34 protein-coding genes (1 of these 34 only partly in view) are annotated in these 46,684 nt (G+C 38.0%); 9 read left to right on the top strand and 25 right to left on the bottom strand.

Going from position 1 to position 46,684, the window contains the following annotated elements; genetic code table 11:
- Nucleotides 1–280: hypothetical protein (locus tag RSA43_04990; protein MEG2496627.1), on the top strand; the 280-nt coding region annotated here is incomplete at its 5' end.
- Nucleotides 277–468 carry a hypothetical protein gene (locus tag RSA43_04985; GenBank protein ID MEG2496626.1) on the top strand — a complete coding sequence of 64 codons (192 nt, stop codon included), beginning with the start codon at nt 277–279 and terminating at the stop codon, nt 466–468. The genes RSA43_04990 and RSA43_04985, both read left to right, overlap by 4 nt.
- An 809-nt stretch (nt 469–1,277) precedes the next feature.
- Here RSA43_04985 and RSA43_04980 read toward each other — a convergent pair.
- Nucleotides 1,278–2,573 carry a PhoH family protein gene (locus RSA43_04980; protein ID MEG2496625.1) on the bottom strand — a complete coding sequence of 432 codons (1,296 nt, stop codon included), beginning with the start codon at nt 2,571–2,573 and terminating at the stop codon, nt 1,278–1,280.
- A gap of 193 nt (nt 2,574–2,766) precedes the next feature.
- On the opposite strand from RSA43_04980, the gene RSA43_04975 reads away from it, so the two are divergent.
- Together RSA43_04975 and RSA43_04970 are read left to right on the top strand one after the other, a co-directional pair.
- Entirely contained in the window at nt 2,767–3,507 is a 741-nt protein-coding gene (locus tag RSA43_04975) for a hypothetical protein (GenBank protein ID MEG2496624.1), read from the top strand.
- 165 nt (nt 3,508–3,672) lie between these two features.
- Nucleotides 3,673–4,887 carry a hypothetical protein gene (locus RSA43_04970; protein ID MEG2496623.1) on the top strand — a complete coding sequence of 405 codons (1,215 nt, stop codon included), beginning with the start codon at nt 3,673–3,675 and terminating at the stop codon, nt 4,885–4,887.
- Here RSA43_04970 and RSA43_04965 read toward each other — a convergent pair.
- The 4 genes from RSA43_04965 to RSA43_04950 all read right to left on the bottom strand — a co-directional run bounded on the left by RSA43_04965 (nt 4,884) and on the right by RSA43_04950 (nt 8,908).
- A complete protein-coding gene (locus tag RSA43_04965) occupies nt 4,884–5,981 on the bottom strand; it encodes an exo-alpha-sialidase (protein ID MEG2496622.1) in 1,098 nt (365 codons plus the stop codon). The two genes, RSA43_04970 and RSA43_04965, sit on opposite strands and share 4 nt — an antisense overlap.
- A 361-nt stretch (nt 5,982–6,342) precedes the next feature.
- The gene (locus RSA43_04960; protein MEG2496621.1) at nt 6,343–6,519 is read right to left on the bottom strand and encodes a DNA adenine methylase; all 177 of its coding nucleotides are present in this window, start codon (nt 6,517–6,519) and stop codon (nt 6,343–6,345) included.
- Between the two features lie 45 nt (nt 6,520–6,564).
- Nucleotides 6,565–7,569: a cytochrome d ubiquinol oxidase subunit II gene (cydB, locus tag RSA43_04955; protein ID MEG2496620.1), complete on the bottom strand. Its 1,005-nt coding sequence runs from the start codon at nt 7,567–7,569 to the stop codon at nt 6,565–6,567.
- A complete protein-coding gene (locus RSA43_04950; GenBank protein ID MEG2496619.1) occupies nt 7,556–8,908 on the bottom strand; it encodes a cytochrome ubiquinol oxidase subunit I in 1,353 nt (450 codons plus the stop codon). The genes cydB and RSA43_04950 overlap by 14 nt, the downstream gene beginning before the upstream one ends.
- A 194-nt stretch (nt 8,909–9,102) precedes the next feature.
- Between RSA43_04950 and cdaA the strand changes: the two genes are divergently transcribed.
- The 3 genes from cdaA to RSA43_04935 all read left to right on the top strand — a co-directional run bounded on the left by cdaA (nt 9,103) and on the right by RSA43_04935 (nt 12,982).
- Nucleotides 9,103–9,888 (top strand): diadenylate cyclase CdaA, encoded by a 786-nt coding sequence (gene cdaA / locus RSA43_04945; protein ID MEG2496618.1) that lies wholly within the window; start codon nt 9,103–9,105, stop codon nt 9,886–9,888.
- Nucleotides 9,885–11,150 (top strand): hypothetical protein, encoded by a 1,266-nt coding sequence (locus RSA43_04940; GenBank protein MEG2496617.1) that lies wholly within the window; start codon nt 9,885–9,887, stop codon nt 11,148–11,150. Before cdaA ends, RSA43_04940 begins: the two co-directional genes overlap by 4 nt.
- Nucleotides 11,151–11,611: 461 nt before the next feature.
- On the top strand, nt 11,612–12,982 hold the full coding sequence (locus RSA43_04935; GenBank protein ID MEG2496616.1) for a hypothetical protein: 1,371 nt from the start codon (nt 11,612–11,614) through the stop codon (nt 12,980–12,982).
- Here RSA43_04935 and pyk read toward each other — a convergent pair.
- Entirely contained in the window at nt 12,958–14,430 is a 1,473-nt protein-coding gene (gene pyk / locus RSA43_04930; protein ID MEG2496615.1) for a pyruvate kinase, read from the bottom strand. The genes RSA43_04935 and pyk overlap by 25 nt on opposite strands.
- A gap of 271 nt (nt 14,431–14,701) precedes the next feature.
- Between pyk and RSA43_04925 the strand changes: the two genes are divergently transcribed.
- Nucleotides 14,702–19,765, top strand: a complete 5,064-nt coding sequence (locus tag RSA43_04925; GenBank protein MEG2496614.1) for an ATP-binding cassette domain-containing protein — start codon at nt 14,702–14,704, stop codon at nt 19,763–19,765.
- Nucleotides 19,766–19,767: 2 nt separating this feature from the next.
- On the opposite strand, the gene pknD is transcribed toward RSA43_04925, so the two are convergent.
- The 10 genes from pknD to RSA43_04875 form a co-directional block, all read right to left on the bottom strand.
- Nucleotides 19,768–22,548 carry a serine/threonine-protein kinase PknD gene (gene pknD, locus RSA43_04920; protein MEG2496613.1) on the bottom strand — a complete coding sequence of 927 codons (2,781 nt, stop codon included), beginning with the start codon at nt 22,546–22,548 and terminating at the stop codon, nt 19,768–19,770.
- Nucleotides 22,549–22,563: 15 nt separating this feature from the next.
- On the bottom strand, nt 22,564–25,392 hold the full coding sequence (locus RSA43_04915; GenBank protein ID MEG2496612.1) for a valine--tRNA ligase: 2,829 nt from the start codon (nt 25,390–25,392) through the stop codon (nt 22,564–22,566).
- 17 nt (nt 25,393–25,409) lie between these two features.
- Complete coding sequence (locus RSA43_04910) at nt 25,410–25,763, bottom strand: hypothetical protein (GenBank protein ID MEG2496611.1); 354 nt, start codon at nt 25,761–25,763, stop codon at nt 25,410–25,412.
- 113 nt (nt 25,764–25,876) lie between these two features.
- Nucleotides 25,877–26,302, bottom strand: coding sequence for an ATP synthase subunit C (locus tag RSA43_04905; protein ID MEG2496610.1), 426 nt, complete (start codon nt 26,300–26,302; stop codon nt 25,877–25,879).
- Between the two features lie 110 nt (nt 26,303–26,412).
- The gene (locus tag RSA43_04900; protein MEG2496609.1) at nt 26,413–28,371 is read right to left on the bottom strand and encodes a hypothetical protein; all 1,959 of its coding nucleotides are present in this window, start codon (nt 28,369–28,371) and stop codon (nt 26,413–26,415) included.
- Entirely contained in the window at nt 28,361–28,981 is a 621-nt protein-coding gene (locus RSA43_04895; GenBank protein MEG2496608.1) for a V-type ATP synthase subunit D, read from the bottom strand. The genes RSA43_04900 and RSA43_04895 overlap by 11 nt, the downstream gene beginning before the upstream one ends.
- 5 nt (nt 28,982–28,986) lie before the next feature.
- On the bottom strand, nt 28,987–30,288 hold the full coding sequence (locus tag RSA43_04890) for a V-type ATP synthase subunit B (protein MEG2496607.1): 1,302 nt from the start codon (nt 30,286–30,288) through the stop codon (nt 28,987–28,989).
- A 7-nt stretch (nt 30,289–30,295) separates the two neighbouring features.
- Nucleotides 30,296–32,071 carry a V-type ATP synthase subunit A gene (locus tag RSA43_04885; protein MEG2496606.1) on the bottom strand — a complete coding sequence of 592 codons (1,776 nt, stop codon included), beginning with the start codon at nt 32,069–32,071 and terminating at the stop codon, nt 30,296–30,298.
- Nucleotides 32,072–32,084: 13 nt separating this feature from the next.
- A complete protein-coding gene (locus RSA43_04880; protein MEG2496605.1) occupies nt 32,085–32,882 on the bottom strand; it encodes a DUF2764 family protein in 798 nt (265 codons plus the stop codon).
- Between the two features lie 73 nt (nt 32,883–32,955).
- A complete protein-coding gene (locus RSA43_04875; protein MEG2496604.1) occupies nt 32,956–33,600 on the bottom strand; it encodes a hypothetical protein in 645 nt (214 codons plus the stop codon).
- Between the two features lie 158 nt (nt 33,601–33,758).
- On the opposite strand from RSA43_04875, the gene RSA43_04870 reads away from it, so the two are divergent.
- On the top strand, nt 33,759–34,445 hold the full coding sequence (locus RSA43_04870; GenBank protein MEG2496603.1) for a hypothetical protein: 687 nt from the start codon (nt 33,759–33,761) through the stop codon (nt 34,443–34,445).
- Between the two features lie 9 nt (nt 34,446–34,454).
- Here RSA43_04870 and RSA43_04865 read toward each other — a convergent pair whose 3' ends face one another.
- The 9 genes from RSA43_04865 to nusG form a co-directional block, all read right to left on the bottom strand.
- On the bottom strand, nt 34,455–34,850 hold the full coding sequence (locus RSA43_04865) for a hypothetical protein (GenBank protein ID MEG2496602.1): 396 nt from the start codon (nt 34,848–34,850) through the stop codon (nt 34,455–34,457).
- 40 nt (nt 34,851–34,890) lie between these two features.
- Nucleotides 34,891–35,877: a transaldolase gene (tal, locus tag RSA43_04860; protein ID MEG2496601.1), complete on the bottom strand. Its 987-nt coding sequence runs from the start codon at nt 35,875–35,877 to the stop codon at nt 34,891–34,893.
- A 98-nt stretch (nt 35,878–35,975) separates the two neighbouring features.
- Nucleotides 35,976–40,130 carry a DNA-directed RNA polymerase subunit beta' gene (gene rpoC / locus RSA43_04855; GenBank protein ID MEG2496600.1) on the bottom strand — a complete coding sequence of 1,385 codons (4,155 nt, stop codon included), beginning with the start codon at nt 40,128–40,130 and terminating at the stop codon, nt 35,976–35,978.
- A gap of 29 nt (nt 40,131–40,159) precedes the next feature.
- The gene (gene rpoB / locus RSA43_04850) at nt 40,160–43,921 is read right to left on the bottom strand and encodes a DNA-directed RNA polymerase subunit beta (protein MEG2496599.1); all 3,762 of its coding nucleotides are present in this window, start codon (nt 43,919–43,921) and stop codon (nt 40,160–40,162) included.
- 152 nt (nt 43,922–44,073) lie between these two features.
- Nucleotides 44,074–44,466: a 50S ribosomal protein L7/L12 gene (gene rplL / locus RSA43_04845; protein MEG2496598.1), complete on the bottom strand. Its 393-nt coding sequence runs from the start codon at nt 44,464–44,466 to the stop codon at nt 44,074–44,076.
- A gap of 46 nt (nt 44,467–44,512) precedes the next feature.
- A complete protein-coding gene (gene rplJ, locus RSA43_04840) occupies nt 44,513–45,025 on the bottom strand; it encodes a 50S ribosomal protein L10 (GenBank protein ID MEG2496597.1) in 513 nt (170 codons plus the stop codon).
- 8 nt (nt 45,026–45,033) lie between these two features.
- Complete coding sequence (rplA, locus tag RSA43_04835; GenBank protein MEG2496596.1) at nt 45,034–45,732, bottom strand: 50S ribosomal protein L1; 699 nt, start codon at nt 45,730–45,732, stop codon at nt 45,034–45,036.
- Nucleotides 45,733–45,753: 21 nt separating this feature from the next.
- Complete coding sequence (gene rplK / locus RSA43_04830; protein ID MEG2496595.1) at nt 45,754–46,176, bottom strand: 50S ribosomal protein L11; 423 nt, start codon at nt 46,174–46,176, stop codon at nt 45,754–45,756.
- Between the two features lie 110 nt (nt 46,177–46,286).
- A protein-coding gene (gene nusG, locus RSA43_04825; protein MEG2496594.1) for a transcription termination/antitermination protein NusG crosses the window boundary here: on the bottom strand, nt 46,287–46,684 show its 3' portion. It continues 139 nt past the right edge of the window; 398 of the gene's 537 nt are visible here — the last part of the coding sequence; the start codon falls outside the window, past its right edge — the gene reads right to left on this strand; it ends in the stop codon at nt 46,287–46,289.

Below are 46,684 nucleotides of genomic sequence, written 5' to 3'. Positions count from 1 at the left end.
ACAAAATCAGATCGGAGATGAAGATTTGATGCGTCTCATGAATCGCTATTGGATGATCGTTTTCAATTCGGAAATTAAGGTTTGGGAGCAGGAAAACGTGAAGACTCTTTTAATAAGCAAAGGGCAGGAGGAAGTTGAAATTCCTCCTGATATGTTGGAGCCTTCGGGTGCCTACTTTTCAGACGGAACGATTTTACGCCGGCTTGTTTCCTTTTCTCAATTCAATTTAGTCTACCCCCCCAGTTCACGGAAAAGGAAGTGGGGAAGGGGGATGGCGTGACAACACTTTTCACTTTTTCTTTAGATCCGGAGAGTGTCGTTTCCGAAACGGTCTCGTTCTTTACTCCTCCTAAGGTAGACGAACCTATAAAAGCTAAATTCGGCGTCTTGAAATTTGCCCACCCTGACGGGGTTCTTACGGAAAATAAGTTGACCTTACGTCCCATTCCAATAAGGATTACGAGCTGACGTTTAAGGGAAGGAGGGCTCCGGAGGAGTTAACCGAAGGGCCGCTGGCCATACGTCCGGAATTGGGATATCTAATCGCCTACGGAACCGCTCTGGAAATCTTCGCCGAAACGGGTAATAACGACGGTTATGCTCAATATTCCTACGGATTTATGGAAGACGTTCCTCCCCTAAAAAATTAATCGGCTTGAGGTTATCTTCTTGAATGGGTTAATAGCGTTCGCCGGAATCCTTAACATCACTAAGGCTTTTCAATTCATGACGGAAATGATCGGTTTATTTAAAAACGAGCCATAGGAATAGTGTAGGGGTTTACAATATCGTCTGATATAATCTGATATAATCCGGTTAAAGAATTTCATATCGAATTCGGGAATCACGACAAGCGTAGAAAAACAGCTCCTCGCATTTTTCTCCCTCAACGTGTAGACAAAAGGGATAAACCAGAAGTCTACACCCACACATTTCGAACTTCTTCCCATACGCCAAAATCGCCTTTCAAAAGCTTTTGAAAATTCTCAATTTTATAGGTATTCTTTTTTGCGTAAGTTTTCCACGAAAATTCTCGGCACCATACAGGGTAGCGAAAAAGCATACAGCAATTACTTAGCTATACCCTCCATCTTTGATGGACCAGTCCTCAACTTTCAATAGAAACGCCGTTAGTTTAAACCCATTATAGCGGAAAAAGAGTCAACGGGGAGTGCAAATAATTTGAAATATTTCAAGAGAAAGATTGAAACAACGAGTGATTTACGAACACCTTAAATTTTTCGAGAGAAGTTTTTCCAAAATCTTCTTTATGGCCGTCAGAGATAATGGGCAGCGGCAGCAGCTAGATCCGATCTTTCGGTCTTTTCCATAAACATATGACCATATAAGGGCAGATTACGAAATTTACCGACTAAATATGTCAAGCCATTGGAATTTTCATCAAAATAGGGACTGTCTATCTGTGTGGGATCTCCCGTAAGTATTATTTTTGTTCCCTTACCGGCTCGAGAAACTATCGTTTTCAATTCATGAGGAGTCAAATTCTGAGCTTCATCGATAATTATAACGATATTAGGTAAAGAACGGCCTCGAATATAAGTCAAAGCCTCCATCTCTATCTTTTTATTCTCTATCAGATCCTTAAACGTTTCTCCGAAATCATTAAAACCGTTCAAGCCGAATATAAATTCCAAATTATCATAAATGGGTTGCATCCAATGCATCAATTTTTCTTCTTTAACGCCCGGCAAAAATCCTATGTCTTTACCTAAAGGAACGATGGGACGACTGATTAAAATACGATGATAGATGCGATCTCCGAATACCTTTTTCATAGCCGCAGCGAGAGCCAAAACGGTTTTTCCAGTTCCGGCTTGCCCCATTAAAGAAACTAATTTGATTTCATCCCTCAACAACAGATCAAGCGCAAATTTTTGTTCCAAATTTAACGGTTCTATTCCCCACACCGATTTCGATAAAGGTAATAAACCGACTATTTTTCCGATAGATGAGTCGTAACGTCCTAGAGCAAAATCTCGTTCACCGGCTTCCATCGAAAAATATTCATTGGATATCGGATTTAAATTCGGAGGGACAACCATCGTCCGATCCTTATAAAAAGTATCGATCGATTCCTTTCCGACTTCGATTTTACGAAAACCTTTATACAAAGATTTAAAGGAAAAATTTTGATTCTCATAATCCATAGTCTCGATTCCCATCGCTTCGGCTCGAACGCGTCTCGTTAAACTTTTCGTCATGAACATGAATGAAGAATCTTCCTGAAGGATATTTTTCAGTAGATCAAGAATGGTCATCCTATAATTTTTTTGCTCGCCTTCTCGATGAGGTAAAACCGCTACCTTAAATGAGGCTCCGTTTTTCAATTTAACGAATTCATTGACTATTCCCCTTGTTTCTCCTAAGACAACCTTAATATTGGCAAGAGCTCGCGCCGAATTTTTAGCAGATTCATCACGAAATTTACTCAGAGATTCCAATTCTTCTAAAACGGCGAGCGGTAAAACGATCTTATTCTCGGAAAAAGAATCCAAAGCTTGTGGATCATAAATGAAAACGCTGGTATCGACGACAACGGTTTTCTCTGTCATATGTCACTCGCAAGCAAAAAACCAACTTTAAATAGTAATAAAATTTTATGTCTAATATTATTCTTTTTCGATGGGTTTACAAAAAATAGCAGTTGATTTAATGAAATGCTAAAATGTTTGAAAAAAAATTAAGGTCCTATAAAATGTTTAGGATAGGACAGGTTAAAAATTTCCTAATAAGAACGAGGCCGTCATGAAAATTAAAATCAACGAGCACCTGATATGTATTTCTCCTTACGTATCTGCTCGATGGACCCAAGTAGCGTTTATCCAGACCGAAGAAGATCCGGTCAATAAAAGTCATTCGTTATTGCTTCATTTAAACGACGGAAAGGTTATCCGTATTCCGAACCTCGACAAACCTGTTATCGATATTGCTTTTTATGAGCATTTACGCTATCTGGAGCAAAATCAAAACAAAGAACTCTTAGAACTGAAAGACGAAGACAAATTCAAATTTATTTCTTCTCTAATACAACAAGTAACGAAATCCGTGGATTTGCAACTTTTGTCTACAAAAACCGTTTCCCCGACTTTATTATTCGGCGGAGAAAGCATAGAAGCACTTCTCCAACACATTCCCGAACAAAAAGACTGTCCGACTATGCCGAGGGAAGCCATCGAAAAAATGATCGGATTCATTAAAACAATCATGGGAAGTGATTTGAAATTGCTTCTTAAACCGGAACCTCATTGTAATTGTTTACATTGTCAAATCGCAAGAATTACCCATGAATCGGAAAATGAAGAAGTCGTTACGGAAGAAGATCTTTCTTTTCGCGATTGGGACATTATTCAAAGTGGTGAACAACTTTATACGGTCACCAATCCCCTAGATCGGAAAGAACAATATAACGTATATCTGGGGAATCCTGTAGGATGTACCTGCGGTAATCTCCATTGCGAGCACATCAAAACCGTCTTATATAATTGATTGAATTGATCATTAGGAATTTTAAAAAAAACCGATTCCTGATTCGGATAAGTTATTTGACTTTTTCGTTATGCCACATATAATCCTGTTCAGGGTAGTTCATTGTTTTCATTCAGTGTTCGGAACGTCTGCCTATCAGGGGTTCAATTAATTTTAGGAGTGTTTATGCGAAATATGTCGAAACTTCTTCTCTTGACTTTTGGAGCCGCGACGTTTTTAGTAACAAATCAAGGGTTTTCAGCCATATCGAATGGCAAATCGACGCTTTCTCAAATAAAAGACGAAAAAGAAAACGGATTCGTCGCTTTTACGGGAATGGTAAAAAAAGACAAAGTCCGATTGAGAATCTCCCCTCATACCAACGGATTCATAGTTCGTGAACTTCCTCAAGGAGAATTTCTTTCCGTAATCGGAGAAACCGGTGATTTTTACATCGTGAAACCCCATGACATCGTCTCCGGCTATATTTTTAAAGCCTTTACGTCAAATAGCTCAGTTGACGGAGAAAAAGTCAATATCAGACTGTTTCCCGATATTTCTTCACCCATACTTACCAAATTGAACAAAGGGACGACAATCAAGGAAAAAGCCTTAACACCTTGCGGTAAATGGATAGAAATCCGTCTTCCTGAGGAATGCAAATTCTATGTATCGAAAGACTATATCGAACATAAAGGTTCCATAGAACTTTACGACCGGATTGAAAAACAAAAAAACATCGCTATGGATCTCATCGACAAAGCGGTTTCTTTTTCCCTCACCGAGTTGGACAAACCTTTAGAGCAAATCAATCTGGAAACTATTTATCACAAAATCAGTTTAGCTAAGGGAGCCGAATTTGTCGATATTCCAGGAATTTCCGATCGTATCGAACAAGTATTGAACGATATCCAAACGTCTTATTTAAGAAAAAAAGAAGAAGAAAAATCAATAGCTACCTCAATAAACGAATCCTTGCTGAAAGAAAGACCTACATCCGAATCGAATTTATCCAAACATATCAGACGGAAACAACAACGACTTGATTCAGAGACAATAAAGACTCATGAGATGCAAGAAAATAATCTTTTTGAGCTTTGGACAGCAGTTCAAGGGTTAAGTATTTCGGAAACTTCGATCGAAAAGTTTTATGAACGTGAGTTGGAAGCTAAAGGGTGTGTCTTAAAGGGAACGATTGAAAGATATTCCTACGTCGTAGCGAATGCTCCAGGAGAATTCATAGTCAAAAATGAGAAAGGCCATACAACTGCTTTCCTCTACAGCACTAACGAAGACTTGAGCAAATGGAGCGGGAAAAATGTAAAAATGGTTGCCGTTCCTCGTAACAACCATTTCTTTGCTTTCCCTGCTTATTTTATTCATTCCGTTGAAGAAAACTAATACCGAACAGGAAGTACTTTTTTCATTTCTTCTTCCAAACCATTCATAGGCGAAAATAGAAGATTGGTTATTTTCGCCTTTTTGTATTTGATTCTTTTATATCCATCGGCTCGTACGGTATATACGATATGCAAATATTCCTCCCCTTCAAAAACCGCTGCAGGATTTTCGGATTCGTCAGCATCTATGAGAATAGGTCTGCTCCAGTTATCCGCATAATCTTGCGAAATTAAACAAGCCATATTCTTTTTTTTATCAAATGAATAATTACCGATGACTACTACCAAAGAATTCATCTGTAATGCGTAAATGCCGGAATCCGGATTAGGAAAAATTAAATTTTCGAATGCCCCCCAAGTTCTTCCCTTATCAGCAGATTCTGCATATAAAATAAAGGCATCGTTTTCCAAATAGGAACGAGATCTGTTTCGGCAGAACATTTTAAATTTTCCACGCGAATTAAGAATAATCGAAGGTTCGGAAGGTCCGAAAACGGATGTTTCGCTAATAATAGGACCGTAACGATTATACCATTTCTTAACCCCGGAATCACAGACTTCAATCCAACAAGAGGTATTTTTATCGACATCTTCGGATTTTCCGGAGCTATTTGAAGTAGGAATCAACAAAGTTCCCGTTTTCTTATCAAAAAAAGGAGTCCCCCTCTGAGGACCGATAATTCCTGCCGGTAACAACCTAGGAGATAGCCAAGTTTTTCCTCCGTTAATAGTACGTAAACAATATACTTTCGACATATCCTTATTATCGGTGTAAAATAATAGAATCTCTTTCAAGGTAATACGGCACAAATTCGGATTACAAAAATCTCCGGTAACAAATTCGAGAGGTTTCGTCCATCTTTCATCAATGTAACGACTCATCCATAAAGAGTTTTCTTTTTTATTAACCGAAGATGAACCTTCCCAAACACACCAAAGAATCCCTCCGAAATCAACAATGGTAGCCTTGTCGGCGTTCATTTCCGGACAAGAAATATAGCTTTCGTTCTCGAATAAATTATCAACTGCGTAAACGCTTTTAAACGAGAAAATACTTAAAATCAAAAAAACCGGTAAAAATCTATATAAAGACATGTTTTATTTCCTCCAATCAGAACAAAGGATGAGGAAGTTAAACGATCTTCCTATTGAAGGAAAATATTTTTTTTAAAAAGAAAAAAATAACCGACTAGTTATAGGTCGTGATCAATAATTCAGAAACACTACCTCTTCCTTGAGGACTGCAATTAATTCTTCCGGGAGCTTGGACGAAACGAACGATAAAAGGCGATTGTTTCTATAATGCTCTTGTAAACGGCGTATCGGAGTCGGATAACATTACATAAACGCCCCGATTGTAAAGCGAAATCTTTTAATCGTATCTGATCTTTTTCCGTGAACCCATCCTTCGTATAACCGGAAAAACACCCTTTAACCACTTGATAATAAGTGTGGATCAAAATAAAAGCCTACCCCCTCCCAAAAAAGGTGCGTAATAACTTTCGAATCGTTTCGGTAAATATTTGATAATGGTCTCTAAAATCCGACTTTTACCGCCCACCCACTTGAGAAAAGGAACAGGAGACGGTATAGGAGTGGAGTGATCTACGACGTCGGAAAAACTAAAGTTCATATTGTTATCGTTAACCGATTTACCCATAAATTTTTAACGTGAGATCTAGTAATGTTCGGAATCGGTAATTTTATTACGAAACAATCGATAAATAAAAATATTATAACCGATAACGAAAGGCAATCCGATAGCGAGCATGATTAAAAGAACATTCAAAGTTTTGGCATCAACCGCAGAATTGAACAAAGTCAAACTTTCCATTCCGTCGGTAAAACGCAAAAGATAAGGAAAAATCAAACAACCGACAGTTACGGTTAAACAGCAAATATTCAGACATGAGTAAAGAAATGCTTTACCATAAGCATTTTTAAAAAAAGAACGGACAAGCATAACATATAAAATTATGTTTAGTAACGGAAAAACGAATAACAAAGGAAAATTAAAAAAATTCAAAAAAATCTCCGGTAAATAAATAAATGCCGAAAAAAAACTTATGATGTAAAGGGAGCCGAAACAAACTAAAGAAATTCTGATAGGTTGTCTAAGCGAATTGTATAAATGTTCTGCTTTCATACAAAGATACGTCCCTCCTTGCAATGCACAAACAAATACGCTAAGCAATCCTATCAAAGACGGATAAGCTCTAAAAAAAGTATGGGTAGATGAAATATTTAGAGAAATGCCGGCCATTAAATTACCCAATAAAGTTCCCAATATGAAGGTGATTAATAGGCTTGAAAAAGAAAAAAGCAAATCCCAAATCAATCGCCACGCGAATCGTGCCGAATGATTGCGCACTTCTATGGCGATTCCCCTAAAAATCAATCCGAGAACCAACTCCCATATCGGAGTATAGAAAATGGAAAGTATCAATCCGTAAACATTAGGAAAACCAGCTAAAAGTCCTCCGAAAATGATAATCAACCATACTTCATTTCCGTCCCAAAAAGGACTGATTGCTCTTAAGGTTAACCGTTTATTTTCTTCTTTTTTAATGAATGAATACAACAATCCCGTTCCCAGATCAAAACCGTCTCCCAGAAGATAAGCCGCAATCGAAATGAATAAAACGGCATACCAAATAACGGCTGCAGGATTAGAAACCGTCATTGTTTTCTCCAGATACCGATTTTTCTTGAGGCATCCAATAAGGACCTTTAGCAATTTTCGTTAATAACAAATATATGAAGAGAACCAAAAGCAAAATAAAAACGATTGAAAACATAATCAAGGATTGAATCACTTGACCACGATATATGATGGGGGACAAAGCATCGACGGTTTTTAATAGTCCTTGAACCACCCACGGTTGTCTTCCCATTTCAGCTGCATACCATCCTACTTGATTACATAAGGCAGGGAGCAATGAAGACCAGATTAACCAATACAAAATCCACCGGGAACAAGATTTCTTCAATACTCGCATTCCTACAATTACGGTTAATACCATGACACCCCAAAGCGCAACCATAAGATGATAAGCCTGAAATACTAATGGAATGTTCGGTCTTAACGAGGGATCGAATTGATCTAATCCGATAACCGGTTGCTTGAAATTACGATGAATAAGTAACGATAATCCACCGGGGATAGGCAAACCTTTAACCGTTTCGGTTTTATCGTTCGGAATACCGAAAACCCAAAGCGGGGTATACGACGTCGTTTTGTATATTCCTTCAAAAGCCGCTAGTTTAATCGGTTGATTTTTAGCAACACCTTGCGCGGAACGATCACCGGACCAAAGTTGTAAAATAAGACAAATGGCCGTGAATATAAGTCCTATTTTCAACAATTTACGCACAATATCCGGATATTTTCTCTTTAAAGAGTAATACGCTCCCAGACTGATTAAAAAAAATCCTCCTGATATCCAACACCCCAATACGACATGAATAAATCGATCCCACGTGGAAAAATTATTAACGACACGCCAAAAATCGGTCATTAAGACCTGAGTAATGCCGCGATCTTCAACCAAAGCATATCCTGCAGGAGTTTGCATCCAAGAATTGGCTGCTACAATCCAAAAAGCACTCATGTGAGCCCCTACGGCTACCATAACGGCCGAAAAAAAAATCCACCCTTGCGAAAGATTGCGTCTGGCAAATAAAAGAATTCCCATAAAAACGGATTCGAGAAAAAAAGCAAAAATTCCTTCGGCTCCTAGCAAAGACCCAAAAATATTACCCGTAAATCTAGTAAAATTAGACCAATTCGTTCCGAAAGCAAAAATCTGAACCATACCAGTCACAACGCCAAAAACAAAAACTAAAGCAAAAATTTTTGTCAAAAAAATGCTGATGACTTCATAGACGACATTTTTGGTTTTGAATAATGCGCCTTCAAAAAAAGCAATTAATAAACCGATCCCCAAACTTAAAGGCACGAACAGATAATGGAAAGAAATGCATAAAGCAAATTGAATACGTGACAATAAAGATACGTCCATTACGATCCGATAATTTCACTTTAAAAACAGCCTAAATTTAGGATTAAATATAAAGTAAAGCAATACTAAAATTCATTTTGCCATGAACGCAAAATTATTCTATAATCCCCCCTTGTGGTAATTTAGGGAGGTAGAACTGGGTTTAATTAAATTCGTGGTTTGAAATCCTTGTAAATGAAAACTTTCGGAAAAAAATGGACTTCCTCTATTTTCTGGTACCTATTTTTGAGATACTCATTATTTGGACCGTATTCAACTACCTCGTCGAGTTGTTATGGGGCACAAGAGCGATGGATGTCGTATTGGGGTTCCTATCTTTCCTTTTTCTGTTTTTCTTAGCTACTAAATTCGATCTTCCCGTTATCAGAAAGCTCATGCTTTACATAGTAAATATAGCGGCAATCGCGGTGTTTATTATTTTCCAACCGGAGATCAGGTTGGCTTTATCGAAAGTCAGATTTAAGAGCAGAAAATATATGATTCAGGATCATGAAAAATTTATAGATAATCTGGCCCTCTGCGTTTATCACATGTCCGAGAAACAGATCGGGGCTTTGATAGTCCTCGAAAACAAACACTTGCTTGAGGAATATTCGACGTCGGCCGTTTTTATCGATGCCAATTTTTCTCCTGAGCTACTTGAAGCCATTTTCCAGCCTACTTCACCTCTACATGATGGAGCGGTAATCATTCACGGAACGACGGTATCTTATGCCGGAGTCATTCTTCCGTTATCACAAGACGCATCCCAATTATCCAAGACTATGGGAACAAGACATAGGGCCGCTTTGGGAGCCAGTCAAAAAAGCGATGTAGTTGTTATCGTAGTTTCCGAAGAAAACGGAAAAGTTTCCGTATCAAGAGACGGTATTTTAACGAGAGGAATTAAAATAGATCGTTTCAAAGCTATTTTAAAAAGTGTTTTCGTATCGGAAACGACTAATTCCAAATCCTTTAGATCATGGTTTTATTCAACGTGAAAGCATTCATCAAACATTTTTTTCTTAAAAATTGGCTACAAAAAATCATTTCTTTGGGGTTTGCGATTATCATTTGGTTTTTAGTTAATCAAACTATTACGGACACCAGAAGCATCGGTAACGTTCCGGTAAGAATAATCAACCTTTTACCTGATCAGACGGTTATAGGACTTTTACCTAACGGTTTATTAAAGCAAAGGGTACTTTTGACCGTAACCGGCAATAAATCGTTTATTGCAGATCTTCGTTCTTCGGATCTCGAAATCGTCATTAATACTTCCAGTCATGATCAAAGCTGGATAGCCAGTATCGATAAAAGACATCTGATTAGTCTTAACCCCGATTTAGACTTAAAAAACCAACTTCATCAAATCGTAGCGGATGATATCGTCATTAATTTAACAAGATTAGTCACGGAAGAAATCCCTCTAACGATATCTGCTCCGATTGGAGCTCCTCCCAAAGGGTACCAATATCTTGATGTATGGCCTAAATTTCTGAAACAAAAAGTCAGCGGTCCCGAAGAATCGGTAAAAGCACTTCAAGAACGTGGTCTTGAAGTGACGTTCAATCTTAATAAGATCTCATCGGAAGAACTTGACCATGCTTATGAAAAACAAGATCATAGAGACGAAATTTTCTTTAAAGTTCCCGACGGATGGAAAAAAGTAGCCATTCCGTTTGAAGACGTGTCTTTACAAAATTTTAACGATCCTCAAGCCGAGTTTCTGAGATTATTGTTCCTAAAACAAGAATTTATGCCTATCGGCATAAAACTCCCTATCATTCTATTTTTTCCGATTAAATACAGTGAGCTTCTTAATCCTCAAACTTTTTACTTAGAACCGAATCCTCCAGTTTATATCAACAAAGGGATTTATCAATTAAACACTCCTTTGTTCGTTAAGGACGTCAGTCGTCTTTTTCTTGACGTCGTCAAAAACAATTTGGCCATTGCAATAGTCATGTCACCATCCGAAGAGCTATCTCAATTGGAATGGGCCGTGGAATTTATGGACGAAAAAGCTTTGGAAAATGCTTTTGTTGAAGCCGTAGCCGAACAAGAAAGCCGTGTAGCATCTGAAAGACCCATAGATGAACAATTAATTCGTCATCGATTCAGAGAATATCTAAGGAGATTAACCGTATTCAACGAAAACGGAACTCCCTTGAATCTCCGAGCGATTATTCGAGGCCATAAAGTCAGTATCACCCTTACGGAAGGAAAAAACGAAACACATTTTCAACCGGAAAGGCGATAAAATATTCGTTTTATTAAATCTTTGATTTTTTTTTAGCGGATTATTAAAATTTTCGTTCCACCTTTATTAAGGTAGTCGTTTTATGTGTTGTAAAAAGATTTGCAACACTTCGACAGGCTTTTTAGAAAGGATCGTTTGTTGTTATAGTGATGATCATCATCTAAGACAAAAAACCGGAACGAATTTGTTGCGCAGTTTTTTTTCTTGGTTGCTTTAGCGACGATGATAACGATGGCTTTGATCCTTATTAAACAAATTCCTTGCATGAATATGCTCTCGATGGATCAGTATTATTTCGTACTGGGTATTTTATTTTTTATTATGCTCATTTCCTTTTGCTCAGCCATATCTTGCTTTAAATTTAAACAACAGATATCCACAACCATTCAATTCGAAATAAATAATAGTTAGAAAAAACAAACTCTAACTTCAAATAAAAAACAATCCGAAGAGAGTCTTCAATGCTTTTAAATCAACTTCGACTTATTAAAAATTACGTAAATCAACTCAAAGAACTGCCAACGTTTTTATCGATTGTATTTATGAAAACGGTTCTTGAATGTTTCCCCGATAAGGTTATTCGATATATAGGAAATCAATTAGGAATATTACTGTATTTTTTCATACCTGCATTAAGAAAAACAGCACATTTAAATCTCAATCTTATCTACGGTAATGAAAAAACGCGAAAAGAAAAAATCGCGATTGCGAAAAAATCCCTCAAACATATGGCAATCACTCTCTTGGAAATTATTACCGTTAATAAAACAGTACGAGATATCGATCTTAAAATTAAAATCCGAACCGACGAAAATAACAAACATATTATTAACAATCAACAACTTAAAGAATTATTTGAGCTTCTCGATTCAAGGAAAGGCGTCATTTTTTTTTGCGGACATCAAGCAAATTGGGAAATGCCGTTTCTGTTCATTACCGGTAAATATGCAGGAATAGCTTTAGCCAAAACAGTTAAAAATTCTAAAATACAAAATTATTTAACTAAATTAAGAGAAACGCGTAAAGGCTCTATAATCTCTCCTGGAAACGGTATTTCCAAAAGCATTTCCGCTTTAGAAAAAGGAAAATTCATTGGCATAGTCGGAGATCAAGCTTTTTTGAGATCGGATTATTCCTACCCTTTTATGGGATACAAGGCTTGGACAACGACCTCTCCCGCTCTTCTCGCTTACAAGACGTCGTGTCCCGTTTTCGGAGTTTCTTTAAAACGATATGAGAAATATCATGAAATCACCTTAACTCCGCCGATATTTGCCAATAAAAAATCCGAAATTAAAGAAGAAATCGTTCGCATCATGGACTCTTTACTCGCCCATTTGGAAAAAGGCGTTCAAGAAGCCCCGGAACAATGGATGTGGTTCCATAAACGATGGAAACAGAAACTGAATCCTAAGATTCTTAAAGCCTACCATTACAGCTTTATCCTGATTTTACTACCGGAAGCCGTTTCCGATACTCTCTTATCTCTAACGCAAGATCTTTGTCTTTTATATCAAGGAGCCGATATTTCGGTAGCCATAGCTAAAACAACCACCGTTCCTTTGCCCACAACAATAACTAAGATTATTTACGACGGAATCGAACAAATAAAAACGATCCCTAACAAATTTCAAATGGTCTTTGATTTCATTGATTCCCGAAAATTGCGCAAGTTCTATAAAAAAACCGGCAGTTTAAAAATCTTCAAAAAAAACAAATTCATTAAAAAAGAATGTCATCTCCAACATGATGATATCTTAAGAAAAACCTTTTTGAAACCGCTACAACCCAAAAAAGAGACAAAAAATTATGCTCGCTCATCAAGCTGCTGAGGAATTTTTTTTCCTAAAATATCCATTACGGCAGTTATAGCTACGGTATTAGTACCTTCGGAAGAAGCACTACGACTTAAAACCAAAATTTCATCGTATAAATTTAAAAGACCTTTCTCAAGCGCGTATTCACAAGCTTCTTTTCTCCAAATCGCTCTATCACTACTTTTCGATAACATAGGAAATACTCCCCAACATAAAGCAAGACCTCTATAAACGCTGTCTTTAGACGTAACGGCAATTATGGGTATTTCGGGACGATATTTAGATAAAAAGACAGGAGACACCCCTTCGGTCGTATACACGATTATGGCTTTTGCTTGTCCCGCTTTAGCAATACGCATACATGAAGGACCCAAAGCAGCTAGAGCAGGAGAAAGCGGTAATCCGAAATCAACCACGTCAGTATCAAAAAAGTCCTGATGGGTCAGCGATATTTCCGTGTCTATAATCACGGCTTTCATAATTTTTACAGCTTCAATAGGATAGTTTCCGGAAGCTGTCTCTCCGGATAACATGACTGCGGAAGTTCCGTCATAAATAGCATTGGCAATGTCGGAAACCTCAGCTCTAGTCGGCAACGGATTATTAATCATGGATTCCAACATTTGAGTAGCCGTAATACAAATTTTTCCTTTTTTACGGGAAACATCCGCCATCATCTTCTGCAAACGAGGTACTTGAACCACAGGTAATTCAATACCTAAATCTCCTCTGGCAATCATGATTCCTTCGGAAACATCTGCTATCTTATTGAAATTTTTTACTCCTAATCGATTTTCAATTTTGGCAATAATAGGAAGATATCCTTTTCCGCAATCATTCAAAAATTTCCTTAATTCCAAAATATCTTCAGCATATCTGACAAAAGAAGCGGCTATCACATCAATACCTTGCTCACAGCCGAAGCGTATATCATTGAAATCCACCTCGGTTAAGAAAGGCAAAGGCACCTCAACATTAGAGACGCTGACCGATTTTGACGATCCGAGAAATCCATCGTTTGTGAATTCGATTTCGACTTTTGAAGCAGAAACAATATCCGTTACTACGGCACTGATATAGCCGTCGTCCATAAGAAGCTCAGCACCTTTTTCCAAAACGGAAAATAATTCCTTAGGTTTTAAAGCAACTGCTTCTTTGGTCCCTATATGATCCTCATCATCAATCAAAAAAATTCTTTGTCCTTTTTTAACAAAAAATCCGTTATCTTCGATTTTACCTAAACGAACTTCGGGTCCTTTATTATCCAACATAATGGCTAAAGGAATATCTTTTTCTTGTCGAACCTCTTTTAAAAGTCGAATAATCCGAGCATGTTCTTCATGAGTTCCATGACTGAAATTCAATCTGGCAACATTCATTCCGGCATCCGTCAATTCTTCTATTTTTTCCTTGGAAGAGGTCTTCGGACCTAGGGTACAAATGATCTTGGTATGAGTAAGCATATTTTTCATTCGATAGTTCAAAGTAATAAAGATCCGTTATAATCCGACTTTATATTCGTAAAAAGTCGGATAAACTGCATCACCGAGAGAGACACACTCGAGATAAGATAACTTATAATCGGAGAGAAATCAATGGAAATAAAAATCATTTATCTTCAAAGATTTTCCGTATCTTAAGAAAGAAAATCATTTCAATTTTAATAAATAACAATAAAATCTCTTAAATAAGGTAACATATCGGATTATTCGGTAATATTTTTATAACCAAGTTATGGTCAATTCTATTCATAATCACTCCATAACTTTAAAAAAAATAAATAATCGTAATTTAAAAAATCTCGATCTGGAGTTTTTTTCCGGCGAATTCATTGTTCTCACCGGAATATCCGGATCCGGAAAATCCTCTCTTGCGTTTAATACAATCTACAATGAAGGTAGGCTTAACTATCTTGCATCGGTATCTTCCCGACTTAAAGCATATTTTAAAAATATTTTGCGCGGAGAAGTGGAAAGTATTGAAGGTCTACCTCCTACCATTGCTTTGAGTCAACAATCTATCGTGTATCCTAAGGATTCTACGGTGGGCACTATTTCCGGAATCGATTCTCTGCTGAAACTTTTATATACGCATGCAGCGACCTTTTATGATCCGAAATCGAAACATTCGATTCTCATTCGTAATCGTGAACATATCATGCAGAAAGTACTCTCTTTTCCGCAAGGAACCGAACTTAAGATCTTATTCCCCCTTAAAATCCTTAAAAAAGACATTGTAGACAGCTTGAAAAATCTAGGAAAACAAGGATTTCTAATCGGAAAATTTCAAGGCGTTTATCTTGAAATCGATAAGATAGCAGCCGAAGATATTGCGGAAGAAGAAATCGTGATAGAAATTTTAGTCGATTCCCTCAAAATATCTCTGAGTAATGCTTCAGACATCAAATCCTCTATACTTCGAGGACTTAAAAAGGGAAACAGCCGCGTTAATATAATCGCCGACGACGAAGAATTATATTTTCTTCAAAAATTTTTATCTCCATTCGATGATATCCAATATATGGCATCCGAAAATCACCCCTCTCAAAGAAAAAATTTTCTGCTTGAAGCACGGTTATTCGGAAAAACTTTCCCTGAATTATCCGATCTCACCTTTCTTGAATTAAAAGAATTTTTGAAAAAAACCGTCTTTGAAACGAATGAAGAGCCAGTTGTAGTAGCCGTTAAGGAATCTCTTTTAAAAAGAATACACTACCTGATCGAGCTCGGACTCGATTATTTAAGTTGTCGTCAAAGTACCGATACTCTTTCGAAAGGAGAAACGCAAAGAATAAATCTTGCCTCAGCAATCGGGACGGGTTCCACTGGACTAATCTATGTACTCGACGAACCTTCAACAGGACTTCATCCCAAAGATACCTTGGGATTGATTAAGACAATCCTAGCATTAAAACATGAAGGAAACACCGTCATTGTCGTAGAACACGACAATGATATTATCCTTTCTGCAGATAGAATTATAGACATGGGACCCGGATCCGGAAACTCCGGAGGAAGAATTACTTTTAACGGTTCCGTCAAAGAATTCTTACGAATCTCAGACTCCGTAACAGCCAAATTTTTAAGAAAAGAAAATGAAATCCTTATACCCAAAAATAGGAGAATTTCCGATCGGTATATCATTTTGAAAGGAGCCAAAACTCATAACCTGCAAAACGTTAACCTCAAAATTCCTTTAAAATCCTTAACCGTTGTTACAGGGATATCCGGATCCGGAAAATCTTCCCTTATTAATGACACACTAGTCCCCGGTGTGGAAAACGTCTTAAAAAAACGAAAAGAAATGATGAATCGTTTTGATTCAATCGAGGTTCCCGAAGATATTAGACGCGTCGTCAATATAGATTGCCGATTTTCTAATCAAAACGTCAGATCGACTCTCGTAACTTTTATTAAAGCATTCGATAATATCAGACACTTATTCGCCTCGCTTCCGCTTTCCGAAAAATTCGGTTATTCACCCGCTTACTTTAGTTTCAACTTAAAAGAAGGAGCTTGTCCTGTTTGTTTAGGGTTAGGCATAAACAAATCCGATTTTGGTACGGAAGAATTGTCGATTATCTGTAACTATTGTAAAGGTCTAAGATTTTCAGACGAAATTTTAACTATTCGGTTTCAGGGAAAAAATATCGGAGAAGTACTTAAAATGACCGTTTCCGAAGCTATGAATTTTTTTTCAAACCAATCTTCTATTCAGGACAAAATTTCTCAACTGTGCACGGTTGGACTGGATTATCTGGAATTGGGAAGATCATTAAATACACTCTCCGGAGGTGAAGTCCAAAGACTTAAGTTGGCTTCGGAGTTATTGACTCCGAAACAACAACATACTCTATACATCCTTGACGAGCCGACGATAGGCCTCCATCTTTATGACATTCAAAATCTCGTTAAGATCGTCAATCAATTGCTGATCGATCATACCGTAATCATTATCGAACACAATATGCATTTGGTAAAAACGGCCGATTTAATTATCGATATGGGGCCGGGAAGAGGCTCTCGAGGCGGTCGCGTTATCGATTCCGGAACTCCGGAAGAAATTATAAAAATTGCTTCTCCTACGGGACAATCTCTCAAAAAAGTATTTTCCGATACGATGCCTCAAATCAAAAAGTACTCCAAACACAATATAAGCGTTTCCGATAATATAACGCTCCTCAATGCACACAAAAACAACCTCAAGCATATAAACCTTTCCGTTCCCCGAAATAAGATAACCGTAGTTTCAGGCCCTTGCGCTTCGGGGAAACATTCTTTTCTTATGGGAACGTTATACGCCCAAGGTATGCGTTTTTATGCGCAAACCCTACCCCTAAAAATACGATCTTCATTTTATGACGATGACGATCCTTGCGTGTCTAAGATCACCAATCTCTTACCCGTCATAGCCGTCAAAAAACGAAATAAACATCAAAACTCGGAAAATACGTTAGCTTCCTTAACCGGGATAGATTTCTATTTTCACAAACTTTTTGTAATGCTCGGAGTCGGTTATTGTCCCGCTACCGGCGAACGAATCGTTAACGTAACGGAAGAACACATCATCGATTTATTATTCCGCGAACAAAAAGATTCACTGATTACCGTCGCAGCCCCCATTTCCTTTGAAAAGGTAAAAGAATGTATACGAAAAGGATTCATAAAATTTCTAATCAACGATTCTATAATTGTCGCTGAAGAAATCACTTTTGAATTCAAAAATTCGGATAAAGTAGCCGTTATAATCGATCATTTTAAAGTCAAAAAACGATCTCGAGTAATAAAAGCAATACAAGAAGCTTTATCGATCAATCCTGAGCGTATCTTGATCCATGGCACTTCCCGAAAACATACGTTCTTCATGGGTTATGTTGCACCATCTACCGGTAAAAAATATCCGCCTATAATACCTTCATTATTTTCACCGGATAATTACAAATCTCATTGCACCGAATGTTTGGGAAGCGGATACGGTTATAAACCGGATCTTTTAAAAAACGACTCGCTCACAATCAGACAGATACTAAAATATTTCAGTCCTTTCTTTCCCGAGATTCTCATGCAAGAAACTTTTCAAGGAATTTCTATAGATAAACCCCTCAATCAATTGAGTGATAAACATCTCAACTACTTTTTATACGGAAACGGACCCTCTCTCTCATACGATAATCAAAAACTTGACTGGAAAGGATTTTCTTATTCCTTAAGCGTGCTGGCTAACCGTTCTCCCGCAACTATACGTAAGGAATTACGATCCATCATGAGTAAAACAATTTGCAATTTCTGTGATGGTAGTGGGTTGAATCCTTTTGTCCGAAATATTCGCGTGTTTCAAAAAACAATTATCGAACTTATGAATATGTCGGTAGATGAACTCCGATTATTTATTACCGAAAATATCTCCGATTCGAATGATGTCGATTCCGACTTAAAACGGGAACTGGAAGACATTGAACGCCAGCTGTCAAAACGCTTGAATATTATTCAAAGTTTCGGAATGGGTTATTTACAACCGAAACGGCATGTAAAAACCTTAAGTGACGGTGAGTCGTATAAATTGCGTTTCGGAAACAAAATAATCAATAATCTGACCGGTATTATTTATCTCATGGAAGATCCTTTATCCTATTTTCACCCTGAGGAACAAAAAGTTTTATTCGATGTCCTGGAAGATCTAAAAAACAAAAACAATACGATTATCATTTCCGGAAACAACAAGCAACTTCTCCTTCAAGCAGATAATAAACTTTGCTTCGGACCGGAAGGAGGCGCCAACGGAGGGTACCTAATGCCCTCTATAAGTTCGATAAAAAACAAGATAATCCGAACGTCCTCTTTCGAACGATCGCAAGGTAAGGTTCAAAACCTTATTCTTCAAAATTTTACGAAAAACAATTTAAAAAACATCTCCCTCTCCGTTCCTTTACAATCTTTGGTCAGCATCAGCGGAATATCAGGTTCCGGAAAATCCACACTTGTATTCGAAGGCATACGACCTCAAGCAGAAGTTATTAAAGACATGGAACTTTTTGAAGAAATTGTTGAATTTCAACCTCAAAAACACATGATTTCTCAAAAATCCGATGTAGGAGCCTATTTGAGGCTTACACCAAAATTAAAAAAATTCTTTTCAATGCTTCCCAATGCTAAAAGACTTTGCCTCTCCGAGGATTATTTCAATCCTCGGTCGAAGGAAGGACAATGTTCCGTTTGTCAAGGCAAGGGTTATCAAACATTCGATATTGAAGGTATTGTCTCCTCACGTTCCATATGCCGGGAGTGCGACGGATTTGGGCTCAATCCAATCATTCAAGAAGTTCGTTATAAAAACAGACACTTCGGAGAAATGCTAACAACTTCTTTAGAGATAATCGGTAAATTACTGTCTTTCGACTCCGAATTTAGAGAACTTTTCAAGTTAATATCACTATTCCGTTTAAACGATTTATACCTGGGAAAAAATCTTTGCGAACTTTCCTTCGGAGAATACAGAAAATTACAAATCGTTCAATTTCTCAATAAATATCACGGAAAGCAATGCCTATATTTATTAGACGGAATTTCATCAGAACTGGATGAAAAAGACGTTTTCATTTTAACGGCAACTCTACGAAATCTGGTGTCCAAAGGTAATTCCGTTATTTTTATCGATAATAACCCAGATATGATAAAAGCTTCCCACTTTTTAGTAGAACTCGGTTTCAAAACGAAAAAACAGACAGGGGTTTTACTTTATTCCGGAGAGACGGATAAAATTTTCGAACAAAATGAATCCGTTATTAAAAAATATCTCTAAACTCAAAAATTCCGTCTCAAATTTTGTAACTTAAGCAATGCCTCTCGGGCTTTATCAGTATAATCCAGACAAGAGTAATAGAGATGTTGATGCATGTACAGAGTTTGTTGTTCTTTGACAAAAAGTTTTTCTTCTGAAAATCCAGGATCCCGAGAGAGTGAATACGCCAAAAGAACAAAAGATTTGGGGAAAATTTTATCAGTAATTCCGGAAAAATGGATGATAGCCGACTCTTCTCCCTCAGTCATAGCCAACCAACAACCATACAAAGTAAATATTTCGGAAAAGTCGTTTACCAATTCCTCGGGTGCATACGAATCGAAAAGCTTCAAAAGACTGTCGTAATTTTTACGAAGCAGTTGAATAGTAATAATCTTAGGCAAAATTTTAGACTTAAACGTTGAGGGTTGAAATTTTGAATATAAAAACTCCAATAAAATTTCTAAGGGATAATCCGAACCTGAAATCCATAAACGATCCGTAAAAAAGGATATCAACCGTACCAAGTCTGCCTCTGAAAAATTCTCTTCCTTGAGAATCTTTTCCGCCTCTTGAAAAGATCCTGAAGTCATAAAATCAAGAGCATCTAAAAAAGATCGACAGTTGCAAATCAAATTATCATATTCCGTTCCCTTATAATCGAATAAAACGGAGCCCCGTAACAAAATATTCGGGTCGTATCCCAGATCGTAGATCGCATACATAACATCTCGAAAACCAGTGAGATCTTGATCCTTCAAAACAACGTTAAAATAGTAAGATAAACCGTTTCCCGAAGATAACCAATAGGTTAAACCCAAAGCCGTAAAATATTTATCATTGACATCTAAAGGAGGAATCTCCCAATGACGGGTTAGATCCGTAAATAGATCGAAGCAACCCTCGCTTTGCTCCAAACCCAATTTCAATACCGTCAGTAAAAAAAAATAAGCCGATTTTCGATCATATTCAGCTGATTCATAAAGTCTGTACACCAAATGCTCTTTCAACCTTGAAACAAGAGGATGTTCCGAATAACGACGAATACCTAATTCGAGACACTTGACTTCCTCTTCGATTTCTCCGGTCATCTGATAAACGATAGTCTTCCCTAGATACTCTAGAGGCCCCCCGGAAACAGTATGAAGCAAGGAAAAAATTTCAAGCGCTTCAGCACAAGATTTATCAAATATTCGAGGGCATTGAGAATGTTTGCCTTTTTCTAATAAGGTTAACCCTGCGCAAAACATAGCCTCTCGACTTTCCATTCTTCCGGGAAAAGAAACGGAAATCCGTTTGTACAAGGATAACGCCTTATCATAGTTTTTATTAGCCAAAAAAGCATTCGGAACAGCTAAACAACTCACATATAAATTATGACTACTTTCAAAAATATTGATCTCTCGATTAATTAGCTCCGGTTCTCTAAATAATAATCCTATATGACCGCCTATATCCGGAAGATGACTGATATACGTCAATAACAACCGACCATCCATATAAAAAGATAATTTATTATGTCTTTTTTCTATCACCGGATAATATTGAATGGAATCGTCTAAAAAAATCTTACCCGACCGAATGATTTCTATGGAGTTTTTGAAAAGATAAACTTGAAGACAATTTTCTTCGGATTGTAACCAAAGACAGTACCCCTCAGACAAATGTTTTCTTTCTTCTTTTTCCGGGACCGAGAACAAAAAACCGACACCGGATATTAACGAAGACGGATCTAAATAAGTTTCCAGTTTAATATCTTCGGAGAAAAAATCCTTTGAAATAGCCATCCCCAACCAATTGAAATGATTATTCATACCGGTGATGGCTAAGTGTCCCGTGAATAAAACATTTTCTCTTATTTCCCAACAATCGGGTTGATCAATCAATAGTTTGGTTTTGAAAGACCAGACCGGATTACCTTCCATATAGGAGGATATATCTGCTATGATTTCTTTTACCGATTTGTAACGATCAAGGGGATTAGGAGCTAAAGCCTTCATGGCAATCTTAGATAATTCCATAGGAATATCTCGATAGGGAGCCACTTCTTCAGGAGATAAAAAAAACTCCGTATACAAAGGATCCCTAAATTGTCTCACGGATTTTACGGTTCTGTGAAAAGGAAATTGTAAGGCCAACATCTGATACAACACCACGCCTAGAGCATAAATATCTCCCTGTTCATTGGCAAGGTTCCCTCTCAAACGTTCCGGCGGCATATAATTAGGCGTTCCGGCAATCTTCCCCAAGAGAGTTTTTTCCCCATAAAAACAAGTACCATCCGAAAAACTCTCGTCTGAAGAAATAAAAGTAGCAACTCCCCAGTCGAGTATAATGACTTCCCCGTAAAGCCCTATTAAAATGTTATCGGGTTTGAGATCTCTATGGAGGACGCCTTTGGAATGAGCGTATTCCATAGTATGACATATACTATAAAAAATACGTGTCAACTCGGATATAGAACTATATTCTCCATTTTCTTTTTTGCATGTCTCGAAATTTTGTCCCCAGACCTGTTTAAACACTTCCTTAAGAGAACGCCCCTCTACATAGGGCATGGTATAATAAGTATTATCAAGATCTTCACAAATAGAGTAAATCGGGATTACCCCCGGATGAACCAGACGAGAAGCTATCTTAGCTTCTCTTAAAAAGCATTGTTTTAATCGGTTCGGATTTTTAACATTCGTACGAACTTTTTTTAACGCAATCCTTCTATCGCAAACGGGATCATAGACAAGGAAAACTTCTCCCATACCTCCCTTACCGATCCGTTTTATGATACGGTATGTGTTGCTAACCAAAATTTTTGCTCCAATCTAAAAAAAAGATGTCAACGTTTGCGAAATGTTCGTTAACTCCTGCTCTGATTTCTCTAGCTGATTTTTCTTTTCTTTAACAAGATTTCCGTCAGCTTTACTTAAAAAATCGGCGTTATTCAATAGCAGACTTAATTTCATGATTGAATTTTCAAGACGTTCTTTCTCTTTTTCCAAACGAAGCTTTTCTTTTTCACGAACTGCGTCGGGAACGACTACGGCAATTAAAGCTTCGTTAAAAACACCGGATACATAAAAAACCTTTTCGGGAAGGACATCTATGCAATCGATCTCGGCAACCATTGCCAATGCCTTAACTAAGGAAAAATATTTACACAACCGTTCGTTTGCTGAGACTACATAAACTCGTATGTATGTCTGAGGAGGAATATTCATTTCACCTCTAATCCTTCTTAAGACATAAACGAATTCCATAGCTTCGGCAAAATCGGTAAAAATTATGGGATTATCCAGTTTATCGGTAATTATTCGTGAAGGATACGGTGCCGTCATAAGTGCAGAAGAATTAAGAAGGTTGACGGCACCGACCGTATAAGAATCTTCGGAATAGACCGCTTCATCGGTACAACCCAAAATGTCCTTAAGTCTCAAAAACAACTCTTCCGTAATAAAAGGAGTGATGGGATGCATAAAACCTAAAGAATATATTAAAGCAACCGACAGAACTTTCTTCTTATTTTTTCTTAATGAATCCGAACCGAATTTTCCGAATAAAACGGGTTTTACTATCTCGATATAATTAGAACATAAGTCATTGCGATAAAAGTTATAGGCTAAAGAAGAGACTTTATCGAAATGATATTCATCAAATCCCAAAGCAATATCTTCGAAAAGAACATTCAAGGTACGAAGAATATATAAATCTTCTAAATCCAAAAGCGCTTCATCTATACCTTCAGCCAGATCTTTTATGGTTATATTCTCGATATGTCCGAAAATAAACCTGGCACCGTTCCAAATTTTATTAGAAAAATTTTTAAACTCTTCCAACAACCTATAATCCAAATCAATTTGACTACCTCTATTAGCACAGGCGCACAGAGTCATTCTCAAGGCATCGCAACCGTAAAGTTCAATAACCTCTAGAGGATCTATAACGTTTCCTTTGGACTTCGACAGCTTCTCCCATTTCCCACTTACGTTAGCGGGAACCGGTTTCAAGCCCATATCGTATTCATATTTTTCGGCCCCGGTTATATAAACCAATGAACCGTCGTCTTCAAACTTCTTATAAGATCTTCCGTAAATCAAACCGTGAAGAAATACGTGTTTGAAAGGGATACCCTTTAAATCACCGCACATGAGAATCATTCTGGCTACCCAGAAAAACAAAATATCGCTCCCAGTTACTAATACTGAAGTCGGATAAAATTTTTCCAAATCTTTAGAGTCGCCAGGCCACCCTAAACAACTTAAAGGCCAAAGACCGGAAGAAAACCAGGTATCGAGAACATCCGGATCTTGACGCCATTTTTCCGGTTCGTCAGCCGCTTCAGGAGGAATACCTTCTCCTGGGAAACATATAACTTCTTCCGGATTTTCCAAATTATACCAAACAGGAATTCTATGTCCCCACCAGAGTTGTCTGCTGATGCACCAATCCTCTAAATGATTGATCCAATTAAAATAAGATCGTTTGATTTCTTTAGGGAACAATTCAATTTCTCCCGATTCAACGACTTGTTTCAAAAAAGGAATGAAAGGTTTGACGTTAACAAACCATTGTTTGGATAAATAAGGTTCTATAACAGCATTGGAGCGATAGGATACACCTACTCGATTACGATAAGGCGTTTTAGATATGAAAAGCCCCATTTTTTTCAATTCTTCGATAATTAAATGAACGGATTCATCCTTAGACATCCCTCGAAATATACCGCATTCTTCATTAAGAAGAGCTTCGGGAGTTAAAATATTAATCAATCCAAGATTGTGATCTTTGGCTATCCTATAGTCATTCTTATCGTGAGCAGGAGTTATCTTAACGGCTCCCGTACCGAAAGTAGGATCTATACGATGGTCAGCAATTACGGGGATCAAACGATTAACGAACGGCACTCTAAGTTCTTTCCCTATCAAATGCGCATATCTTTCGTCTTCAGGAGCTACGGCCACGGCCGTATCTCCGAATAAAGTTTCCGGCCTTGTAGTTGCAACGGTGATAACGCCGGACCCATCGGAAATCGGATAATTGAAATAATATAAATAACCTTCTTGCTCGACGTACTCAACCTCATCGTCGGCTAAGGCCGTTAACAAAACAGGATCCCAATTAACCAAATAATCGCCTTGATAAATCAATCCCCGATCATAAAAATCCTTAAAGGCTTTTTTAACCGCAAAACTGGCCTCGTTATCCAAAGTAAAAGATAGTCTGGACCAATCACAAGAACACCCAAGTATCTCAAGCTGAGACAAAATGGTCTCCTGACTACGATTTTTCCAATCGACGATATGAGCCACAAATTCTTCTCTTGAAAAATCCGTCCTTTTTTTACCGGTCAACTTACGCAAATGCCTTTCTACAACGCTTTGAGTGGCAATTCCGGCATGGTCGGTTCCCGGAACCCAACATACCTCATAGCCGAGCATACGCTTATACCGAGCCAAAACATCTTGCATTACGTTGACAAGAGCATGTCCCATATGCAGAATTCCTGTCACATTCGGCGGTGGCATAATGAGAGAATAAGTGGGTTTCAAAGTGTCGGAAGAAGCCTTAAAAAAATCGTTTTCTTTCCAGAACCTATACAAAATCGGTTCGATTTCTTTGTGTTCATATGTCTTCGATAAATTGCTTTTGCTCATTTTAAATAGGCCTTTCTCTATTGTTCAAAGTCCGACAAAATAATAATCTCCGTCCACAAATGATGTTTTCTAGAAGCTATTTCTTCATTTCCGGATTTTAAAATTAATTTATATGAAGATATGCCTCTTTTATGTAGAAAATCTTCCCCTTCTAAAGCATGAATTTTAATCCCCGAAGCGGATGTTAAAGCGTATGTTTTATTCAAAAGCTCTCCGTTCTCATACCTAACCAAAAGATGTAGCTCAATAGGTAGTAACTTTCTGAACTTCGTCGGTAAAGAGTAAAAAATGAAGAGTTGCTGACCTTGAGTTTTTTTGCCTAAACTTTCTTTCAACCCAATTTTACTTGCGGCCTCGTAGCCACTATTCAAATATTCAGTAAATGAATAAAGCATCCCGTGAGGGCAAGAACACCCTGTACTCAATGAGATTAGTAAGAGAAAAATCGAAAAATCGGCAAAAATCCTATGAAACAAAACGCGAACTATAAAAGTAACAATGCGAACACAAATGCAAATAAAGCAAAAGACTCAACAATACCTATAGCAGCAAAACACTTTCCGTAAATTGCCGGAGATCGGGCATAAGCTTGTATTCCGCTTACACAACATTGTCCTTGCATAACGGCAGAAATCAATAAAGCCGATCCCACACTTACAGCCATTGCAATGGATCCGGCAGAAGACAATGAACCGTCTTTAATAGCCCCCATCATAAGTAACATTAGGATAAACCCATAAATAGACTGGGAAGAAGGCATAGCAGACATACCTATAATCTTACCGTGTCCTTCATCAATCCTCGACATAACACCATGAGAAGCAACGCCGGCCATTCCACATCCGATGGCACTACCTATCATTGCCAATCCCAGTAATATAGAGGGACCAACAACAGTCAAATTAACCATATTCACTCCAAAAAGCAACTAAACCCTTTTCAATGTTTACCACAACCAAACAAGTCAGGATAAAGCATGTTATCCTGAACCCAGCTGAAGAAGCAACAAAAATATCTTCGTTAATCAGGCGAAGTTACTTTGACGAAAGGCCGGAAAAGTTTTCCTCCCCCTATAAAACTATAATGATACCATTCGATAAAATTCAAACGAAGACCGTGAATGACTCCACCCATAAGCGAGAGAATGATGTTAATGCAATGACCGGATAAAATAACCATAAATCCCAACGGGGCAATCATACCTGCCCCCATCTTATTAAAAGTCGCCCCCATCATAGCTCCAGCCAGACCCAAAGCGTATATTCTTAAGTAAGAAAGAACATCCGAAAAAACCTGAATAACCTGAGTTAACTCTCCAAGCCCTCTAATCTTATCTTTAATTACGGCAACACTAACAGCCCATAAAATACCTGTTCCCATCAGAATGAGTCCGATTTGCCCCCCCAAAACATATGGTACTTTGAATAAATAATGGATTAATGATACGGCATGCAAATAAACGGGAAAATATAAATAGCCTCCCATAATGAAAAAAACCCAACCCAGAGAAGCAAGATTGAAATTACGATAACGAATCATCCCCATCATAATATGAATAGCTCCTACGAATAAGGAAATCTCCATTAAAACGTTATCTACAAATCTGTCATAAACGATGTCCTTCGTTTCTATTGACCCCGCATGCGATTGAACGCGCGTTAATAAAACCTTTGATTCGGCAACACCCTGAAGAATAGGAAATTCCTGTATCAATTCCTTATAAGAAACCGGTTTGCTCTTTATGAAATATTCGGCTTTTTTAACAGCCAAAATATGAGTGAGGGAAAACCGTTTTAAAGGATTTACGGCACTAAAAGATAATCCGAAAAATGATGTCGTCATCATTCCCCATACGATACATCCTATGCCTAAATAAGAAAATAAACATAAGAATCTTTTAAATTTTGAAGTGCTCTTCTTCTTACGAGTTTTAAACTTCATCAACAATGCCGCGGATAAAAAAACCAAACCGTAACCGGCGTCGTTAATAATCATCGAGAAAAATACGGCAAAACTAAAAAATATCCATGTCGACGGATCCAAATCCGTTGCTCCGGGCGATTCATATATCAATGCGAGATCTTCTCCGATCCGTGACACACCGGTATTTTCCAAATAAACGGGAGGAGAATCCTCTTTCCCGATTTCGACTTTTTCGACATAGACTCCTAAACCGTAAGCCGTATGAAACACTTCATCCAGTTTATCTTCGGGAACCCAACCCTCAATAGCAAAAAGATTGCCGTCAAGTTCAAGATTTCCGAATTCTAAGGCCTCATTTAAAGTCTTTTTATTATATTCATCACGTAAAAATTTTGAGATCAAATCGTGAGCGCCGGTAAGTTGCAATAAACGATCGGAAATTTCCAAAAGCTCTCTTTTCAAAATCAGAGTTTTCTCATACAGCTCTCCGGCAGAAAGAGGTGCCGCTATTTCAATAAACATCTTCAAAGGAAGGTCTATATTTCCCAAAACTAAATAATAATCGAATCCCGCAACGTAAGAAAGATGAAAGACGTTTTCGCAATCAGCGATAGGATCCTTACCTTCACGTCGCTTATGACAGAAAAAACGCACACGCATTCCCGTTATATCTTCCAATTCCCGAAGATGCGAAGAAACGAAATTACCTAAGGGTTGTACTCTAAGAATTTCATTACCTAACGTTTTTAACTCATCGCGAACAGTATGCTTACGAATATTTAATGACAAAGTTTCTTGAATAATATCCGTAGCTGAACATTTATCATCCTCAATGCAAAAATAAGTTTCATCGAAATTCCAATCCGGATCCCTCCGAGAAAAATTTTGCTTCAAAATCTTTAGAGCCTGTAATCCATCTCCTATTTTTTCAGAAAATCCGGAAACATGTTTATCCGAAACAAACTCCACGGATCCTAAGTCGAAGTAAGTCTCAAGAAACTCTTTTTTATCCAAAATATTTCCTACAAACAGACACTTTTTCACATTAATGCGCATTAAGTGATCTCGCTCTCTTAATAACCTTATCTTTTGCCATTTTGATTTGACCGATTTCCATCATATGCCTATCTCCGAAAAAAACGGTAATTTTCCTAATAATTCTCTGACATTCGGGAATTAATTTTTTTTCGAATAAATTAACTCTTACGTTGACTTGTCTGAATTCTTTTTCCAGAATATGCTTTTTTTCAATAGCTACTTGTAAACGAAGTTTCGATATAATAAAAATTTTTACGAGTTTTACTAAAGGATCCAACCATACAGGAGTATCCGTTAAAGAATAACTTACATCAGAAAAAATTACGTCATCCAAAACCGGAACCTCGGCACCGGCAATATTTTCGTAATGCTTGTCTACGGATTGGATCTTTATTATTTTTTTTAAATCACCAAAATAAAAAGGCTGACCGATAAGCTCTTCCGATATTGATAAAACTTCAAAATCAAGTTCATATTGCCTCTCCAATTTTTCAACGAGACTTAAAACATTCTGCACTTCAATCTGTAATAAAGCCTTTTTCAATTTAAGAGTAGGGAGATAAGTCTGAAGTTGACTCAATCTCAATTTTTCGTCTCTCAATTGATTTTTAGTTAATTTTATGCTCATGACACTTACTCAGGCCAGTATTTACAAATCAATTGTTGCTTAATCCCTACTTCTTCCTGTGAAAAGCTTTCACTAAGGATTTTCCAACCTACGTCAAGGGCTTCTTCCAAAGTTATGTTCACCTGTAAAGTCATCAGTCGTTCTTCAAATAATTCCGAAAACTTCAATAATTTTTCATCCCAATGAGATAGCTTGAAGCCCATTGCGGCACAGTCGACGGCGCGACGAGAATCCGCATATAACCGAATCAAGGCATTAGCTAAATCTCCGTGATCCTCTCTGGTTACTTTATTGATGACCAACTGTTTAAGACGAGATAAAGAACCGAAAGGATCGATTTTATTATGCTTAAGATAAAATTGCCCTTCCGTAATATATCCGGTATTATCCGGTACCGGGTGAGTAAGGTCATCCCCCGGCATCGTCGTAACGCTGACGAGAGTGATGGAACCGCCGTTTTCGATATCGACGGCTTTTTCGTATCTTAAAGCTAAATCCGAGTACAAAGAACTCGGATAACCTCTATTTGCAGGGATTTGGTCCATCGTCACCGAAATTTCTTTCAGAGCGTCAGCAAAAGCCGTCATATCCGTCAATAACACTAAAACGTTTCGTCCTTGTTCGACGGCAAATCTTTCCGCACAAGCTAATGCCATATCAGGTACTAAAATACATTCCACAGGCGGATTAACCGCGCGGTGCATAAACATAACCGTCTTATGCGAAAACCCGCCTTTTTCCGATTGCTCTACGAAAAAATTATAATCTTCGTAGGTCAAGCCCATACCTCCAATGATAACGATATCGGCATCAGTTTGTGCGGCTATCCTCATCAAAAGCTGATTATGTTTTTCTCCGGAAGAAGAGAATATGGGAATCTTTTGCGATCTAACCAAACAATTAAATACGTCAATCATCGGAATATTGGTTCTAACAATGTCTCTAGGTACCATACGACATACGGGATTAAAAGTCGGCGTCGAAACCGGAATCGATTCACCGAAAACAGGTTCCCCTCCGTCTATAGGAATACCCATACCATTAAATAAACGACCCAATAATCCATCACCATAGACGACTTCCATGGCGTTTCCCAAAAATATTACCCGATCTCCTGTAGAAATTCCGGATGTTCCACCGAAAACTTGGAGAGTAGTGACATCTTCTTCAAATCTTAGAACGGATGCATAACAGGACCGACCGTCACCACGTTCAACCAAAGCCAAGCAACCCAAGGCAACCCCTTTAGCCTCAACTTTAATTAAATTTCCTTTTATGTTATTGATTTTACTATATATTCTACGCATTATCGGATTACACACCCTTCACTTCTTCTTTTATTCTCAACTGAATTTCCATAAACAATGCTTCATATTCTTCGGAACGATAAACCAAACCATTCAACGTTTTGATTTTACTTTGCAACTCAAGAAAAAAACTTCTTGCCAAATCCGTATCTTTGAAAGCAAAATAATTATCGAAAACATCCCTCATTAAACCGAATAAAGCCAGCTGTCTATCGATCGGACAAAAGGCGTCAACCGGATCAAAAGCATTCTGTTGAAGATAACAGAAATCATAAAGCTCGGCTTTTAAATAAATTTCCATATCCTCTGAAGAAATTCCTTCTTCTCCGACTACTTCCATACGTTTACCGATTTCATCGCCCAACCTTAAAATTCCATTGGACCTCTCTACGGTTTCTCCCCAGAAGTCCATCTTAGAACTATAGATGTCCGATACTCGCTCGATATATTTTGACCAAGAAATCAAAGGATCAATCGAAGGATAACGTCTAGCCGAAGCTCTTTCCTTGGATAAACCGCAAAAAGCTCCGACAACGGAAAGAGTAGCCTGGGTCACCGGTTCTTCAAAATTTCCTCCGGCAGGAGAAACGGAACCGCAAATCGTTAGGGATCCACAACGTCCGTCTTTTAATTCGATTACACCGCTTCTTTCATAAAAAGACGCAATTCTAGAAGATAAATAAACGGGGAATGCCTCTTCTCCGGGAATTTCCTCAAGACGTCCCGATATTTCACGCATAGCTTGAGCCCAACGCGAGGTCGAATCGGCCAAAAGGAGAACATCCAACCCCATTTGACGATAATATTCAGCTATGGTCGTAGCCATATAAACCGAAGCTTCTCGAGCCGCTACGGGCATTGAGGAGGTATTACAAATAATACAGGTTCGATTAATTAAAGGTTTTCCGGTATTGGGATCCGTTAGATGAGGAAATTCTTTTAAAACTTCAACAACCTCTCCCGCACGTTCTCCGCAAGCGCATAAAATAACGATATCAACGGAAGCATACTTAGATAAATGATGTTGCAAAACAGTCTTTCCCGCACCGAAAGGCCCGGGTGTACAAAAGGTACCTCCTTTAAGAATAGGAATTTGCGTATCAAGCACCCTTAATCCGGATACAATCATATCCTTACAATTTTTTTCACGCCCCTCCTTAAGAGGAATCTTAACCGGCCACTTTTGAATCATCGTAAAAGAATACTCTTTTCCGAGTTCGTCTCTTCCCTTAGCTACTACCGTATCTGCAGTATATTCACCCGAAGCAATAACCCATGTTAGGGTAATTTTACGAAAACAAGAAAACGGCAACATAATATAATGATCAAAAATACCTTCCTTGGTAATTCCGATAACATCTCCTCTTACCAACACATCGCCGACACTCGCAATAGATTTATAATCCCATAGCATGTGATCTCCATCTATAGAAGAGACATATTGACCTCTTTTTAAAAAAACCCCTCCGTCCTTTGCTAAGACTTCCAATCGATTTTCCAACCCGTCAAAAATAGTCGTCAATAGTCCGGGTCCCAACTCCGCTTCCAAAAGATGTCCGGAAAAAGTGACCGGACTTCCCTCTGCTATGCCTTCGGTGTTTTCAAAGACCTGAATTTTTACTTGATCACCGATAACTTCGATAATTTCCGCCTTTAACCAAAGATCTTCAACATTAACAAAGGCTATCTCTCCCTGCCGAACATAACCCTCAAATTGTACTTTTAAAAGATTTCCGTATGCTTCAACAACGTAACCTTTGGATGTTTGTTCTTTTATAATCATTACAAAATCTTCTTTATATCATTATCTCTATATCATTAAGTATTCGCTTACTGTTTTTCCGGCTCGAAAAATGATAACAATATGCGGTCATATAAGCTGCAGAACGACCTAGGACCGCATCCGAGTTGAAATAAGAGTCCCTGAAAAGTTCTTCTATTTTATTAAACTCATACAATACCATTTCACGATGCAAGCTATCCGGTAGTTGTCCATAGTCTTCAAAAATATCTCCCAAATCTCGATATCCTAAAGGAGGAATAAATTTAGAAGAGTTTTTTTGCATTAAAATTTGAAGCACAGTAAATTCATCCGTGTTTTCATTTCTGAGAACTCTCGATATATCTTCATTTAAAAGTTTGGCACGAAAACCGGCCATAATCACCCTCAAATCCTGTTTAAAAGAAAAATATTCACGAAGAAAAGCATTGGTAGCGTTCAATCTATAAAAATGCAAAAAATCGCGAATCAAGAAAGAGTAGTTCTCAATTCTTTCTTCATTTGTTTTATACGTATTCAAATAATCCTGTAAAAACGGCTCCATATCGGTTCCGTCATCCCACTGCCGTTTAACCAACAACTGTTCAACGTTATCCTGAGTGACTTCACCCAAAGCTCTTTCCATCTTTCCGCCCGACCAAAAAATGGAAAAATTAATCAAATCAAAACTTCTTGCTAAACACCTAAAAGATTTTTTGTCACAGGAAGAGAGATTTAAAGACATGGTTTCACGAAATGCAGACATATCAAACTTCTTGAAATCCTCTAAACTTATGGGCTCCAAGAAAGAAGAAAGAAAAAAATAACGACTCATAACTTCCAAAAAGGAAATGTTTAATTAACAATGAAGTCGATCAAAGACGCAGACGTAAAAATAAATTTTTGAATCAAATATCCCAGTTTAAAGAATCGGACTCAAAAACCATATCTCTAAAATCCTTTTGTAAAAATCTCACCAATAGATGTTTCAAAGATTCCGCGCTTAAATCCAAAATAACGTCTCGTTCTTGAACTTTCAAACGCACTCCTCCTAAAAAATTTCCCAAAACCACCCCTTCAGAATCAAGTTTATCAAGAAATTCTTTACCTATCAGTTCGTTGACTTTCCTGGGAGATAAATTTGCGGAAATAAACGCAGTCAGATTACCGGTTATTCCTTCTTTCTCTACAGCCGAAATCAAAACCTCGATTAAACGAGCCGCTACATCCGGCATACTCCCAATCGCTTCTAAAACTCGAACCAAAGATGCCTTAAAAAACCGTTCTTCGACGGTTTGCTTAAGAAAATCCAAAACTCTTTTTCCTGACTGGCGCAAAGAAGCTTTTCCTTCTTCTAACTTAGAAGAAACCTCTTTCTTAGCAGATTCAAGAATATCATGTGCTCTATTTTTAGCCGTCAAAACAATCTCTTCTGCCTCTAAAAGAGCTTTAGCTAATATCTCCTCAGCCTCTTTTTCGGCAGGCTGCAAAGTCTTATCGCGCAAAACATCACAAATTTTTTTGAGTTTACTATCGGATTGAAGCTCGTCCATACCACAACCATTTTCCTATTGGATCTAGGAATTCGGATTTATATTAAAGAAAGATTAATTTATGATCCAACCAATTAAATAATTAAAAAAAAATCATGCTTCGAGTAACAATTATTTTTTCGCTAGCAATATTCTTTTTTTCACCTTTCTTCGGTAACATGCTTTTTGCGAAAGAGTCTCGCTTAAACGCACGTCAACAACGTTACGAAATGCTACGTCAATCGTCCAGAAGCAAGCGTTCAAAAAAAACGGTTTCTTCCAAGACTGAACCGACACGTCGAAACAAAAATTCTACGGATAAGAAGCTGTTAGTAACAACTACGTTTGTACAGTTGGAGCAGTTTTCCTTTTCCATTCCTTCCCAATGGCAACAGATCACGGATAAAACGCAGCTTCCCGAAAAATTAGAGGCTTTATGCATAGGACAAACACATATTACACTAACACCTACAATTACGATTGCTTCTGAAAAGACGAAATTGTCTCTTGACGATTATATCAATGTTATTCTCGATTATCATCGTAGGGAAGAAAACACGATAGAATGTTCCTTATTTACGGCATTGGAATCGAAGTCAGGAATTTTTAAAGTTATAAAAGCAGAGAAACTTACCGGATTCGGAGAAACCGCTTTCGTGCAAGCCGTCCTAATCCGAAATCGAACTGCTTACATTTTTACCGGAATCTGTTTGAAAGAAGACATCGCCGATTTATCAAATGCTTTTTTAACATGCGTGTATTCTTTCAAACTGAACACCCAAGAACACAACGGGGATTCGATTGAAAACACATTTACCGAAGTTTTTGACAAACTCCGAGAAGAACACAACACGGAAGACGAATAATAATCCGTTTTAATGACCCGTAACGGAACTTTCACAAGGTTCTCGATAGATACAGGCCTTTTCTATAGCATCAAAAACAAATCGAAGAACAAGTTCTTTTCCCTCCACTTTCAGTCTTAAAACGGCAGGAAAGCGAGTAAGTAAAAGATTAAAAGAGACCTCTATCGATCCATGTTCCGTTGATATGACTATACTGGCATCACCCAAAATATCAGCTGACATCCCGATTTGCTTATATAAATCGACAAATTTTGAAATTTTGATTTCGGTTGCGGAATCAAATCGATAACAAGCCCCACAAATAGGACAGTCAGAAACTTTGATACTATCGCTCTCAGGAATAACGCGTATCTCGCCCTCCGAACAATCAAAACAAGAAAAGATAAGACGAGACAAGTCTTCCATACTTATGAAACTCGATTTAGAAAATCCAACCAATAGCCGATTAATTTACTTTTTCGGAAGCTAATTTCTGCAAAAGGTTTACTACTGAGTTTTCCAACACAACCGTGTCGGCGGAAAACAAACGAATACCCTCGCTTAATTTTTCCGTCGCCATTGCGTCGTCGTTCAATAAATAACGAAAAGCACTTTCGGTAAGATTTATCGGTTCTATATTCAGCTTCGCACCGATCGAAGGTTCCAGTTTTTTAACTACTTCTCCCTCCGTTTGAGCCAACTCTTCCAAAAATTTAGGACTTATAGTCATAAAATCACAACCAGCTAAAGCTAGTATTTGATCAATATTTCTAAATGAAGCAGCCATAATCTCGGTAGAAACCTGAAATTTTTTATAATAAGAATAAATTTGCATAACGGATATCACTCCCGGATCCCTATCTACCGAATAGTTTTCCTTACCCTGATATTTTTGCCACCAATCCAAAACCCTACCTACAAAAGGCGACACAAGAGTGACTTTAGCATTAGCAGCCGCAACAGCTTGAATTAAATTCAAAACCAAAGTTACGTTACATTTAATGCCTTGCGTCTCTAAAAATTGAGCGGCACAAATACCTTCCCACGTAGCAGGCACTTTAATTAAAAACCTATCCCCCGGTATTCCTTCATTTTCAAAAAGTTTAGCAATGAACATACCTCTTTGTACCATTGCTTGCATATTGAAAGAAAGTCTGGCATCGACTTCTACGGAAACCCTTCCGGGAATTTCTTTTAAAATAGTTTTTCCAAAATTAACCAGCAATTTATCCAAAATATAGATAATCGCATCTCGCCCGTCTACGTCCTGTTTCAGTCCCCAATAAACGGCTTCTTCCACTAAAGACTGATACTCGGGCTTCTTAACAGCCTGTAAAATAAGGGTCGGATTAGTTGTTACGTCTTGAGTCCCATACTTCTTTATGAAAGAAACTTCTTCGGAATCACAAACAAGAGTACTAAATTGTTTAAGTTGCTCCAGGAGACTGGCCATATACGCTTTCCTATATCAAATTTCTAAGCTAAACAGAAATTAGCAAACAAGTTTAATTTTTACTATTAAAAGAACGAAATCCTTCCAATAACTCCGTCTTAATTTGAAAAGTCAAAGACCAATTCATCCTGCTCTTTTGCCAAATAATTTTTCACCCTATAGTGACTTTCAAAGCCCGTACCTCCAGGAATCATATGTCCCATAATTACGTTTTCCTTAAAGCCTAACAAATAGTCCGTTCTACTACTACAAGCCGCATCCGTTAAAACACGAGTAGTATCTTGAAAAGATGCCGCTGAAATAAATGATTCCGTACCTAAAGAGGCCTTTGTAATACCTAAAAGCACAGGAGCGGCTTGTGCAGGTCTTCCTCCTTCTTCCTCGGTGCGTTTATTTTCTTCATAAAACTCTTTTTTATGAACATCCTCACCAAATAATAAGGTCGTATCACCCGGATCTACTATACGAACTTTTTGCAACATTTGTCGAACGATGATCTCAATATGTTTATCATTAATATCAACCCCTTGTAACCGATAAACTTCTTGAACCTCATTAACAAGATATTTCTGGAGTTCGCGAACACCACAAATCTCTAAAATTTCATGAGGAATGACCAAACCATCAGTCAATTGCTGCCCTTTAATGACATTGTCGCCTTTTTGAACAATCAAGTGTTTGGTTAAAGGAACAAGATGCTCCTCTTCCATACCAGTTACCTCATCCCTAACAACCAAAATACGCTTATTCTTTTGAACACCTTTAAAATCGACGATTCCGTCTATTTTTGCGATCTCGGCAGCCTCTTCAGGTTTACGTGCTTCTACCAATTCAGCAACCCTGGGCAATCCTCCGGTAATGTCTTTTGTTCTAATAGCACCCCTAGGGAGCCTAGCCAATAACATACCAGGCTCCACATGCTCATCTTCATCTACTGAAATGATAGCACCTGAAGGAATCGCGTATGTTCCTACCAATTCACTCGATTCAAGATCCGCATAAATGGCAATCTGAGGATGTAATTCACCTCTGTGTTGTTTAACAATCAACTCAACTAAACCAGTGTGTTTATTGACTGCTTTTTCAGTAGAAACGCCTTCAACTAAATCTTCATATTTAACAAAGCCCGGTTTATCGCAAATAATCGGAATATTATGTAATTCAACCTCGGCAATCTTATCACCAACTTTAATTTTCGAACCATCATCAATAAGGATCTTAACACCCAGTTCGACAGGAAAGACTTCTAAACTTTCAATCGATCGAGTACTAAGCAATTTCTTATATTCATCCAATCCTCGTCCTTCGTCTCTAACGATATGAAGAGCTCCCTTTTTATTAAGGACCAAATAATCCCCATCCTTATTGGAGACTACTCTCAAATCCATATAAACTAAAACGCCGTCGTAATCCGAAATAATTTCGGGAATAAATGTGGTTGCGGCAATCCCCCCCAAATGGAATGTTCTCATGGTTAATTGAGTACCGGGTTCACCAATAGATTGAGCGGCAATAATTCCAACGGCCTCTCCTTTGCCTACCAATTTGCCGTTAGCCAAATTTAACCCATAACATTTTGCACAAATTCCTCTTCGACTCTCACAAGTTAAGGTCGAACGTATTTTGACCGATTCTAACCCCGAATCGTCAATTCTTTCCGCAGCTTCCGAAGTCAAAATTTCACCGCATTTAGCTAAAAGTAAACTCTTATCTCCCGGTTGATAAATATCCTCTGCAACCGTACGACCGTATACCCGATCTTTCAAAGGCAAAAGCTCTTCCGCACCCTGTTTAACGGCAGAAACTTCGATGCAATTCAAAGTTCCACAATCATGTTCCGTCACGATAACGTCTTGCGCTACATCAACTAAACGTCTCGTCAAATAACCGGAATCGGCTGTTTTAAGCGCCGTATCAGCCAACCCTTTTCTGGCACCGTGAGAAGAAATTGAGTATTCCAGAACTGTCAAACCTTCTCTGAAATTAGAAGTAATAGGAGACTCAATAATGGCACCCGTCGGTTTTGCCATCAATCCCCTGAGAGCACCTAACTGTTTCAACTGAGATTTATTACCCCGAGCACCCGAATCAATCATTAAAAATAAAGGATTATGCTTACTATTGCGCAACTTACTAATTTCTTCATATAAGGCGTTTGATAACATATCGGAAACTTCCGTCCAAATACTAATAGTCTTGGAATGTCTCTCACCATCAGTAATTATCCCTTCTTCATATTGTTTCTTAACAAGAGCAACTTTACCGTAAGCTTCTTTCAAAACATCAGGCTTCATAGGAGGTACTTTAACATCTTTTAATCCCATGGATACAGCAGCTTTTGTAGCTTGCACGAATCCCAAATCCTTAAGATCATCTAAGAAACGAACCGTTGCTTCAAGTCCCACTTTCTTATAACAATTAAGAATCAACTCACTGATACGCTTACTAGGCATATTATAATTTTGAAAACCAAGCGCTTCGGGCACTATCGTATTAAAGAGAACTCGACCCGGAGTCGTTTCAATAATCTGACCGTCAATACGCACTTTAATTCTTTCGTGAATATGCAATCCCCTTCCGGTTTCATCCAATCTACCTTCCAGCGGTTCATCTATAAAACCACCGACATTCAAAGCCATTAAAACTTCTTTAACATCCCTAAAAATCTTTTGTTTTTCGGGAAAATAAGTCGGATCGGCCATAAGGTAATATAAGCCTAACGTCATATCTTTCGAAGGAATGGCAACAGGCTTTCCGGAAGAGGGAAGAAAAATATTATCCGGCGCCATCATTAAAATTTTAGCTTCTAGTTGAGCTTCTACAGATAAAGGCACGTGAACAGCCATCTGATCTCCGTCAAAATCAGCATTGAAAGCTGCGCAAACCAAGGGATGCACTCTAATAGCTTTTCCTTCTATTAATACAGGCTCAAAAGCTTGAATACCTAACCTATGTAAAGTGGGAGCCCTGTTTAATAAGACGGGATGACCTTTAATGATTTCCTCCAAAACGTCCCAAACCTCAGGAGCACCTCGTTGAATCATTTTTTTGGCGGAACGAATCGTGTAAACACAACCTAAATCTTTTAAACGTTTAATAATAAACGGCTCAAAAAGCTCCAAGGCCATTTCTTTAGGGATTCCGCATTGATTGAATTTCAATTCCGGACCGACTATAATAACAGACCGACCAGAATAATCGACCCGCTTACCTAAAAGATTCTGTCGAAAACGACCGTTTTTTCCTTTTAACATTTCAGACAAAGACTTTAAAGGACGATTCCCTGCTCCCATTACAGGATGCCCATGCCTTCCGTTATCGAATAAAGCATCTACCGCTTCCTGCAACATTCGCTTTTCATTTCTGACAATGACTTCGGGAGTTTTCAATCTTAAAATAGCCTTAAGACGATTATTTCTATTAATAACTCTTCTATAAAGATCATTTAAATCGGAAGTTGCAAAACGGCCGCCATCTAAAGGGACAAGCGGTCGTAAATCCGGTGGAACTACAGGAATCGTTTTCATTACCATCCATTCAGGACGATTCGAAGAAGAAACAAACCCTTCAACAATTTTCAGACGTTTCGCCAGCTTCATACGAGCTTGCTGCGATTTAGTTTTTCTTAGTTTCTCTTTCAGCTCAACCAATAAAACCTGAAGATCTTCAGACTTCAAAAGATCGTAAACAGCTTCTCCGCCCATTTTGGCAACAAATGAATCCTTACCCCACTTTTCTATGGCTTCCCTATATTGATTGTCATTCAACAACTGTTTCTTAGAAAGTTCCGTCTTACCAGGGTCTACGACAACGCTTTCTTCATAATAAATGATTCTTTCTAGATCGGAAGCTGTCATACCTAAAACACTTCCCATTCTTGAAGGAGTAGTCTTAAAAAACCAGATATGCACAATGGGAACAGCTAACTCGATATGAGCCATTCTTTCTCGACGCACCTTAGATAAGGTAACTTCCACCCCACAACGATCACACACAATTCCTTTGTGTTTAATCTTTTTGTATTTACCGCAACAACATTCCCAATCTTTAGTTGGGCCGAAAATCTTTTCACAAAATAGCCCCCCTTTCTCAGGTTTGAATGTCCGGTAATTAATCGTTTCAGGTTTTTTAATCTCTCCACAAGACCATTTATCTCGGATAACAATATCCGATGCTATGCCAATCTGTAATTTGTCAAAAAGACTCTCCTTATTTTCGGAAAACAAAGAGTCTTTGGAACCTTCTCGAAACATTCAATCACATCCTTATCAGATATATATTTTTATACTTCTTCTACTAACATCGGACGTACGTCTAAACCAAGCCCCTGCATCTCTTTTATAAGAACATTGAAAGATTCAGGCGTCCCAGAGCGTAGTAGATTTTCCCCTTTGACGATCGATTCATAGATTCTTGTTCTTCCCGAAACATCGTCTGATTTAACAGTTAATATTTCTTGCAATACGTGAGCAACTCCATATGCCTCCAACGCCCAAACTTCCATCTCTCCGAATCGTTGTCCTCCCATTTGAGCTTTACCACCCAAAGGCTGTTGAGTGACCAAAGAATACGGTCCTATCGATCTGGCATGAATTTTATCAGCAATCAAGTGACTAAGTTTTAACATGTAGATGTACCCGATAACAACTTTGTTATCAAAACGTTCGCCTGTTTTCCCATCATAAAGAAAAGATTTTCCATCCTCAGGCAAATTTTGCTCGCTCATCATCTCCCAAATACGATCTTCCGGGAAACCTTCAAATACAGGACTCTTTACGTAAATACCGGCTTTTTTAGCAGCATAACCCAAATGCGTCTCCAAAACTTGTCCTAAGTTCATCCTTGAAGGCACACCTAAAGGATTAAGTATCATTTCAACGGTTTCCCCATTAGGGAGATAGGGCATATCAGCTTCCGAAACAATCTTGGAAACCACGCCTTTGTTTCCGTGTCTTCCAGCCATTTTATCCCCGACCTGCAATTTTCTCTTAGAAGCAATATAAACCTTAACTTGACGAATAACGCCATGATCAAGATCAGCATCTCCTTCCTTGATTTGCTCGAATTCCGTTTTATAATCCGTTTCCAATTTTTGAATCGTAGTCTCGCAATCTTTCAAAATCTCTTTCAAAACCGTATAAAGTTCATGAGAAGGCATGATCAAATCTACAAGAGATTCCTTTTCAATTTTTTCAATTAAATTTTGATCAAAAATGTCACCCTTATATATCAAGATATCAGCTGATCGCCTATGAATAATATTATCGGGAGCCGTCTCGTTTAATAAAAGAGCCCCTAATTTTTCGTGGCACTCGAGCTTCATTTCGGCCAACTTATTTTTATAGTCTCTCTGTAAATCTTTTAAATGAACCGCTTCTTCAACCAATTCTTCATCGGTTTTAGATAAACGATCTCGTCTACTAAAGACTTTAACATCCATAACGACACCTTCCGTACCCGGAGGAACCGTTAAAGAAGCATCCCTGACATCAGCAGCTTTTTCACCGAAAATCGCTCTTAATAAACGTTCCTCAGGAGCCAATTCCGTCTCGGATTTAGGCGTAATTTTTCCGACTAAAATATCACCGGGCTTAACTTCGGCACCAATACGAATAATGCCGTCATCTCCAAGATTAGCCAAAGCTTCTTCCGATACATTAGGAATATCTCTTGTAATTTCTTCTTTTCCTAACTTAGTATCTCGAGCTGTTAATTCAAATTCTTCTATATATACGGAAGTATAAGCGTCTTGTTTAATCAACTTCTCGGAAATAATAATGGCGTCCTCAAAATTATATCCATACCATGGCATGAAGGCTACTAAGACGTTTTTTCCTAAAGACAACTCCCCTTTATCCGTAGCCGAACCGTCTGCTATAACATCACCGGCAGTAACAACATCCCTTATAGAACACAAAGGTGTCTGATTAATACACGTTCCTGAATTGGAACGAATAAATTTTTTCAAATAATAAGTCTTCTTAATCGTCGGATTATATTTGGGCGCTATAACAATAATATAACCGTCGACATAATCAACTACTCCGTCTTCTTCCGCAATAATCAAAGCACCCGAATCCTTCGCTGCTCTTAATTCCAATCCAGTACCAACAACCGGAGCCTCTGTTTTCAATAAAGGTACCGCTTGTCTTTGCATATTCGATCCCATAAGAGCTCGATTGGCATCATCATGCTCAAGAAAAGGAATCAAACCCGTAACTATCGAAACGAGCTGTTTTGGAGACACATCCATATGTGTAACCGTTTTAGTATCCGTCTCAAAGGCTTCTCCCTTATATCTGGCCCAACAAACGTCTTTGGCAAACATATTGTATTCATCCAATTTAGCCGAAGCCTGCGCAATAACACATCCTTCTTCAACATCTGCCGTCATATACTCGATTTCGTCCGTAACAACATCATCTTTCACTACACGATAAGGAGTCTCAATAAAACCAAACTCATTAATCTTAGCAAAAGCAGATAAAGAGGTAATAAGCCCGATATTAGGTCCTTCCGGAGTTTCGATCGGACAAATTCGACCATAATGACTGGAATGAACATCTCGAACCTCAAAACCAGCCCTTGCTCTATCCAATCCACCAGGCCCTAAGGCAGATAACCTTCTTTTATGAGTTAATTCTGCAACCGGATTCGTTTGATCCATAAACTGAGATAACTGGGAACGTCCAAAAAAATCTTTCAATACACTGACTAATCCTTTAGCCGAAATAATTTTTCCGGGAGTCAAAGTATCCGAAGAAAAATCAAAAAGATTCATTCTTTCTCTAATAATTTTTTCCATTCTAGCCAAACCGGATCGACACTGATTCTGAATCAATTCTCCAACCGATCGAACGCGACGATTAGCTAAATGATCGATATCATCCACCAAAACTTTATCGTCACCTAGTTTTAAACGTATTAAATATTTGATAGCCCCTATTACGTCTTCTTTTCTTAAAATCACCTGAGATAAGGTCTCATCGTCAATTTCAAAACCTAATTTTTTATTCAATTTATAACGACCGACACGACCTAAATTATAACGCTTAGGATCAAAGAACAATCGCATAATGGTAGATCTGGCATTCGCTAAAGTAGCAGGCTCTCCGGGACGAACCTTCCTATAGAAATCTTTCAATGCCGCTTCATAAGAATCCGTAGGATCTTTAGCCAACATTTTAATGACAGGATGCGCTTCATCCGCCCCCACGGCAATTTTTAAAGGTGAAATTCCCGCATCCAAAATCCTTTTTAACATTGCCGTACTTAGTTTTTCACCAGCTTTTCCGTATATAAGCGACGTACTTTCATCCGTTACGTTATCAGCTAGAACACGCCCGACCAAATTAGAAAAATCTCTTTCACTTCTAACGGAAATTTCTTCAACAGGGAAAAATTCTTCTATGATATCTGCATCAGAGGAATACCCTAGCGCACGAATAAAGGTCATAGCCAAAATTTTACGACGACGCTTTTTCCTATCAATATAAATATAAATCAAATCATTAACATCAAAAGTGGCTTCCAACCAACTTCCTCGATAAGGAATTATACGAAAAGAGAAAAGAAGATTTCCTTTAGGATGCCTCTCCTGTTCAAAATTGATCCCGGGAGAACGATGAACTTGAGAAACTATAACCCTTTCAGCACCGTTGATGATAAAAGTTCCTTTGTCGGTCATAATAGGAATCGTGCCCATATAGACCTCTTCTTCCTTAATACCGGTTTCATCCGTTAAGCGAAAACGCACTTTTAAAACAACACTGTAGGTAACCCCTCGTCTTATGCATTCTTCAGGAGAATACTTCGGAACGCCAAGATTATAAGAGATATACTCCAATATAGTGGCTTCGTTATAAGATTTAATCGGAAAAACTTCGTTAAAGACCTCTTCTAGTCCAATGTTCTCTCTTTCTTCAGGTAATTTATCAATTTGTAAAAATTGGTTATAAGACTTAATCTGAATTTCAATGAGATTCGGAAGATCTAAAATATCCTCCTTTTCCGTGAAGCTAACCCGTTTTGGGCACTTTAACATGCAAACTCTCCGTTATTTTGGACTAAAAAAACAAAAAACATCAACGAGAACACAAAGACATGTCCCCTTAAGACGACGAAAAAATTCCGAAAAACACAACGAAAAAATAAAGATACTTAATCATATCTTTATTTTTTCAAACGTTTTCAAAATTACATTCCTTTTATTACTGCTTTAGCACCAGCTTCTTGAAGTTGTTTTACAAACCCTTCGGCATCGGCTTTGGAGATTTTTTCTTTAACGACTTTAGGCAATCCTTCCGTCATCTCTTTAGCTTCTTTTAACGCTAAACCAGTAACTTCACGAACAATCTTAAGAACGCCTATTTTTTTATCAGCAGGAACTTCTTCTATAATAACCTGAAATTCAGTGGGCTCGGCAGAAGTCGCTTCAGCTTGTCCACCCATCCCGGCAGGCATAGCCATCATGGGAGCAGCTGCAGTTACATCCCACTTCTCTTCAAGCATCTTCTTCAACTGAGACATCTGCAATACACTCAATTGACTCAACTCTTCAACAAGTTTTTCCAAACATTCCGTAGTCACTTTATTCCCCTTTTGTATTCTTAATAACTATATAAATAACTAAAAACTAATCCTTTTTAATTTTCTCTTCCATACACAACAAAACACCGGTAAGAACAGCCTGAACAACACCAATCATTTGAGACATAGAAGCTTGTAAAACACCCAAAAATTGCATTTTCAGTTCTCTCAAAGAAGGCAATTTAGCCATCGCCAATACTTCTTCAGACGAAAAAATCACACCGTCAACTTGACCACCAAGAAAAACCAACGCGTCATCATGCTTTTCACTAAATTCCAAAACATTCTTCATAACCGCAACAGGATCTTTAAAAGCAAAAACAACCCCTAGATGACCTACAGAATCTTGTACATCGAACTTTATTGACATTTTTTCCAAAGCTTTAAAAAACAAACGTTTTTTAACAACTTCAAATTCGGACGAAGCGCTAGCCAAGCCGTTTCGAAAAGCTCTAGCATAATCAGCAGTAAACCCCGAATAACGCATTAAGACAAATCCCTGAGATTCAGAAAACTTATCTTCTATCTCCCGCAAGAGCAAACCTTTTTCTTCTTTCATATTAATCCTTAAGAAACCAGAAAATCTTTAAAATCAATCCTAACACCAGGCCCCATAGTCGATGACAAGACACAAGACACAAAATACTGCCCCTTAGCACTTGAAGGTTTAGACTTCAAAATGGCATTAACAAAAGCATTAACGTTATCACACAACGCTTCCGAAGAAAAAGAGAGCTTCCCCAAACCCGCATTACAAACACCACTTCTATCGGACTTAAACTCAATCTTTCCCCTTCTTAATTCACCAATGACCCCCGAAACGTCATTCGTCACGGTCCCAGCCTTAGGCGTCGGCATCAGACTTCTGGGACCTAAAATTTTACCCAACTTTCCAACTTCCCTCATCATATCGGGAGTCGCCACAACTACATCAAAATCAACCCAACCGGACTTTACTCGTTCAATAAGATCTTCACTTCCGACAAAATCAGCACCAGCACTCAAAGCTTCCTGAGCCTTCTCACCGGCAGCAAATACTAAGATAGATATCTTCTTTCCGGTTCCATGAGGCAAAGACACACTCCCTCTTATTTGTTGATCACTTTTTTTAGGATCTATCCCTAACTGCAACGAAAAATCCAAAGTTTGATCAAACTTTATGGAAGGATACGATTTTAAAAAGCCAACGGCATCCTTAAGAGAATAACTCTTAGAAAAATCCAGAGACCCGTAAATCTGTTTCATTCGTTTACTACACTTCGTCATAAAAAACCAACTCGTCCTTAACTATAAAACATCAACACCCATACTACGAGCAGTGCCGATAACCATCTTTTCTGCCGATTCGATGGAAACAACATCCATATCCTCAAATTTACGTTTTGCAACGGAAGCCACCTGCTCTCTCGAAAGCTTCCCAACTTTGTCCCTATTAGGAGTTTTCGAACCGGACTCTAACCCCAATTCCTTCTTAATCAAGGAAGACACTGGAGGTTGCTTGGTAATAAAACTGAAACTTTTATCGACATAAACCGTAATCACGACAGGAAGCAATTCACCACTCCTATCCTGAGTAGAAGCGTTAAACTCTTTACAAAATCCCATAATATTTACCCCAGCAGCACCCAGAGCTGGGCCTATGGGAGGAGCAGGATTAGCTTTACCACCAAGAATCTGCAATTTAATTATTTTCAATACTTTCTTCGACATACTAAAACCTAAAGAAGATACGCTCAACCCAAACGCAAAACCGGCAAAGGAGCATTATAGGAAGAACAACATTTACAATATACTGTTTTTATCGTTATCGTTTAAATTTCCTATTCAGGACCTGCTTCTTCTATTTGCCAGAACTCAAGATCATCAACTTGAGTTTCTCGACCAAAAATGGAAACCATAACACTAACACGCCCTTTGTCATGAAATACTTCGGAAATGACCCCAACAAAATTAACAAAAACACCGTCGTTAATTTTAACTCTGGAACCGATTTCAAACTGATGTTTTTGAACAACTCCAGATTTTTTCTCTTCAAGATCTTCTAAAATATTCCTGACTTCATCTTCACTAAGAGCATTAGGAGACTCCCCCCCTAAAAAGTCAATAACCCCCGGAGCTTTCTTAACATAATGCCATGAATCATCAGTTAAATTCATTTTGATCAAAACATAACCAGGCCAAATAGATTTTTCGACGACCTTTTGCTCTCCTTTTTTGA

Source organism: Victivallaceae bacterium (genome assembly GCA_036659455.1).
Classification (GTDB): domain Bacteria; phylum Chlamydiota; class Chlamydiia; order Chlamydiales; family Chlamydiaceae; genus JAVXCN01.
This window is presented reverse-complemented; position numbering and strand designations above follow the sequence as displayed.

What these genes read in the sequence shown, in the direction of transcription:
- RSA43_04980 (MEG2496625.1), bottom strand. Translation starts at nt 2,573, where the DNA reads ATGACAGAGAAAACCGTTGTCGTCGATACCAGCGTTTTCATTTATGAT.
- RSA43_04975 (MEG2496624.1), top strand. Translation starts at nt 2,767, where the DNA reads ATGAAAATTAAAATCAACGAGCACCTGATATGTATTTCTCCTTACGTA.
- RSA43_04970 (MEG2496623.1), top strand. Translation starts at nt 3,673, where the DNA reads ATGCGAAATATGTCGAAACTTCTTCTCTTGACTTTTGGAGCCGCGACG.
- RSA43_04965 (MEG2496622.1), bottom strand. Translation starts at nt 5,981, where the DNA reads ATGTCTTTATATAGATTTTTACCGGTTTTTTTGATTTTAAGTATTTTC.
- RSA43_04960 (MEG2496621.1), bottom strand. Translation starts at nt 6,519, where the DNA reads ATGAACTTTAGTTTTTCCGACGTCGTAGATCACTCCACTCCTATACCG.
- cydB (MEG2496620.1), bottom strand. Translation starts at nt 7,569, where the DNA reads ATGACGGTTTCTAATCCTGCAGCCGTTATTTGGTATGCCGTTTTATTC.
- RSA43_04950 (MEG2496619.1), bottom strand. Translation starts at nt 8,908, where the DNA reads ATGGACGTATCTTTATTGTCACGTATTCAATTTGCTTTATGCATTTCT.
- cdaA (MEG2496618.1), top strand. Translation starts at nt 9,103, where the DNA reads ATGGACTTCCTCTATTTTCTGGTACCTATTTTTGAGATACTCATTATT.
- RSA43_04935 (MEG2496616.1), top strand. Translation starts at nt 11,612, where the DNA reads ATGCTTTTAAATCAACTTCGACTTATTAAAAATTACGTAAATCAACTC.
- pyk (MEG2496615.1), bottom strand. Translation starts at nt 14,430, where the DNA reads ATGCTTACTCATACCAAGATCATTTGTACCCTAGGTCCGAAGACCTCT.
- RSA43_04925 (MEG2496614.1), top strand. Translation starts at nt 14,702, where the DNA reads ATGGTCAATTCTATTCATAATCACTCCATAACTTTAAAAAAAATAAAT.
- RSA43_04915 (MEG2496612.1), bottom strand. Translation starts at nt 25,392, where the DNA reads ATGAGCAAAAGCAATTTATCGAAGACATATGAACACAAAGAAATCGAA.
- RSA43_04905 (MEG2496610.1), bottom strand. Translation starts at nt 26,302, where the DNA reads ATGGTTAATTTGACTGTTGTTGGTCCCTCTATATTACTGGGATTGGCA.
- RSA43_04900 (MEG2496609.1), bottom strand. Translation starts at nt 28,371, where the DNA reads ATGCGCATTAATGTGAAAAAGTGTCTGTTTGTAGGAAATATTTTGGAT.
- RSA43_04895 (MEG2496608.1), bottom strand. Translation starts at nt 28,981, where the DNA reads ATGAGCATAAAATTAACTAAAAATCAATTGAGAGACGAAAAATTGAGA.
- RSA43_04890 (MEG2496607.1), bottom strand. Translation starts at nt 30,288, where the DNA reads ATGCGTAGAATATATAGTAAAATCAATAACATAAAAGGAAATTTAATT.
- RSA43_04885 (MEG2496606.1), bottom strand. Translation starts at nt 32,071, where the DNA reads ATGATTATAAAAGAACAAACATCCAAAGGTTACGTTGTTGAAGCATAC.
- RSA43_04880 (MEG2496605.1), bottom strand. Translation starts at nt 32,882, where the DNA reads ATGAGTCGTTATTTTTTTCTTTCTTCTTTCTTGGAGCCCATAAGTTTA.
- RSA43_04875 (MEG2496604.1), bottom strand. Translation starts at nt 33,600, where the DNA reads ATGGACGAGCTTCAATCCGATAGTAAACTCAAAAAAATTTGTGATGTT.
- RSA43_04870 (MEG2496603.1), top strand. Translation starts at nt 33,759, where the DNA reads ATGCTTTTTGCGAAAGAGTCTCGCTTAAACGCACGTCAACAACGTTAC.
- RSA43_04865 (MEG2496602.1), bottom strand. Translation starts at nt 34,850, where the DNA reads ATGGAAGACTTGTCTCGTCTTATCTTTTCTTGTTTTGATTGTTCGGAG.
- tal (MEG2496601.1), bottom strand. Translation starts at nt 35,877, where the DNA reads ATGGCCAGTCTCCTGGAGCAACTTAAACAATTTAGTACTCTTGTTTGT.
- rpoC (MEG2496600.1), bottom strand. Translation starts at nt 40,130, where the DNA reads ATGTTTCGAGAAGGTTCCAAAGACTCTTTGTTTTCCGAAAATAAGGAG.
- rpoB (MEG2496599.1), bottom strand. Translation starts at nt 43,921, where the DNA reads ATGTTAAAGTGCCCAAAACGGGTTAGCTTCACGGAAAAGGAGGATATT.
- rplJ (MEG2496597.1), bottom strand. Translation starts at nt 45,025, where the DNA reads ATGAAAGAAGAAAAAGGTTTGCTCTTGCGGGAGATAGAAGATAAGTTT.
- rplA (MEG2496596.1), bottom strand. Translation starts at nt 45,732, where the DNA reads ATGACGAAGTGTAGTAAACGAATGAAACAGATTTACGGGTCTCTGGAT.
- rplK (MEG2496595.1), bottom strand. Translation starts at nt 46,176, where the DNA reads ATGTCGAAGAAAGTATTGAAAATAATTAAATTGCAGATTCTTGGTGGT.